General features: G+C 64.2%; 52 protein-coding genes and 1 pseudogene (2 of these 53 running past the window's edge). 24 read left to right on the top strand and 29 right to left on the bottom strand.

The features are described 5' to 3' along the window. The 5 genes from malQ to LQ954_RS08330 form a co-directional block, all read right to left on the bottom strand. A protein-coding gene (malQ, locus tag LQ954_RS08350; protein ID WP_231022631.1) for a 4-alpha-glucanotransferase crosses the window boundary here: on the bottom strand, positions 1–527 show its 5' end (the start). It extends 1,345 nt beyond the left edge of the window; only the first 527 of its 1,872 coding nucleotides appear in the window; its start codon is at positions 525–527; the stop codon falls past the left edge of the window. After that, a complete protein-coding gene (gene treZ / locus LQ954_RS08345; RefSeq protein ID WP_231022630.1) occupies positions 524–2,221 on the bottom strand; it encodes a malto-oligosyltrehalose trehalohydrolase in 1,698 nt (565 codons plus the stop codon). The genes malQ and treZ overlap by 4 nt, the downstream gene beginning before the upstream one ends. Next, a complete protein-coding gene (gene glgX / locus LQ954_RS08340) occupies positions 2,209–4,311 on the bottom strand; it encodes a glycogen debranching protein GlgX (protein WP_231022629.1) in 2,103 nt (700 codons plus the stop codon). Before glgX ends, treZ begins: the two co-directional genes overlap by 13 nt. An 82-nt stretch (positions 4,312–4,393) precedes the next feature. After that, entirely contained in the window at positions 4,394–4,753 is a 360-nt protein-coding gene (locus LQ954_RS08335; protein ID WP_231022628.1) for a DUF2934 domain-containing protein, read from the bottom strand. A gap of 105 nt (positions 4,754–4,858) precedes the next feature. Continuing rightward, entirely contained in the window at positions 4,859–5,278 is a 420-nt protein-coding gene (locus LQ954_RS08330; RefSeq protein WP_231022627.1) for a PilZ domain-containing protein, read from the bottom strand. 119 nt (positions 5,279–5,397) lie between these two features. Between LQ954_RS08330 and LQ954_RS08325 the strand changes: the two genes are divergently transcribed. Continuing rightward, positions 5,398–7,572: a TonB-dependent receptor gene (locus LQ954_RS08325; RefSeq protein ID WP_231022626.1), complete on the top strand. Its 2,175-nt coding sequence runs from the start codon at positions 5,398–5,400 to the stop codon at positions 7,570–7,572. A gap of 57 nt (positions 7,573–7,629) precedes the next feature. On the opposite strand, the gene LQ954_RS08320 is transcribed toward LQ954_RS08325, so the two are convergent. The 3 genes from LQ954_RS08320 to LQ954_RS08310 form a co-directional block, all read right to left on the bottom strand. After that, positions 7,630–9,153, bottom strand: a complete 1,524-nt coding sequence (locus LQ954_RS08320; protein ID WP_231022625.1) for a CpaF family protein — start codon at positions 9,151–9,153, stop codon at positions 7,630–7,632. 163 nt (positions 9,154–9,316) lie between these two features. Next, a complete protein-coding gene (ada, locus tag LQ954_RS08315) occupies positions 9,317–10,354 on the bottom strand; it encodes a bifunctional DNA-binding transcriptional regulator/O6-methylguanine-DNA methyltransferase Ada (RefSeq protein WP_231022624.1) in 1,038 nt (345 codons plus the stop codon). A gap of 61 nt (positions 10,355–10,415) precedes the next feature. Further along, a complete protein-coding gene (locus LQ954_RS08310) occupies positions 10,416–11,903 on the bottom strand; it encodes a tetratricopeptide repeat protein (RefSeq protein ID WP_231022623.1) in 1,488 nt (495 codons plus the stop codon). A gap of 115 nt (positions 11,904–12,018) precedes the next feature. Between LQ954_RS08310 and LQ954_RS08305 the strand changes: the two genes are divergently transcribed. Both LQ954_RS08305 and LQ954_RS08300 read left to right on the top strand, forming a co-directional pair. Next, entirely contained in the window at positions 12,019–12,798 is a 780-nt protein-coding gene (locus LQ954_RS08305) for an enoyl-CoA hydratase (protein WP_227769923.1), read from the top strand. Positions 12,799–12,858: 60 nt separating this feature from the next. Continuing rightward, entirely contained in the window at positions 12,859–14,382 is a 1,524-nt protein-coding gene (locus LQ954_RS08300) for a hypothetical protein (protein ID WP_231022622.1), read from the top strand. 43 nt (positions 14,383–14,425) lie between these two features. Here the strand turns inward: LQ954_RS08300 and LQ954_RS08295 are convergent, their stop codons facing one another. Continuing rightward, positions 14,426–15,103: a dienelactone hydrolase family protein gene (locus LQ954_RS08295; RefSeq protein WP_231022621.1), complete on the bottom strand. Its 678-nt coding sequence runs from the start codon at positions 15,101–15,103 to the stop codon at positions 14,426–14,428. Between the two features lie 135 nt (positions 15,104–15,238). Between LQ954_RS08295 and LQ954_RS08290 the strand changes: the two genes are divergently transcribed. The 5 genes from LQ954_RS08290 (at position 15,239) to LQ954_RS08270 (ending at position 20,201) form a co-directional block, all read left to right on the top strand. After that, positions 15,239–15,808 (top strand): F0F1 ATP synthase subunit delta, encoded by a 570-nt coding sequence (locus LQ954_RS08290; protein ID WP_227769926.1) that lies wholly within the window; start codon positions 15,239–15,241, stop codon positions 15,806–15,808. Between the two features lie 3 nt (positions 15,809–15,811). Beyond that, a complete protein-coding gene (gene atpA, locus LQ954_RS08285) occupies positions 15,812–17,341 on the top strand; it encodes a F0F1 ATP synthase subunit alpha (RefSeq protein WP_227769927.1) in 1,530 nt (509 codons plus the stop codon). Between the two features lie 114 nt (positions 17,342–17,455). Beyond that, on the top strand, positions 17,456–18,337 hold the full coding sequence (locus LQ954_RS08280; protein WP_227769928.1) for a F0F1 ATP synthase subunit gamma: 882 nt from the start codon (positions 17,456–17,458) through the stop codon (positions 18,335–18,337). Between the two features lie 23 nt (positions 18,338–18,360). Beyond that, a complete protein-coding gene (atpD, locus tag LQ954_RS08275) occupies positions 18,361–19,833 on the top strand; it encodes a F0F1 ATP synthase subunit beta (RefSeq protein WP_231022620.1) in 1,473 nt (490 codons plus the stop codon). A 116-nt stretch (positions 19,834–19,949) separates the two neighbouring features. Continuing rightward, positions 19,950–20,201 (top strand): ATP synthase F1 subunit epsilon, encoded by a 252-nt coding sequence (locus LQ954_RS08270; protein WP_231022619.1) that lies wholly within the window; start codon positions 19,950–19,952, stop codon positions 20,199–20,201. 162 nt (positions 20,202–20,363) lie between these two features. Here the strand turns inward: LQ954_RS08270 and dapE are convergent, their stop codons facing one another. The 8 genes from dapE to LQ954_RS08230 all read right to left on the bottom strand — a co-directional run bounded on the left by dapE (position 20,364) and on the right by LQ954_RS08230 (position 25,679). Beyond that, entirely contained in the window at positions 20,364–21,491 is a 1,128-nt protein-coding gene (gene dapE, locus LQ954_RS08265; RefSeq protein ID WP_231022618.1) for a succinyl-diaminopimelate desuccinylase, read from the bottom strand. Further along, entirely contained in the window at positions 21,488–22,153 is a 666-nt protein-coding gene (locus LQ954_RS08260) for a glutathione S-transferase family protein (protein WP_231022617.1), read from the bottom strand. The genes dapE and LQ954_RS08260 overlap by 4 nt, the downstream gene beginning before the upstream one ends. 37 nt (positions 22,154–22,190) lie before the next feature. Further along, positions 22,191–22,901 carry a ribosome biogenesis GTP-binding protein YihA/YsxC gene (gene yihA / locus LQ954_RS08255; protein ID WP_231022616.1) on the bottom strand — a complete coding sequence of 237 codons (711 nt, stop codon included), beginning with the start codon at positions 22,899–22,901 and terminating at the stop codon, positions 22,191–22,193. After that, positions 22,898–24,601, bottom strand: coding sequence for a membrane protein insertase YidC (gene yidC, locus LQ954_RS08250; RefSeq protein ID WP_231022615.1), 1,704 nt, complete (start codon positions 24,599–24,601; stop codon positions 22,898–22,900). The genes yihA and yidC overlap by 4 nt, the downstream gene beginning before the upstream one ends. 15 nt (positions 24,602–24,616) lie before the next feature. Continuing rightward, on the bottom strand, positions 24,617–24,829 hold the full coding sequence (gene yidD, locus LQ954_RS08245; RefSeq protein ID WP_227769935.1) for a membrane protein insertion efficiency factor YidD: 213 nt from the start codon (positions 24,827–24,829) through the stop codon (positions 24,617–24,619). Beyond that, positions 24,826–25,146 carry a ribonuclease P protein component gene (gene rnpA / locus LQ954_RS08240; RefSeq protein ID WP_227771017.1) on the bottom strand — a complete coding sequence of 107 codons (321 nt, stop codon included), beginning with the start codon at positions 25,144–25,146 and terminating at the stop codon, positions 24,826–24,828. The genes yidD and rnpA overlap by 4 nt, the downstream gene beginning before the upstream one ends. A 35-nt stretch (positions 25,147–25,181) precedes the next feature. After that, positions 25,182–25,316, bottom strand: a complete 135-nt coding sequence (rpmH, locus tag LQ954_RS08235; RefSeq protein ID WP_028056723.1) for a 50S ribosomal protein L34 — start codon at positions 25,314–25,316, stop codon at positions 25,182–25,184. A gap of 84 nt (positions 25,317–25,400) precedes the next feature. After that, positions 25,401–25,679 (bottom strand): hypothetical protein, encoded by a 279-nt coding sequence (locus LQ954_RS08230; protein ID WP_231022614.1) that lies wholly within the window; start codon positions 25,677–25,679, stop codon positions 25,401–25,403. A 103-nt stretch (positions 25,680–25,782) separates the two neighbouring features. On the opposite strand from LQ954_RS08230, the gene LQ954_RS08225 reads away from it, so the two are divergent. Beyond that, positions 25,783–27,291 (top strand): YifB family Mg chelatase-like AAA ATPase, encoded by a 1,509-nt coding sequence (locus LQ954_RS08225; protein WP_231022613.1) that lies wholly within the window; start codon positions 25,783–25,785, stop codon positions 27,289–27,291. A 16-nt stretch (positions 27,292–27,307) separates the two neighbouring features. On the opposite strand, the gene LQ954_RS08220 is transcribed toward LQ954_RS08225, so the two are convergent. Further along, positions 27,308–28,924, bottom strand: coding sequence for a putative bifunctional diguanylate cyclase/phosphodiesterase (locus LQ954_RS08220; RefSeq protein WP_231022612.1), 1,617 nt, complete (start codon positions 28,922–28,924; stop codon positions 27,308–27,310). 196 nt (positions 28,925–29,120) lie between these two features. Between LQ954_RS08220 and ffh the strand changes: the two genes are divergently transcribed. From ffh to rimM, 4 genes are read left to right on the top strand one after another with little or no spacing between them, the layout of a single operon-like run. After that, positions 29,121–30,635 (top strand): signal recognition particle protein, encoded by a 1,515-nt coding sequence (gene ffh / locus LQ954_RS08215; RefSeq protein ID WP_227769939.1) that lies wholly within the window; start codon positions 29,121–29,123, stop codon positions 30,633–30,635. A 32-nt stretch (positions 30,636–30,667) separates the two neighbouring features. Further along, on the top strand, positions 30,668–31,081 hold the full coding sequence (gene rpsP, locus LQ954_RS08210) for a 30S ribosomal protein S16 (protein ID WP_227769940.1): 414 nt from the start codon (positions 30,668–30,670) through the stop codon (positions 31,079–31,081). 48 nt (positions 31,082–31,129) lie between these two features. Beyond that, entirely contained in the window at positions 31,130–31,267 is a 138-nt protein-coding gene (locus LQ954_RS08205) for a hypothetical protein (protein ID WP_227769941.1), read from the top strand. Between the two features lie 13 nt (positions 31,268–31,280). Then, positions 31,281–31,724, top strand: a complete 444-nt coding sequence (gene rimM, locus LQ954_RS08200) for a ribosome maturation factor RimM (RefSeq protein ID WP_227769942.1) — start codon at positions 31,281–31,283, stop codon at positions 31,722–31,724. Positions 31,725–31,807: 83 nt separating this feature from the next. Here the strand turns inward: rimM and LQ954_RS08195 are convergent, their stop codons facing one another. After that, positions 31,808–32,713, bottom strand: a complete 906-nt coding sequence (locus LQ954_RS08195; protein WP_231022750.1) for an NAD(P)/FAD-dependent oxidoreductase — start codon at positions 32,711–32,713, stop codon at positions 31,808–31,810. A gap of 171 nt (positions 32,714–32,884) precedes the next feature. Between LQ954_RS08195 and LQ954_RS08190 the strand changes: the two genes are divergently transcribed. The 3 genes and pseudogenes from LQ954_RS08190 to rplS all read left to right on the top strand — a co-directional run bounded on the left by LQ954_RS08190 (position 32,885) and on the right by rplS (position 35,513). Continuing rightward, positions 32,885–34,399 (top strand): serine hydrolase domain-containing protein, encoded by a 1,515-nt coding sequence (locus LQ954_RS08190; protein WP_231022611.1) that lies wholly within the window; start codon positions 32,885–32,887, stop codon positions 34,397–34,399. Next, positions 34,396–35,114: pseudogene (gene trmD, locus LQ954_RS08185) on the top strand (tRNA (guanosine(37)-N1)-methyltransferase TrmD); the annotation flags it as partial. The gene LQ954_RS08190 and the pseudogene trmD, both read left to right, overlap by 4 nt. A gap of 12 nt (positions 35,115–35,126) precedes the next feature. Continuing rightward, positions 35,127–35,513 (top strand): 50S ribosomal protein L19, encoded by a 387-nt coding sequence (rplS, locus tag LQ954_RS08180; RefSeq protein ID WP_227771019.1) that lies wholly within the window; start codon positions 35,127–35,129, stop codon positions 35,511–35,513. Between the two features lie 105 nt (positions 35,514–35,618). Here rplS and LQ954_RS08175 read toward each other — a convergent pair whose 3' ends face one another. Continuing rightward, positions 35,619–36,683, bottom strand: coding sequence for a potassium channel family protein (locus tag LQ954_RS08175; protein ID WP_227769945.1), 1,065 nt, complete (start codon positions 36,681–36,683; stop codon positions 35,619–35,621). A 214-nt stretch (positions 36,684–36,897) separates the two neighbouring features. On the opposite strand from LQ954_RS08175, the gene LQ954_RS08170 reads away from it, so the two are divergent. Then, positions 36,898–39,129 (top strand): S9 family peptidase, encoded by a 2,232-nt coding sequence (locus LQ954_RS08170; protein ID WP_443026607.1) that lies wholly within the window; start codon positions 36,898–36,900, stop codon positions 39,127–39,129. A gap of 66 nt (positions 39,130–39,195) precedes the next feature. Then, entirely contained in the window at positions 39,196–40,224 is a 1,029-nt protein-coding gene (locus LQ954_RS08165; protein WP_227769947.1) for an aspartate-semialdehyde dehydrogenase, read from the top strand. Between the two features lie 112 nt (positions 40,225–40,336). Here LQ954_RS08165 and LQ954_RS08160 read toward each other — a convergent pair whose 3' ends face one another. From LQ954_RS08160 to LQ954_RS08150, 3 genes are read right to left on the bottom strand one after another with little or no spacing between them, the layout of a single operon-like run. Continuing rightward, a complete protein-coding gene (locus LQ954_RS08160) occupies positions 40,337–41,923 on the bottom strand; it encodes a DHA2 family efflux MFS transporter permease subunit (protein WP_231022608.1) in 1,587 nt (528 codons plus the stop codon). A gap of 1 nt (position 41,924) precedes the next feature. Then, positions 41,925–43,004: an HlyD family secretion protein gene (locus LQ954_RS08155; protein ID WP_231022607.1), complete on the bottom strand. Its 1,080-nt coding sequence runs from the start codon at positions 43,002–43,004 to the stop codon at positions 41,925–41,927. Next, entirely contained in the window at positions 42,997–43,569 is a 573-nt protein-coding gene (locus tag LQ954_RS08150) for a MarR family winged helix-turn-helix transcriptional regulator (protein WP_330999949.1), read from the bottom strand. The genes LQ954_RS08155 and LQ954_RS08150 overlap by 8 nt, the downstream gene beginning before the upstream one ends. Between LQ954_RS08150 and LQ954_RS08145 the strand changes: the two genes are divergently transcribed. The 3 genes from LQ954_RS08145 to LQ954_RS08135 are packed head-to-tail and all read left to right on the top strand — an operon-like array spanning position 43,568 to position 46,634. After that, on the top strand, positions 43,568–44,002 hold the full coding sequence (locus tag LQ954_RS08145) for a GFA family protein (RefSeq protein WP_415837047.1): 435 nt from the start codon (positions 43,568–43,570) through the stop codon (positions 44,000–44,002). The genes LQ954_RS08150 and LQ954_RS08145 overlap by 2 nt on opposite strands. Further along, positions 43,983–44,744 carry an alpha/beta fold hydrolase gene (locus LQ954_RS08140; protein WP_415837048.1) on the top strand — a complete coding sequence of 254 codons (762 nt, stop codon included), beginning with the start codon at positions 43,983–43,985 and terminating at the stop codon, positions 44,742–44,744. Before LQ954_RS08145 ends, LQ954_RS08140 begins: the two co-directional genes overlap by 20 nt. Positions 44,745–44,798: 54 nt before the next feature. Then, a complete protein-coding gene (locus tag LQ954_RS08135) occupies positions 44,799–46,634 on the top strand; it encodes a M2 family metallopeptidase (protein ID WP_231022605.1) in 1,836 nt (611 codons plus the stop codon). A 109-nt stretch (positions 46,635–46,743) separates the two neighbouring features. On the opposite strand, the gene LQ954_RS08130 is transcribed toward LQ954_RS08135, so the two are convergent. The 4 genes from LQ954_RS08130 to LQ954_RS08115 form a co-directional block, all read right to left on the bottom strand. Beyond that, complete coding sequence (locus LQ954_RS08130; RefSeq protein WP_231022604.1) at positions 46,744–47,307, bottom strand: hypothetical protein; 564 nt, start codon at positions 47,305–47,307, stop codon at positions 46,744–46,746. Between the two features lie 76 nt (positions 47,308–47,383). After that, positions 47,384–48,814 carry an AMP nucleosidase gene (locus tag LQ954_RS08125; protein ID WP_231022603.1) on the bottom strand — a complete coding sequence of 477 codons (1,431 nt, stop codon included), beginning with the start codon at positions 48,812–48,814 and terminating at the stop codon, positions 47,384–47,386. 74 nt (positions 48,815–48,888) lie between these two features. Continuing rightward, entirely contained in the window at positions 48,889–49,140 is a 252-nt protein-coding gene (locus LQ954_RS08120) for a hypothetical protein (RefSeq protein WP_231022602.1), read from the bottom strand. A 45-nt stretch (positions 49,141–49,185) separates the two neighbouring features. Further along, positions 49,186–49,665 carry a peroxiredoxin gene (locus LQ954_RS08115; protein ID WP_227769955.1) on the bottom strand — a complete coding sequence of 160 codons (480 nt, stop codon included), beginning with the start codon at positions 49,663–49,665 and terminating at the stop codon, positions 49,186–49,188. Positions 49,666–49,768: 103 nt separating this feature from the next. Here LQ954_RS08115 and LQ954_RS08110 point away from each other — a divergent pair, with 103 nt between their 5' ends. Continuing rightward, the gene (locus LQ954_RS08110; protein ID WP_227769956.1) at positions 49,769–50,329 is read left to right on the top strand and encodes a YqgE/AlgH family protein; all 561 of its coding nucleotides are present in this window, start codon (positions 49,769–49,771) and stop codon (positions 50,327–50,329) included. Positions 50,330–50,368: 39 nt separating this feature from the next. Here LQ954_RS08110 and LQ954_RS08105 read toward each other — a convergent pair whose 3' ends face one another. Beyond that, positions 50,369–51,310: a class I SAM-dependent methyltransferase gene (locus tag LQ954_RS08105; RefSeq protein WP_231022601.1), complete on the bottom strand. Its 942-nt coding sequence runs from the start codon at positions 51,308–51,310 to the stop codon at positions 50,369–50,371. 299 nt (positions 51,311–51,609) lie between these two features. Here LQ954_RS08105 and ahcY point away from each other — a divergent pair, with 299 nt between their 5' ends. Both ahcY and LQ954_RS08095 read left to right on the top strand, forming a co-directional pair. Continuing rightward, entirely contained in the window at positions 51,610–53,028 is a 1,419-nt protein-coding gene (ahcY, locus tag LQ954_RS08100) for an adenosylhomocysteinase (protein WP_227769958.1), read from the top strand. Positions 53,029–53,228: 200 nt separating this feature from the next. After that, positions 53,229–56,231, top strand: coding sequence for a TonB-dependent receptor plug domain-containing protein (locus LQ954_RS08095; RefSeq protein ID WP_443026606.1), 3,003 nt, complete (start codon positions 53,229–53,231; stop codon positions 56,229–56,231). Positions 56,232–56,312: 81 nt separating this feature from the next. On the opposite strand, the gene LQ954_RS08090 is transcribed toward LQ954_RS08095, so the two are convergent. Further along, positions 56,313–56,495: the 3' portion of an alpha/beta hydrolase gene (locus LQ954_RS08090; protein WP_231022599.1), read on the bottom strand. Its footprint extends 840 nt past the window's final position; 183 of the gene's 1,023 nt are visible here — the last part of the coding sequence; its start codon lies off the right edge, out of view — the gene reads right to left on this strand; its stop codon occupies positions 56,313–56,315.

Raw genomic sequence — 56,495 nt, 5'->3', positions numbered from 1 at the left:
AAGCGATGCGGATCGGCCGGAAAGAGCGCGTGGGTCGGGCTGATCGCCAGGGCGGCAGCGCCCGCGCGGCCGAAGGCAGCGGCGGCGTCCGCCAGCGTGCCGTAATCACCGAAGGCGGATGCGCGCTGATCGCGGAGTGAGGGGATCTGCACCGACACGCCCCAACTGCGTCCGCTCGGCTGCGGACAGCGCGGGGGAGCGATGGCGATCGTGTAGCGATGCCTTCCGATCGACAGCGTATGATAGCCGATGACGTCGAGAGGTGCGGCCACGCCCGCCTCGGACACCGGCAGCGGGCGCGTGGTTCCATCCTCCAACACCAGATCAGCCATCCCTGCCGAAGCCCCCGGCAAGAGAATAGGAGCGCCCACCGTCGCCGATACGAACGGCTGCTCGGCAGGTGTCATGTCGAGACGCGAAAGCAGCGCCTCCAACACTGAGTCGGCAACCTGTTGGGGCCGGCCGCTCGCGTCGGTCCAATCCCGTTTCAGGCCAGCGGCGGCGGCGGCGGCATGAAGATCGGTCATTCTATCCAGGCCGCGAAGCGATCGTCGGTCATGAAGATCGGTGTCGTGTCCGATGCTGGCCACGCTGCGGCGGGTGTGTCCGCAAGGTCGATCGCAATGGTCAGGCGAGCGCCATTGCCGAGGCGCCAGCGAGCGACCACGGCCGCATCGCCCACGGCCTCCGCGCCGATGGCGGTGGCGTCGGCGAGATGTTGAACGAGCCGCTCCCGGCGCAGGCGCAGCAGATCCTGATAGAAGGCCCGCCAGACCAACGCGTCGGCGCCAGGGAGCGGAAGGGACGCTTCAAAGGTCGACGGCGCGTTGGGATCGGGAATGCGCTCGCGAGCCTTCGGATCGGCGAAGGCCGCGAACTTGGCGAATTCGCGGCGGCGGCCTTCACGAACGGCCTCGGCCAGCTCGTCCTGAAAATCGGTGAAGAACAGGAACGGGGTTTCGCTGCCTTCCTCCTCACCCATGAAAAGCAACGGGATCTGCGGCGCGAGCAGCATCAAGGCGATGGCGGCGCGCAGCTTGCCGGAATCGGTGAGGAGGGTCAGCCGCTCGCCCATCGCGCGGTTGCCGACCTGATCGTGGTTCTGAAGGAAGCTGACGAAGCGGGTCGGGGGCAAATGCCCGCTCGGCGTGCCGCGAAGTTTGCCGTCGTGATTGGGCGAGGGATCGCCCTGGTAGATGAACCCTTCGGCGAGGCAGCGGGCGAGACGCTCCGCCGGACGATCGGCGAAGTCGCCGTAATAGGCGCTGGTTTCGCCGGTCAGCAGGACGTGGAGGACGTTGTGGAAATCGTCGTTCCACTGCGCGTCATAAGCGTCGGCGTGGAGGCGACCGGCGTCGTTATGTTCGTTTTCGAGAACCAGGTGGACGTGGCGATTTGGCAAGGCCGCCCGGATCTCGGCAGCCATGGCGTCGAGGAACGCAGGGTTGTCGATGGCGTGGACGGCATCGAAGCGCAGGCCATCAAAGCGATAGTCGCGAAGCCACATCAAAGCATTGTCGATGAAGAAGCGCGCGACGGCTGGCTCATCCACCGCAACCGCCCCGCCCCAAGGCGTGACGACATCGCGATGGAAGAAGCGATCGGCATAGAGGCCGAGGTAGTTACCGTCGGGGCCGAAGTGATTGTAGACCACGTCGAGGAAGACGCTGAGGCCGAGTTCGTGCGCCGCGTCGACGAGGGCGCGCAGTTCGTCGGGCGAGCCATAAGCTTCATGGACGGCGTAGGGCAGGACGCCGTCATAGCCCCATCCGCGGTCCCCCGCGAACGCGTTGATCGGCATGAGCTGGATTGCAGTGACGCCAAGCGCGGCAATGGCGGGCAGGCGCTGCAGGACGCCGCTGAACCCACCGAGCACGCCGGCGTGCAACTCCATGATCACCATCTCGTGCCACGGGCGACCGCGCCAGTCGGGCGTTCGCCAGTCATAGGTGTGATCGGGAACGACGCTGTGACCGTGAACGCCGCCCTGCTGGCGGCGCGAGGCGGGATCGGGAACTGCCGTATCGCCGATCCGGAAGCGGTAGCGCGTGCCGGCGCCAGCGGCATGATCGATGAAGTGCCAGCCGTCGCCCTGCGAGGTCATCGGCAGGTGCTCGCCGTCGCACTCCAGCGCGATTTGCGGAGCACCGGGCGCCCACAGGCGAAAGCGCGTGCCGCCGTCCGCCAGCGGCTCCGGCCCCCAGGACGTCACGCGTCCCATGCGCTGGTCCAGGTGAGGAGCACGGCGCCTTGCGGTGCAACCTCATATTCGTTGCCGATTTCCAGTTCGCCCTGATCGGGCTTGGCGCTGTCGATCAGGATGATGCGCCGGGTTTCGGGTGGCGGGAGGTGGAAGGTGATCGGATCCTCGCTGGCATTGAGGAGGAGCGAGACCGCCTCCACCTCTCCGGCCTCTGTGCGGGTGGCACGGCGCATCATCAGCGCGCGGCCTTCCGGGTTTTGCCAATCCGCGTCGCTCAGCCGCTCACCGCGCTCATCCCACCATTCGACATCGTTGACGCCGTGGCCGGGCGAGTCCTGGCCGTAAAGGAAGGTCGGCGCGCGCAGCACGGGGTAGCGGCGGCGAAGCTCGGTCAGGCGGGCGGTGAAATCGATCTGCTGCTGCCCCTCGGGCGTTGCGGCGGCGGTCCAGTCGAGCCAGCTTATCTCATTATCCTGGCAATAGGCGTTGTTGTTGCCTTGCTGTGTGCGGCCGAATTCGTCGCCGGCGACCAGCATCGGCGTGCCGAGCGAGGCGAGCAGCGTGGTCAGCATCGAGCGCATGACGCGGCCGCGGGCGTCGTTGATCGCGGGATCGTCGGTCGGCCCCTCCGCGCCCCAGTTGCGCGAATGGTTGTTGTCGTGGCCGTCGCGATTGTCCTCGCCATTCGCCTCATTGTGGCGATGTTCGTACATCACCGTGTCGGCGAGGGTGAAGCCGTCATGCGCGACAAGGAAGTTGACGCTGGCCCATGGGCGGCGCGAGCGGCGGTCGAAGAGGTCGCCCGAGCCAGACAGGCGGGCGGCGAGATCGCCGCGCGTGCCGGGATCACCCTTCCAATAGCTGCGCACGGTGTCGCGGTATTTGTCGTTCCACTCGGCGAAACCGGGCGGGAAATGGCCGAGCTGATAGCCGCCGGGGCCGACATCCCAGGGCTCGGCGATCAGCTTCAGCCGGCTGAGGACCGGGTCCTGGCGGACGACATCGAAGAAGGCGGCGCCGGGATCGAAGCCGGTCGCCTCGCGCCCGAGGGTGAGGCCGAGATCGAAGCGGAAGCCGTCGATGCCGAAGCTGGTCGCCCAATAGCGCAAGCTGTCGGCGACCATCTGGATCACGCGCGCCTTGCTCATGTTGAGCGTGTTGCCGGTGCCGGTGTCGTTGATCGTATAGCGCGGATTGTCGGCGACGAGGCGATAGTAACTGGCGTTGTCGAGGCCGCGCCAGGAGAGCGTCGGCCCCTTTTCGGAACCCTCGCAGGTGTGGTTGTACACCACGTCCATGATGACTTCGATCCCGGCCTGATGAAGGCGGAACACGGCTCGGCGAAGCTCGTCCTGCTGGTCGCGCGCCATATAGGCCTGTTCGGGGGCGAAGAAGCCGAGCGTGTTATAGCCCCAGTAATTCCTGAGGCCCTTTTCCTGCAGGAAGCGATCCTGCGTGAACGACTGGATCGGCAGCAGCTCGATCGCGGTGACGCCGAGCCGCTGGAGGTGGCGGATGACGGCGGGGTGGCCCAGCGCCGCATAGGTGCCGCGATCGCGCGCGGGCACTTCCTCCATCAGCTTGGTCAGGCCCTTGACCTGCGCCTCGTAGATGACGGTTTCCGACCAGGGCGTGTTGGGGCGGCGATCGCGCGACCAGTCCCAATGATCGTCGACCACCACCGCCTTGGGCATGGCGGCGGCGCTGTCGCGCTTGTCGAAGCTCAGATCCTCGCGCCGCGACCCGAGGCGGTAGCCGTGGAGCGCGTCCGTCCAGCGGATCTGGCCGTGGAGCTTTCGTGCATAGGGATCGAGCAGCAGCTTGTTGGGATTGAAGCGGTGGCCCGCCTCCGGCTCATAGCGGCCGTGCGCGCGATAGCCGTAGAGAAGGCCAGGCTCGACGTCAGGCAGATAGCCGTGGAACACCTCATCAGTGCATTCGGGCAGCCAGAAGCGCTTGATCTCGCGCTTGCCGGCGGGATCGAAGATGCACAGCTCGATCGCATCGGCATTGGCGGAAAAGACGGCGAAATTGACGCCGAGGCCATCGAAGGTGGCGCCCAGAGGGTGGGGGGAGCCGGGCTGGAGCCGGTCAACGGTGAATGGCAAGCGTGCGGCCTCGCGATGGTAGCGGGCAGGGTGAAGCCTCCACCCCGCCGCAGTCGGTCATGGATAGGGGCGGCGGGCGGGGTTAGTCGGAAACCTTGATCCCGCCCTTCGATTTGCGGCCCTTCGGGGCAGGCGCGACAGGCTGACCGGCCGCGGCAGCGATGCCGCTGGTCTCCGGTACCTCGGCGGCGCCGGCCTTGCCCTGATCGGTGGTCTCGGTGCCGGTGAGCGACGCATCCGCGCGGCCGGTGTCCTCAGGCTCGCCGAATGGCAGATCCTCGGCGCTGTCCGAGATCAGTTCGTCGTTCTCAGCGGCATCGTTGCCTGAAAGCTCCGCCTCGGCGCGGGACCAGTGATCCTGTTCGCGGCCCGAGGGTTCGCCCTCGTCCTGCCAAATGCGATATGCCCGTTCCCTGATCTGCCGCTCACGATCGTCAGCCATCGCCATTTTCCCTGCCGTTTGCCGTGAAACGCGTTTCCGGCGGAATCGACCCCACGTGGCGGAGAAAATGTCAGTGCTGATCGGCAGTCTGCCGGAGGCGTGGTCCTAGCGGCGATACGGGCTGTTGAGGTTGGGCACCCATCCGGCGGTGGGGGCATTGACGCTCAGGTCTCGCGATTGGCCGCGGAAGGGCTGAGGCGCGACGGCGGCCTTCGCGCGCGCCGCCTCCGGATCGATGGGCTCGACGAACTTCAGGCCGGCAAGGCTATCGCGCGTCCAGACCACCGTTGCGCCGACGGCATCCAGCGCACCCACGCTGACGAGAACGGTGGCGCCTTCCCTGAAGCCGGCGGCCTGATCGATCCGCAAGCCGCCGGTGGAAAGATCGCGCACGCGATGGCGGGTCGGCTTCTTTCCGCCGAAATGCTCCACCGTTGCGCTCAGAAACACGCTGTGGCGCGGGGCGCGCGGCTTCTGGTCCGCGGCGTCGCTGGCCTGCTCTTCGGAAGGGTTTGCCTCCGTCATACCTTTCAGTTGGGGGGTCGATAACCTGTCTGCAAGCGGCGGCGGAAACGTGAAAATGAGTATTGTGATGTTATTACGTACCCGTTAACCGGGCGCCAAACGGATCATTGGGGGTTTGGGTGAAAGTAAACGCGATCCTGTTGGCGGGAACGGCTCTGTTCAGCATTCCCGCTTATGCGCAGTCGAGCGATCAGCCGGCTACGAACAAGTCGGCCCATGTCGATGCCGATCCCGAAATAGTCATCACCGCGCCATTCGTTCGTGATCTCAACCTGCTGGCCGGCAAGTCGGTGATCACCGGCGACGAGCTGGTCCGCGACATCCGCCCGCAGATCGGCGAGACGCTGACCAGCCAGCCGGGCGTGTCCGCCACGTCGTTCGGCCCGGGCGCCTCCCGCCCGGTGCTGCGCGGGTTCCAGGGCGAGCGCGTGCGCGTGCTGACCGATGGGCTCGGCTCGCTCGACGTGTCGAATACCTCGACCGACCATGGCGTGACGATCGATCCGCTGACCGCCGAGCGCATCGAGGTGCTGCGTGGACCGGCGGTGCTGCTGTTCGGGAGCCAGGCGATCGGCGGTGCCGTGAACGTGATCGACCGGCGTATCCCGCGAGCGGTGCCGGAGAAGGGCTATCACGTCGACGCGATCGGCACCTATGGTTCGGCAGCGGATGAGCGCAGCGCCGGCGCTGGTCTGGACGTTGCGCTGTCCGACCAGATCGTCGCGCATGTCGACGGCAGTTATCGCAAGTCCGACGACCTGCGCATCGGCGGCTACCAACTCGCGCCCGGCCTTCGCCGCGAACAGCTGGCGATCGCAGCGGAGGAGGCCGAGGAAGGACACGCAGCCGAAGCCGCCGAGGCGACCGCGCGGGCCAATCGACGTGGCCGCGTGCCGAACAGTGGCACTGAAACCTATACGCTAGGTGCGGGGCTGGGACTGATCAACGAGGGCGGAAGCCTGGGGTTCTCGGTCGGCTATTACGACAGCAAATATGGCGTGCCGGAACGCCCCGGTGCCGGCCACCACCATGACGACGGCCATGACCACGATCATGACCACGACCATGAAGAAGAGGGCCATGACCACGGCGACGTGACGATCGCGGTCAAGCAGCTGCGCGCGGACATGCGCGGCGAAGTGAATGTGAATGGCGGCTTCCTGGACAAGATCCGGATCCGGGCCGGCTTTGCCGACTACAAGCATACCGAGTTCGAAGGTGCCGAGGTCGGCACGGTGTTCAACTCCCAGGCATTCGAAGGCCGGCTGGAACTGGTGCAGGCGGATCGCGACGGATGGCGCGGCGTCACCGGCTTTCAGGGCTTTACCCGCGACTTCTCCGCGATCGGGGCAGAAGCGTTCGTGCCGCCCAACGTGACGGACCAATATGGCGTGTTCACGTTGCAGGAGATCAATCGCGGGAATTGGGAATTCGAGTTCGCCGGCCGCTACGAACATGCCGCGGTGCGCGCGGGAGCAGTTCGGGTCGGGCTGGACGAGGATGCCCCGCCGGTGTCGGTGAGCCGCGGGTTCGATTCATTCTCCGGCGCGCTCGGCTTCTCCTATGCAGTGGCGCCGGAGGTCAGGATCGGCATCAACGGATCGCGCGCGGTGCGTGCGCCGTCGGCGGAGGAATTGTTCTCCAACGGGCCGCATATCGCCACCCAGGCCTTCGAGGTTGGCAACCCCAACTTCAAGACCGAAAAGAGCTGGGGCCTGGAGCTATATGCGCGCGGCAATACCGGGCCGGTCCAGTTCCAGGTGAGCGGCTATGCCACGTGGTTCGACGATTATATCTATGAGAACGCGACTGGCCTGGAGCGCGACGAACTGCCGCTGTTCCAGTATTTCCAGGCGGGCGCGCGCTATTATGGCTTTGAAGGCGAGCTGAGCGCGGACCTGATCCGAACGAGCGGGTTCGAACTGGATGGCAATCTGGTCGCCGATTACGTCAACGCGAAGCTGACCAACAATGGCGGTGCGGTTCCGCGTATTCCGCCGCTGCGCGTGCTGGGCGGACTAACGGCGCGGATGGGAGACTTCGGCGGACGCGTCGAGGTGGAGCATGTCACGGCGCAAAACCGGATCGCGAGCTTCGAGACGCGGACCGACGATTTCACGCTCGTGAACGCGTCGCTTTCCTTCAAGCCATTCGGCCGGGAGAGCGAAACGACGCTGATCCTTTCGGCGAACAACATCTTCGACGTCGATGCGCGCCGGCATGCGTCGTTCACGAAGGATTATGTGCCGCTCGCCGGCCGGGACATCCGGGTTGCGGCTCGGGTAAGCTTCTGACGATCGCGGAGGCGGCGTGTTCGCGCCGCCTCCGGTGATCCGCAGCTTAAGGACGCGTCAGAGGCAGGCTTCGAGGAACGCCTGGTCGAAGCCGAACTGCTTGGCCTTGTCGATCGTGTACGGGCGAAGGCCCATCGCGCGATATTCGCCGATGATCTTTCCGTCGGCGGTCTCGTCGAGATATTCGAACTTGAAGAGCTCCTGCGTCACGATGACGGGGCCTTCCATGCCGATCACCTCGGTGACGTTGGTAACGCGGCGCGACCCGTCGCGCAGGCGCTTCACCTGAATGATCATGTCGACGGAATCGGCGATCTGGCGACTGATCGCCTCCTTCGGCACCTTGATGTCCGACATCATCACCATGTTCTCCATACGCGCCAGCGCCTCGCGCGGGCTGTTGGAGTGGAGCGTGCACATCGAGCCATCGTGGCCGGTGTTCATCGCCGAGAGCATGTCGAAACATTCGGCGCCACGAATTTCGCCCAGGATGATGCGATCGGGGCGCATACGCAGCGCGTTCTTGACGAGATCGCGGATCGAGATTTCGCCCTGACCCTCAAGGTTGGCGGGACGGGTTTCGAGCGGCAGCCAGTGCGGCTGTTGCAGGCGAAGCTCGGCCGCGTCCTCGATCGTCAGCACGCGCTCACCCGGGTCGATCATCTTCGACAGGGCGTTCAGCATCGTCGTCTTGCCCGAGCCGGTACCGCCCGAAATGACGATGTTGAAGCGGCAGGCGCCGGCGATCTTCAGCGCGGTCGCCATCTTGGGCGACATCGAACCGAAACCGGCCATCATGTCGAGCGTGATCGGCTTGGCGGAAAACTTACGGATCGAGATGGCGGTGCCGCGCAAGCTGAGCGGGGGCACGATCACGTTGACGCGGCTGCCGTCCTTGAGGCGGGCGTCGGCGAGCGGCGTGGTCTGGTCGACGCGGCGACCCACCGAGTTGCAGATGCGCTGCGCGATCTGGAACAGATGCTCCTCGTCGCGGAACTGAATGTGCGCGAGCTGGAGCTTGCCCTTTTTTTCGATGAAGGTCTGGTCCGGGCCGTTGACCATGATGTCCGAAATTTCGGGGTCGGCCAGCAGCTCCTCTAGCGGGCCCAGACCGAGCAGCTCGTCCACCAGCACCTTTTCCAGCGCGAATTGCTCACGGCGGTTGAGGGTCAGCTTCAGTTCGGCGAGCACTTCGCCGATGATCGGGCGGAATTCCTCGGCCAGCTCGTCCTTGCCGAGCGTGGCAGCAGCCTCGGGATCAACGCGTTCGAGAAGGCGCGGGAGCACCTGTTCCTTGATCTTGTGGATCGAGGATTCGAAGCCCTCGACGCGGCTGTTGCCGGCTTCCCCGGAGGCGGCCTGACGCTCGGCCAGGCGCTGCATCGCGTCCATCTGGACGGCGGGCATGGTGCCGAAATTATCCGGTGCGGCAATCTCTCCCGGTAGGGGGAGCGCGTCGAGCGAGGGGAATTGCTCGCCGCCGTGATCAGGGCGCGGCGCACCGCCCTGCATCGGACGGGCCACGCCGAAACCCGGCCGCGAGCCCGTACCCACATTATTACGACGCCCGAATGCGTTCATTTGACCAACAATCCTGCTGTCTGCACCATCAATCTACGCGCGAAGGCTTTACGTTTACCTAAACGTGCGGCCAGGCGGGCGGTGCCGGCAGAGGGGCCGCGGCAGGGTAAGACCAGGCGCCGGCTTAAAGACCAGGGCGACTTCGGGTAGCGGATCGGCTGGCTCACTCAGCCCGATCACGCTCCCGATCGAGCAGGATCTGCTTGCGCTCGGCGCCGAAGGCATAGCCGCCGATCGCGCCATCGGCCCGGGTTACGCGATGACAGGGGATCAGCACGGGAACGTGGTTTGCGCCACATGCCGAGCCGGCGGCGCGAACGGCACCCGGACGGCCGGCAAGAGCGGCAAGATCCGCATAGGATCTGGTCTCGCCCGGCGGAATGGTTCGGAGCGCTTGCCAGATTGCCTCCTGAAAGGCGGTGCCGCGCACGTCGAGGGGCAGGGTGAGGTCGCGTCCGGGGCGCTCCACGGCGGCCACCACTTGCGCCGCCAGCGCGGCCAGCGACTCGCCTCCGGCTGCGATCTCCGCCGCCGGAAAGCGCGCGCGCAGGGCGCTGTCGTTCTCATCGAAAGCGATCCGGCAAATCCCGCGCTCCGTCGCTGCGACCAGCATCGGGCCAAGGCTGGTGGTTGCGATGGTCCAGCGGATGGTGACTCCAGCGCCGCCGCGCACCCAAGCGCTTGGCGCCATGCCGAGCCGTTGCGCCCCGTGCGCATAAAAGCGGCTTGGGGAGGAATAGCCGGCCTCGTAGATGGCTTGGGTAATGGTGGCGCCCTCGCTCAGCGCCTCGGCGGCGCGCCTCGACTTCAGCGCGCGCGCCCAGGCCGCAGGGGTGACGCCGGTCGCGCGCTTGAAGAGGCGGTGGAAGTGATGCGGGGCATAGCCCACCGCTGCCGCAAGATCTTCGAGCCCAGGACCGGTCTCCGCCGCCTCCATGAGCGCGATCGCCCCAGCGACGGCGACGCGGTCCCGCGCCTCGTCGTCGGGGCGGCAGCGCAGACACGCGCGAAAGCCCGCGGCGCGTGCCTGCGCCGGATCGGGATAGAAGCTGACGTTCTCACGTCGGGGATGCCGCGCCGGGCAGCTCGGCTTGCAATAGATGCCGGTGGTGCGCACCGCGACGACGAAGCGCCCGTCCGCCTGCCGATCGCGTGCGGCGAAGGCGGCCCAGGCGCTCTGGTGATCGATCGTGTCGCTCATGCCTGCCGATCTAGCGTGCCGGGCGGCGGCGCACATCCCGTCGCTTGCGATCAAAGCGGTGCTAGAAGCCGGACATCTGAATATTGAAGTTCCGCGTCCCGCCGGCCTTCTGTGCCGCCGCCTTCACGTCAGGGCGTGTGCGCAATGTCGCTAGCGCCAAGTCGACCGGATCGCGCGGCAGCGTGTTTGGCGGGGCGTCGAAGGTGCTGAGCTCCTCCAGCGCGCCGTGGCGCTGATCCTTATTCTCCAGCCGCGCGATCATGCTGGCGGCGGCGCCGTCGAGATCGCCGCGGCACAGCTGGAGCATGGTGAGCGTGCTCGGCGCGTCGCTGCGATGCGACGCGGCATAAGCGAGATCGGCGTCGGCCAACGCCTGCTGGCCGAGCCGATGGCTGGCGCAGCCGCGCACGCCGACCACCTGCATGACGCCATAAGGGCTGGCGGTGCCGTCGCCGGCACCATCGAGTGGCTTGAGCGTCGCCATCGCGCCGGCGGGATCGCCGGTGGTGAGCTGGAGGTTGGCGAGGTTGATCGTCTGGCTGACGTTGACGGCGTTGCCTTCCCGAATCGCGCTCGCGGTGCGCAGGGCGGCGATGGCGGCGGGAACGTCGCCCGCTGCATAATGGGCGCGCGACATCTGGTCCCACCACCAGATCACATTGTCGTCGCGGTCGCTGAGCGGCGTGTCGCCCTTGATCGCGGGTTCGAGCGTACGCAGCGTCGCCAGCGCCTCGTGCGGGCGGCCGAGCAGGCGCTGGTGCTCCGCCACGTCGATCACCGGCCGGATCGCGTTGGGGAAGCGACCGACCTGGGTGCGAAGCTGCGTCAGGTAGCGCTCGGTGACGGCGCGCAGGTCGAGATCGTCGCCGAAGACGGGGCGGAAGCGGGGATCCAGACTGAGCGAGATGAGCAACGATGAATTGGTGAGGAGGCGGGCAATGGCGTTGGCCTTCTCCTGTTCCCCGGCATCCGCCAGCAGCAGGGCGTAGCGGAAGCGGAAGCCTTCGGTGCTGCCGCCGGGCTCATCGGGCCAGTAGCTGCTGTCGGCGAAAAGCGCGAGATAGCGGCGACGCAGCGCAGTCTGATTGGCGCGGCGTAGCTGCAGGTCGATGTAGTTCAGCCATGCCAGGGGGAGCCTGTTCAACATGAGCGGCCGCTCGACAGCGACCCGTTCGAACGATGTGACGGCGGCCGGCCAATCTTTCGTTCTCACCTCGCGGTCGAGCCGCACACCCCAGACGCCGTCACCGCTGCCAGCCATCGCGCTCGCTAGCATCGCGTCGGCATAGGCAGCGGCCTTGTCGGCTTCCTTGCCCGATTGTTCGAGACAGAGCGCGGAAAATTCTAGCGTGACACGGTGAACGAAGTCGTCCTGCTTGAAATCGGGCATCGCTTTCAGGCGCGCCACCGACTCGAGCACTGCCGAGCAGTTCGGCTCATCAAATGCTGCCGTAGCTTTTTCTAGTTCCGCCATCGCAGACGGTGACCGCCCGGCCACGGCACTCAACGTCCCCGCGGCCGCAACGGCAAGCACCAACAATTTAAGCATCTGACATTCTCCCCCCGATCGCTGTCGTAGCAGCCTCGCGGTGTCGCGCCAGAGACGGAGTGGACGCTGGCGGCTCCGTCGTTACGATGCGGCGGAATAATGAGGGAGGCGAGGAATGACTGATCTGGTGCTGCTGGACATCGAGGATGGTGTTGCCACGGTGACGCTGAACCGGCCGGAGGCGATGAACGCATTGTCGTCGGCGCTGCGGTCGCAGCTGTATCGCGTGATGACGCAGGTAGATGCGGACGATGCAGTGCGCGCGGTGGTGCTGACCGGGGCGGGCGAGCGGGCGTTCACCGCCGGGCTGGACCTGAAGGAACTCGGATCGAAGGCGGGGGCGCTTGGCTCGGCCAACGCGACCGGGGCGGACGAGAACCCGGTCAAGGCGATCGAGCTGTGCCGCAAGCCGGTGATCGGTGCGATCAATGGCGTGGCGATCACTGGCGGGTTCGAGGTCGCGCTTGCTTGTGACATCCTGATCGCCAGCGACAAGGCGCGCTTTGCCGATACCCATGCGCGCGTCGGCGTGATGCCGGGCTGGGGGCTGAGCCAGAAGCTGTCGCGGCTGATCGGCATCTCGCGCGCCAAGGAACTGTCGCTCAGTGGCAATTTCCTGGATGCCGCGACCGCGGAGCGATGGGGCCTTGTCAATCGAGTGGTGCCCGCAAGCGAATTGCTGGCAACGGCCCGTCAGCTTGCCGCGGACATCGCCTCCGCCGATGCGGACTTCATTGCCGCATACAAGAAGCTGATCGACGACGGCTTTGCCCGGCCGTTCGGCGAAGCGATGGCGTTGGAGCATGAGCGCTCGTCGGCGGCGAACCGGGCGGTTACGCCGGAGGCCGTTGAAGCGCGGCGGGCCGCCGTGCAGGCGCGCGGACGATCACAATAAGTTTTTGAATCAGCAATTTCCGCGCTAGTCTCGCCCCGGGGAAAAGGGGGGGAGAGGACGATGATCTGGCGTGGGTTGCTGGCCCTGCTGTGTGGGCTGGCCGTGGCGCCGGCCGCGCAGGCGGAATGGCTGGAAGCAAAATCCAGGCACTTCACCTTATATTCGAACACCTCCGAGAAGGTGCTTCGGCGCCAGTCCGAGGCGCTGGAGCGCCTCGATTGGGGGCTGCGCCGGTTCCTCAAGGTGGCCGACGAGCCGGAGATCGAGTCCCGCAAGGTGACGGTGTTCCTGGTCGACGATGCCGATGTGAAGCGGCTTTGCTGGTGCACCAATGCGGCCGGCTTCTACTTCTCGCGGGTGAGCGGATCGACCGCATACAGTGCGAAGGGTGGGTGGACCGAATATAACGACTGGGGCCGGATCGTCCTGTTCCACGAATATGCCCATCACTTCCTGCTGGGCACCTACGACATTGCCTTTCCCGCCTGGTATTCCGAGGGTTTTGCCGAGTTCGCCTCCACCATGCGGATCACGGAAGAAAACGCCACGATCGGCTATGCTGCGCAACATCGCGCTTACGGCCTGATGCAAGGCGAGCGGCTGTCGGCGCGCCAGATGTTCGATCCCGTGCGCAAAAGCGGGATGGACATGGACGCCTTTTACGGGCGCGGCTGGCTGATGACCCATTATTTCAGCTTCGATGGGGAGCGGAGCGCGCAGTTTCTCAGTTATCTCAAGGCGCTGAACCAGGGCACCGGCTCGGTCGCGGCGGCGGAGCAAACGTTTGGTGATCTGAAGCTGCTGGACCGAAAGCTCTCCGGCTATCTCAACCAGCGCCGGATGCTCGGCCTCACCATGCCGTTCGCTGGTACGCAGACACCGCCAATCGTCATACGCCGGTTGAGCGAGGGCGAGGCGGACATGATTGACCTGCGCATGCAGTCCTTGCGCGGCGTTGATCGAGAAAGCGGTCGCAAGCTCTACGCCAAGGCGGCGCCGATCGGGACGCGGCATGCCGACGATCCGGTGGTGCAGGGATGGCTGGCCGAAATGGCCTTTGATGCAGGCGAGGATGATGCGGCGCTTGCGGCCGCGCAAAAGGCGGTAGCGCGTGACCCGAAATCCGTGCAGGCATTGCTTTACCAGGGGCGCGTGAAGCTTCGCCAATTAGGGCAGGCGAAATCCACCGACCCGAAAGCGTGGAATGCCGCCCGCGCCAGCATCGTAAAGGCGAATCGCGCTGATCCGGACGACGCCGAACCCCTGTGGTGGTTCTGGCAGAGCTTTATCCTGCAGGGGATCGAGCCCACGCCTTCGGCGATCAAGGGGCTGCACCGCGCGCAGGAGCTCGCCCCTCAAGACAATTACGTGCGCTTCGCAGCCGCAATGGCGAGGATCGGCGCGGGCGAGATTCCGGCCGCCCAGCAGCTTCTACGGCCGCTTGCCTACAATCCCCACGCCGGGGTCGATAACCCATCCAGTCGGGTGCTGGCCGCGCTGGAGGCGGGCCTTAAGGGTGAGGAGGCCATCGCTGCGGGCGCGGGGGCGGCGAATGGTGAGGAGGAAAGCGCCGGGGAAAAGTGAACCTGGCGCTTCTAACAGGTGACGATGGCGGCGGAGCGCTGGATCAGCCGCCATTCTCACGAAACAGCGTGAGGGTGCGATCCCGGGCGAGCTCCGCCGATGGCTCGTGATAATCCTTGCGGCGATCCGAATTGAAGCCGTGACCGGCTTCATAGACGTGCACTTCGGCGAGCGTGAAATCCTTGGCCATGACCGACTCCACGCCCTCCATCGGGATTCCTCGATCGTAGCGCCCGAAATGAGCGATCACCGGCACGCGCGGCGCCGCTTCAGCAGCGAAGGCGGGCACCATGCTGCCGTAATAAGCGGAAGCGGCCGCGACGCCGTCCAGCTTGGTCGCCGCAGCCCAGGCGATGGAGCCACCATAGCAATAGCCCACCACGAACACCGGCCCCTTGTCGCGCAGGGCATCAATGCAGGTCTGCGTGTCCTTCAACGACAGGTCGAACGGATGCAGCGTACGCGCGAGCTCAACAGCGCGTTCGAAATCGGGGCCGGTATAGCCCGCCTCAAATCCGGGGTGCTCACGATCGAAAAGCGCGGGGGACAGAACCTCATAGCCTTCGCTGGCATAATCGTCGGCCATCTCACGAATATGCTCGGTAACCCCAAAGATCTCCTGCACCAGCACCACGCCGCCGCGACGCTCGCCCACGGCAGGTGCATGGTAGACGGCGATGTTCGCACCGTCGCTCATCGCCATCCGGATCATTTCGCCCATCGTCACCCTCTCGTTACAGCTTGTTGCATCAACGCTACCCCTTTGCTACGCGCCGGCCAACCCAAGCGACGGCGCCGTTCGCGCGCCGTGTTTTCGCATGGGGGTTACTCTTAGTGCGAACGGGGATCGAATCGCGTGGATGGTTCCAGCGGTAATCTAGGCAGCAGCATCCAGGCGAGCCTGGGCGGGCGTTATGCGACCGCGCTGTTCGACCTCGCCGAACAGGCGAAGACGATCGATACGGTGGAGGCGAGCCTGGCAAAGGTTCGCACCGCGCTTGATCAATCGGATGATTTCAAGGCGTTGACGACGTCGCCGGTGGTGGCGCGCGATGCAGCCAGCAAGGCCGTGCTCGCCACGGCGGACGAGCTGGGTGTCGACGCGACAACCCGCAACTTCCTGGGCGTGCTGGCGCAGAACCGCCGCCTGGCGGAGCTGCCCGCGATCATCCGCGCGTTTCGCACGCTCGCCGCGCGTCATCGCGGCGAAGTGACTGCCGAAGTGACCAGCGCCCACGCGTTGACCGACGATCAGGTCGCCGAGCTGAAGCAGCAGCTTCGCCAACGCGTCGGCCGCGAAGTGTCGGTCGATTTGGCGGTCGACCCCGCGCTCCTTGGCGGGCTCGTCGTCCGCATCGGTTCTCAGATGATCGATTCGTCGATCCGTACCCGCTTGAATGCGCTCGCCAGCGCGATGAAAGGCTAAGTGATGGATATCCGCGCCGCAGAAATCTCGAAGGTCATCAAGGACCAGATCGCCAATTTCGGTACCGAGGCCCAGGTCAGCGAGACCGGCCAGGTGCTCAGCGTCGGTGACGGCATCGCGCGCATCTACGGCCTCGACAACGTCCAGGCGGGCGAGATGGTCGAGTTCGCCAATGGCGTGCAGGGCATGGCCCTCAACCTGGAAGCCGACAACGTCGGTGTCGTGATCTTCGGCTCGGACGCCGAGATCAAGGAAGGCGACACCGTTCGTCGTACCGGCACCATCGTGGACGTACCGGTCGGCAAGGGCCTGCTCGGCCGCGTGGTCGACGGCCTTGGCAACCCGATCGACGGCAAGGGCCCGATCGTGTCGACCGAGCGTCGCCGCGTCGAGGTGAAGGCGCCGGGCATCATTCCGCGCAAGTCGGTGCACGAGCCCGTGCAGACCGGTCTCAAGGCGATCGACGCGCTCGTGCCGGTCGGCCGTGGCCAGCGCGAGCTGATCATCGGTGACCGTCAGACCGGCAAGTCGGCTGTCGCGATCGACACGTTCATCAACCAGCGCGAAGTGAACAAGGGCGACGACGAGTCGAAGAAGCTCTACTGCATCTACGTCGCCGTTGGTCAGAAGCGTTCGACGGTCGCTCAGCTTGTCCGCACGCTGGAAGAGAATGGCGCGATGGAATATTCCATCATCGTCGCCGCGACCGCGTCGGATCCTGCGCCGCTGCAGTTCCTCGCGCCCTATACCGGTTGCGCGATGGGTGAGTTCTTCCGCGACAACGGCATGCACGCCGTGATCGTGTATGACGATCTGTCCAAGCAGGCAGTTGCCTACCGCCAGATGTCGCTGCTGCTGCGCCGTCCGCCGGGCCGCGAAGCCTATCCGGGCGACGTGTTCTATCTCCACTCGCGCCTGCTGGAGCGTGCGGCGAAGATGAACGACGCCAATGGCAATGGCTCGCTGACCGCGCTGCCGATCATCGAGACCCAGGCGGGCGACGTGTCGGCGTACATCCCGACCAACGTGATCTCGATCACCGACGGCCAGATCTTCCTTGAAACCGACCTGTTCTTCGCGGGCATCCGCCCGGCGATCAACGTAGGTCTGTCGGTGAGCCGCGTGGGCTCGTCGGCGCAGACCAAGGCGATGAAGAAGGTGTCCGGCTCGATCAAGCTGGAGCTGGCGCAGTACCGCGAAATGGCGGCCTTCGCTCAGTTCGGCTCGGACCTCGACGCCTCGACGCAGAAGCTGCTGAACCGTGGTGCGCGCCTGACCGAGCTGCTGAAGCAGCCGCAGTTCTCGCCGCTGCCGTTCGAGGAGCAGACGGTGTCGATCTTTGCCGGCACCAACGGCTATCTCGATACCGTGCCGGTGCAGGACGTGGTTCGTTACGAGGCGGCAATGCTGGCCTTCATGCGCGACCAGCATGGCGACACGCTGAAGCTGATCCGCGACAGCCGTGATCTTGGCGACGAAGCCAAGGGCAAGGTGGTCGCTGCGCTCGACGCGTTCGCGAAGACCTTCGCGTAAGGAGTTGTGTTCCCGCGATAGGGTTCATCGAGGCAACGTCTTGATGAAGCCCGGCGCGGGAACCCGGTCTGGGCTTCCGCCGATGCGGCGGGGGCACAACAAAGTGGAAACAGAATGGCGTCGTTGAAGGCCCTCAAGATCCGCATCGGCTCGGTGAAGTCGACGCAGAAGATCACCAAGGCGATGAAGATGGTCGCCGCCGCGAAGTTGCGCCGTGCGCAGGAAGCGGCGATGGCCGGCCGGCCTTATGCCGAGCGGCTGGAGGCGGTGATGGCCAGCCTCGCATCGAAGGTGACCGTCAGCGAGAACAGCCCCAAGCTGCTCGCCGGCACCGGCAAGGATCAGGTCCACTTGCTCGTCGTCGCGACCTCGGAGCGCGGCTTGGCGGGTGCGTTCAACACCAACATCGTTCGCGCTGCCCGCAAGAAGGCCGAGGAGCTGGAGCGCGCCGGCAAGACCGTGCGCTTCTATCTCGCGGGCAAGAAGGGTCGCGTGCTGCGCCGCTTCTATCCGAACGGCATCGCTGCGGATCATGAGCTTGGCCAGCACAAGGTGCTTGGCTTCGAGCAAGCGCGCGAGATCGCCGACGATCTGATCGCCCGTTACGAAGCAGGCGAGTTCGACGTCGCGCACCTGTTCTTCGCCAAGTTCCAGTCGGCGCTGGTGCAGATCCCGACCGGTCAGCAGATCATTCCGGTGGCAGTGCCGGCCGGTGAGGTGACGACGGCCAACGACGGCGGTGCGGCGGTGGAATATGAGCCCGACGAGGAAGCGATCCTCGCCGAGCTGCTGCCGCGCAACGTCGCGATCCAGATCTTCCGCGCGATGCAGGAAAATGCCGCGTCGGAGCAGGGCAGCCGCATGACCGCAATGGACAATGCGACGCGTAACGCCGGCGATATGATCAAGCGCCTCAGCATTCAGTATAACCGCGCGCGCCAAGCAGCGATCACGACCGAGCTGGTCGAGATCATCTCGGGCGCCGAAGCGCTCTAAGTTTCGAAAGCAGGAAGCAGAACATGGCCACCGTCTTTGAGGATCGTCCGACCACTTCGGGCAGCAACAATGTCGGCCGCATCAGCCAGGTGATCGGCGCCGTCGTCGACGTGACGTTCGACAACCACCTGCCGGCGATCCTGTCGGCGCTGGAAACCGAGAACAACGGCCAGCGCCTTGTGCTCGAGGTTGCCCAGCACCTGGGTGAGAACACCGTTCGCACGATTGCGATGGACTCGACCGAGGGCCTGACCCGCGGCCAGAACGTAACCGACACCGGTGCGCAGATCACCGTGCCGGTCGGCCCGGCAACGCTCGGCCGCATCCTGAACGTCGTCGGCGAGCCGATCGACGAGCGCGGCCCGGTCAACTCGGCGCACCATGCGCCGATCCACGCGTCCGCTCCGCTGTTCGTCGATCAGTCGACCGAGAGCGCCATTCTCGTCACCGGCATCAAGGTCATCGACCTGCTCGCCCCCTATGCGAAGGGCGGCAAGATCGGCCTGTTCGGCGGCGCCGGCGTGGGCAAGACCGTGCTCATCCAGGAGCTGATCAACAACATCGCGAAGGGTCACGGCGGCACGTCGGTGTTCGCGGGCGTCGGTGAGCGTACCCGCGAGGGCAACGACCTTTACCACGAGTTCCTCGACGCTGGCGTTATCGCCAAGGACGCCGACGGCAACCCGACTAGCGAAGGTTCGAAGGTGGCGCTGGTGTTCGGCCAGATGAACGAGCCGCCGGGCGCCCGCGCACGCGTCGCTCTCTCGGGCCTGACGATCGCGGAGTATTTCCGTGACGTCGAGGGCCAGGACGTGCTGTTCTTCGTCGACAACATCTTCCGCTTCACCCAGGCGGGCGCAGAAGTGTCGGCACTTCTCGGCCGTATTCCTTCGGCCGTGGGCTACCAGCCGACCCTGTCGACCGACATGGGCGCGCTGCAGGAGCGCATCACCTCGACGAACAAGGGCTCGATCACTTCGGTGCAGGCCGTGTACGTGCCCGCCGACGACCTTACCGACCCGGCGCCGGCCACCTCGTTCGCTCACCTCGACGCGACGACGGTGCTCAGCCGCGCGATCTCCGAACTCGGCATCTATCCGGCGGTGGACCCGCTGGACTCGACCAGCCGCGTTCTCGAGCCGCGCGTTGTCGGTCAGGAGCATTACGAGACGGCTCGTGCGGTGCAGACGATCCTGCAGAAGTACAAGTCTCTGCAGGACATCATCGCCATCCTCGGCATGGACGAGCTGTCCGAAGAGGATAAGCTGACCGTCAGCCGCGCGCGCAAAATCCAGCGCTTCCTGTCGCAGCCGTTCCACGTCGCCGAGGTGTTCACCAACATCCCGGGCAAGTTCGTGCAGCTGGAGGACACGGTCCGCTCGTTCAAGGCAGTCGTGAACGGCGAATACGATCACCTGCCGGAAGCAGCGTTCTACATGGTCGGCGGCATCGACGAAGTCGTCGCCAAGGCCGAGAAGCTGGCGCAGGAGGCGTAAGCCGATCTCCCTCCCGCACCGCGGGAGGGATCAGGGGAGGGGGCGGCCGTAAGGCTCCCCTTCCAAGCGGCCTACCCAAACCCCTCCTGGATCCGGGAGGGGAGTGAGAAGAAGAGATGCTCCACTTCGAACTCGTCACTCCCGAACGTCTCGTCCGTAGCGAAGACGTCTATATGGTCACCGTGCCGGGCACCGAAGGTGACTTCGGCGTGCTGGAAGGCCACGCTCCGCTGATGTCGACCATCCGCGATGGCGACCTGCTGGTTCACAGGACCCAGGGCGCCGCGCCCGAGACGATCGCCATCCGCGGCGGTTTCGCGGAAGTGAATGCCAACGGCCTGACGGTCCTTGCGGAACAGGCCGGCTGATCCAACGCCAGTTGGCGCGTATCAGGGGAGCGCGGAGTGCCTGGGGCATTCCGCGCTCTTTCTGTATGCAGGGTGGGTGAATGGCGGAGGGCTCTGCCCCAGCACTGGGTGGAGCAGCGTGCCGGGCACCGGTGCTGACCTCCGCGGGTAAGTCCCTCCGTCTCAGGAACCAGCGTTGCCGATGCGGGCGAGAAAGTCAGCGTAAATGTCAGTAAGCGCGTAGAGATCTGCGACGGATACGGCCTCGTCTAGCTTGTGCATGGTGGCGTTAAGCAGGCCGAACTCGACCACCGGACAGAGTGCCGAGAGGAAGCGAGCGTCCGAGGTGCCGCCAGTGGTGGAAAGCTCGGGCGAGATTCCAGTGTTTGCCTCGATGGCTGCTGAAAGGATCGTCGAGAGCGGCCCTGGTTCGGTCAGGAACGCCTCTCCCGATACGACTCCGCGAACCTGCGCTTCGGGAGCGTGGCGGTGAACCACGGAGGTGATCCGTTGCGTCAGATCCAAGCCGCGATGCTGATCATTGAAGCGGATCGACAGGCGGGCAGAGGCCTTGGCCGGAATGACGTTGGTCGCCGGGTTGCCGACCGCAATGTCCGTGACCTCGATATTCGACGGCTGGAACCAGGCATTACCCTCATCAAGCACAATGCCGTCGATCTCGGCCAAGGCGGCGACCAGCCGCGGGATAGGATTATCAGCGAGATGCGGATAAGCGACGTGGCCCTGGCGGCCAGGCACGTCGATCCAGATGTTGACCGATCCCCGGCGACCGATCTTGATCATGTCGCCGAGCCGCGCCGCAGAGGTCGGCTCACCCACCAAGCAGAAGTCCGGCTTCAACCCCCGAGCCTGCATACGTTCGATCAGCGCACGGGTGCCGTAGACGGCTGGACCTTCCTCATCGCCAGTGATGATGAGGCTCGTCGTGCCCGGCCCCTGAGCCCTTGCTGCCGCCGCGACGAAAGCTGCAATGGCGCCCTTCATGTCGACCGCGCCACGACCGTAAAGCAGCCCGCCGCGGACGTCGGGAGTAAAAGCGCCGCTCGTCCAACCCTCGCCGGGTGGCACCACGTCGACATGACCAGCGAAGGCGATATGGGGCGAGCCATTGCCGCGAACCGCCAGCATGTTTTCGACCGGGCCGTAGGGCGACTCGCCAAGTATGAACCGATCGACGTCGAATCCGAGGGGCTCTAGCGCGGCTTCCAAAACGTCGAACACCGCTCCGCGTGCCGGCGTGACGCTTTCGCAGGCGATCAGCGCCTTCGCCAGCTCAAGCGTATCGGTCATGCGCGGGCGGGGTGCTCGAACTGCTCAATCACCCAATCCTCCTCCTGCGCACCGGCAATCCAATCCTGCATGAAGGGGTGGGTGAGCACCGAGTGGATATAAGCGGCGGCAAATCGCGGAACGGGCAGCGAATAGGTGACGATGCGGGTGCAGACTGGGGCGAACATGATGTCCGTCGCCCCAAAGTCCCCGAACAGGAACTGGCCGTCTCCTGCGAAACGCGCGCGTGCTTGTGCCCAGAGCTCCATGATTCGCGAGAGGTCCGCCACGACCGCTTCAGAGGGCGGCACTGGCGAATAAACCTGGCGAATGTTCATGCTATGCTGGCGGCGCAGCGCGATGAAGCTGGAATGCATCTCGGCCGCCATCGAGCGAGCCATGGCCCGGGCCGCCTCATCAGCCGGCCAGAACCGGTCCCGGCCAACCTTGTCGGCGAGATATTCGATGATCGCGAGACTGTCCCACACGACAGCCTCGCCATCCCACAGGATCGGCACCTTCCCGGAAGAGGGTGCGAATTCGGCTCCCTCACGCCGGCGGTCCCAATCCTGATCGTACAGCGGCACGACCACTTCCTCGAACGGCAGGCCCGATTGCTTGCAGGCGAGCCAGCCGCGGAGCGACCAGGACGAATAGGCCTTGTTGCCGATGATGAGCTTCATGGGACCGGGCGTATCGCCGCCGCGTCCCATGCGCAACTCAACCGATCGCTTCGACCACCGCCGCGCGCAGTTCGGGGATGCCCATGCCCTTTTCCGAGGAAGTGGCGATGATCTCCGGATGGGCGGCCGGTCGCTTGCGAGCCTCCGCGATCGTGCGCTGCGTCACCTCGGCAAGGTCGGTCGCCTTGATCTTGTCTGCCTTGGTCAGGACCATGCGATAGCTGACCGCCGCCTTGTCGAGCATGTCGAGGATCTCACGATCCACATCCTTGATGCCGTGACGCGCGTCGATGAGCACCAGCGCGCGCTTCAGAACCTGCCGCCCGCGCAGGAAGTCGTTCACCAGAAAGCGCCACTTCTTGACCATGTCCTTGGGCGCCTTGGCGAAGCCGTAGCCGGGCATGTCGACGAGGCGGAACTGGAGCGGCTCGCCAACGTCGAAGAAGTTCAATTCCTGTGTGCGTCCCGGCGTCACAGAGGTGCGGGCCAGGGTCTTGCGGCCGGTCAGTGCATTGATCAGCGACGATTTGCCGACGTTGGATCGGCCGGCGAAGGCCACTTCGGGAACATGGGGCTCCGGCAGGAACTGAAGCGCCGGAGCCGATCTCAAAAACGTGATGGGCCCCGCGAAAATCTTGCGCGCGGTTTCAATCGCCTCGGCCGAGTTGGTCGCCTGATCGTCGTTCGTCAAAGCTTCCGCGCCAGCCTGCGGCTGGTTCTCTTCCGCAGGCTGGGAGGGGGTGGTCATTTCGCGGGAGCTTCCTTCAGGCCTGGATGGCGGGCGTAGAGCAGCTTTTGCTGCAGAATGGTGAGCACGTTGGAGGTGATCCAGTAGACCTGAAGGCCGACTGCGAACGGGGCCATTACGAACATCAGCACCCACGGCATCAGCGAGAAGATCTGCTTCTGCGCGTCATCCATCGGAGCCGGGTTCAGCTTGAACTGGAAGTACATGCTGATGCCGAGCAGGATAGGCACTACGCCGATCGCGAGGAACGAGGGAGGCGTGAAGGCAAGCAGGCCGAACAGGTTCACCGGGGTGAGCGGATCGGGCGCGGACAGATCCTTGATCCAGCCGACGAACGGCTGATGCCGCATTTCGATGGTCAGCATCAGCATCTTGTACAGCGCGTAGAAGATCGGGATCTGAAGCAGGGTGGGCAGACAGCCGGCGAGAGGATTGACCTTCTCCGCCTTGTAGAGCGCCATGATCTCCTGCTGCATGCGCGGCTTGTCGTCCTTGTACCGCTCCTGGATCGCCTTCATTTTCGGCTGCACGGCGCGCATGTTGGCCATGGAGGCGAACTGGCGCTGAGCAATCGGGAACATGAGGAGACGGATCGTCAGCGTCAGCAGGATGATGGCGATGCCGAAGTTGCCCAAGTGGCGGAACAGCCAGTCGAGATAATAGAAGATCGGCTTTTCGATGAGGCGGAACCAGCCCCAGTCGAGCGCATAGTCGAAGCGGTTGACGCCTTCCTTATCGGTATAATGATCCAGCAGACGGACTTCCTTCGCGCCGGCGAAGAAGCGGCTGCTCTGCGTGACCTGACGACCGGGCTGCAGCAGTTGTGCGCTGCTGGTGTAATCGGCCTGGTACGCCTTGTTGGCGCCCGCACGGAACTGGCCTTCGAAGGCGCGTGCCTGATCGGGGATCAGCGCAGTGAGCCAATATTTGTCGACGAAGCCCAGCCAGCCGCCGGTAGTGGAGAAGCGCTTGTCGCCTTCGTCCACGTCCTTGAAGTTGACGTCGTAATCCGCCTTGTCGTTGTGCACCGACATCGGCCCGACGTGAACGGTCCAGCTGTCGGGATCCTTCGAAACGCCAGCACGGTTGACGAGGCCGTAGGCGGCGACGGGAACAGGCGCCGGACCCGCGTTTGCCACCGTCTGCTTGATGCTGAACATATAGCCGTCATCAACCGACAGCTCGATCGCGAAGCGCTGACCCTTCGCATTGGCGGCGGTCAGCGTCACCGGCCTGCCGGGCGCCAGAAGCTGGGAAGATGCAGTCCAGACCGTGTCCGAGGACGGAGGCGCCAAGCCCTCGTCACGCCAGCCGAAACCAGCAAAATACGCGTCGCGCGTGCCAGCCGGCGACAGGAGACGCACCGGGGGCGAGTCCTTAGCGATGGTTTCCTTGTAGTTCTTCAGCACCAGATCATCGATCCGGGCGCCGCGCAGATTGATCGAGCCATGCATGGTCGGCGTGTCGATCTGAACGCGCGGCGCTTCGCGCAGAACAGCCGTGCGATCACGGATCGCAGCGGGCGTGTCGGCAGTGGGATCGGCAGCAGGCTGAGGCAAAACCTTCTGCTTGCCAGCCTCGATCTTGGTTACCGGAGGGTTGGCGGTCGGAAAGAACCGGTTCTGGATCACCGGCCATCCGAACAGGATCAGCGCCGCGATCACCGCGAACAGGACAAAGTTCTTATTCTCTTGGTTCACGAGCGCCCAATTCCCTTACGGCACCGGATCATAGCCGTGCCCGCCCCACGGATGACAACGCGCGATCCGCTTCGCCGCCAGCCAGCCGCCACGTGCGGCCCCATAGCGGCGCAGCGCCTCGATTGCATAGGCCGAACAGCTTGGCTGATATCGGCACGACGGCGGCAGGATCAGCGAAGGGCCAAGCTGCCAGCCGCGCGCCAGGAGGATCAACAGCCGTGCGATCATCGGCTGACCTTGCGCAGCGCCTTGCTGAGCTCCGCCCGAAGACTGGCATAATCACGTTCGATGCCGCCCATGCGGCCAATCAGCACGTGATCGGCGCCAGATACGCCCTCAGTCGGCAACAGCTCACGCGCCAAGGCACGCAACCGGCGCTTCATCCGGTTACGTACCACAGCGTTGCCGATCTTCTTGGTTACGGTGTAGCCAACGCGCATCGCAGCGTCGCCATCATCGCGTGGGCGCACCAGCAGCACGAAGCCAGGCATTGGCGCACGCCGTCCAGCATTCGCCGCCAGGAAATCCCGGCGGCGAGTAAGCATGGTCAAGCTTGAGTCCGTCTTATCCTGTAAGACGGTTAGGCCGACAGCTTCTTGCGGCCGCGCGCCCGGCGCGCGCGGATCACGGCGCGACCGCCGACCGTCGCCATCCGTGCACGGAAGCCGTGACGGCGTGCCCGCACCAGGTTGCTCGGCTGAAAGGTCCGCTTCATGGTTCATTCCCGAATCTGAAAAATAAAGGCCGCCACGAGGGACGGCCCGAATGGTGCGCGGCATAAGCGAAGGCGCGGTGCAAGTCAACGCGAGCCGAGGACACGATCGCGCGCGCGCCGCCGCCGCTCGCTGGGCCGGCGCATGACCCGATCGACCATGTTGCCAATGCGCGGCCAGCGCCGCTTCACCCGCGCCCAGCGCACCTGAGCCCAGCGCGAGTTGCGCAGGATCAGGATCATTCCCCCTGCAAACAGGAAGATGCCGCCAGGGCCGGGCAGGGGACCCATCAGCGCGGCACCCACAAGCAGGAGCCCACCGAGGGTCAGTTGCAGAATACGCATCACAGGATGGCGGTCGCGCATGGCAGCCATGTGGCGAAGGTGTGTTGCATTGGCAAGACGCGCGCGGGAGCTTCGCAGCGGCCGGAAAGCCGGTATGAGCAGGGGTGGGGAGCAGGGGGGATCTATGGCGGCGATCGTCGCAACGGTAGCGTATCTCGGATTGGAGGCGCGCGCCGTTGAAGTGCAGGTGCAGCTGATTGCAGGCTTGCCAGCATTCAATCTGGTCGGACTGGCCGATAAAGCGGTGGGTGAGAGTCGCGAGCGGGTTCGGGGAGCGATCGCCGCAATGGGGCTTGCGCTGCCGCCGAAGAGAATCGCGGTCAACCTGTCGCCGGCGGATTTGCCTAAGGAGGGGTCACATTTCGACCTGCCGATTGCGCTTGGCCTGCTGGCCGCGATGGGGGTGGTCGATGCCGAAGCGCTGGCCGAATATGTTATTGTTGGCGAACTGACACTGGATGGCCGGCTCGCGCCCTCGCCGGGCGTGTTGCTGGCGGCGCTGCACGCGGCGGAAATCGGCAATGGGCTGATTTGTCCCGCCTCCCAAGGCGCAGAGGCAGCCTGGAGTGGATCAATCGACGTGGTCGCCGCACCCGACCTCCTGTCGCTCATCAATCATCTGAAAGGCCATGGCCTTTTGCCGGCACCGCGCGCCGGCGACGTAGAGACGAGCGCAAAAGGCCCCGACTTGCGGCAGGTCCGTGGTCAGGAAACGGCAAAACGCGCGCTGGAGATTGCAGCGGCCGGCAACCACAATCTGCTGATGGTCGGGCCGCCGGGCTCGGGCAAGTCGCTGATGGCGGCGTGCTTGCCGGGAATACTGCCGCCGCTCGACCCCGGGGAAGCGCTTGAGGTCTCCACGGTGCAGTCGGTGGCCGGCACGCTGGAGGGTGGGCGGCTGACGCGCACCCGCCCCTTCCGCGCACCGCATCACTCTGCCTCCATGGCGGCGCTGACGGGCGGCGGGCTGAAGGTGCGGCCGGGCGAGGTGAGCATGGCGCACCTCGGCGTACTCTTTCTCGACGAGTTGCCTGAGTTCCAGCGCGCCGTCCTCGACTCGCTGCGGCAGCCGCTCGAGTCCGGGAACGTCAGCGTGGCCCGGGCCAATGCGCACGTTACGTTCCCCGCGAAAGTTCAGTTGGTCGCGGCGATGAACCCCTGCCGGTGCGGCTATCTTGGCGATGCGGGGCTCGCGTGCGCAAGAGCTCCAAAATGCGCGGCGGATTACCAGGCGAAGGTTTCTGGTCCGCTGCTCGACCGGATCGACCTGCACGTGGAAGTGCAGGCGGTCAGTGCCGTGGACCTGATGCTGCCACCCTCCGCGGAAGGATCGGCGGAGGTCGCGACGCGAGTCGCTGCAGTGCGCAGCGCCCAGGCGGAGCGTTATCGCGAAGCCGGGATCCGCACGAATGCGGAAATCGATGGCGAGCTGCTGGAGAAGTTCGCGACGCCTGATCCTGCCGGTCGCGCCCTGCTGGCGCAGGCGGCCGAAGCGATGCGGCTATCCGCTCGCGGTTATACCCGCATCCTGCGGGTGGCGCGCACGATCGCTGACATGGCCGGCAGTGCCGAGATCGGACGCCTTCATGTGGCCGAGGCGCTGAGCTATCGACGGCAGCCGCCGAGGAACTAGGCGGCGTCCCGCTCGCTCAGCCGACGAGGCGGCGCTCAGCTTCTGACGCTGCGCTGCCGGCGGCTAGCAGACGGCGCTCGGCCAGCAGCCGACGCGTATTCGCCGCGTCCATCGGGCGGCCGTACAGATATCCCTGTCCGCGCGCGCACCCGAGTGCGCGCATCCGCGCTTCCAGCGCAAGATCCTCAATGCCTTCCGCGGTCACCGGCAGGTTCAGGCTAGCCCCGACACTGGCGACGGCACCCACAAGGGCGGCGCTGTCCTGATCATCAGCGATCGCCTGCACGAAGCTGCGGTCGATCTTGATCCGGTCAAAGGGAAGCGCGCGCAGGTGGCCGAGGCTGGAATAGCCAGTGCCGAAATCGTCGAGCGCGACGCGGATGCCCTGGTTCTTCAGGCTGCCGATAATGGATTGAGCAAGCGGCAGATTCTCGAGCAATGCCCGTTCGGTGATCTCGATCTCCAGCCGATGCGCGGGGAATCCGGTTTCCAGCAGTAGCTTGATGATCTTCTGCGGCAGCCAAGCATCGCGCAATTGGACGGGCGAGACGTTGATCGAGATGGTTAGTGCCGGATCCCAATCGCGAGCGGCCTGGAGGGCTTGGCTCATCAGAGACTGGGAAAGATCGGCTATCATGCCGGTCTGTTCGGCAATGGGGATGAAGCGATCCGGTTTGATCTGACCGTGTATCGGATGTTCCCACCGCGCGAGCACTTCAAAGCCGAGCAGCTGGCCACTGCTCAGATCGATCTGCTGGTCGAAATAGGGCACGATCTGCCCGGCCGGGATGGCGGCGCGAAGCGCGCTCTCCAACTCGTTGCGGGCGTGCAGCGCGCGGGCCATGTCCGGATCGAACCAGCTGAAGCGATTTCGGCCGGCTTCCTTTGCGGCATACATCGCGATGTCTGCCGCCCGAATGAGGGCTTCGACCGAGGTGCGCTCCTGATCGGAGCGCGCGATCCCGATCGAGGCGGAAACACGGATCGACGTATCGCCAAGATCAACCGGGCGCGCCAGCCGGCTGACCAGCCGTTCCGCGATACGCTGCACCGTCTTCGGCTCGGATGGATTGAAGATGAAGACGCAGGCAAACTCGTCCCCCCCGACGCGCGCAGCGAGGGACAAGGGCGGAAGTTCGTTGCGAATCTCCGTCGCGATGCGGGCAAGCAGCGCGTCGCCAACCGCGTGGCCGTGCAGATCGTTAATCGTCTTGAACCGATCGAGGTCGATCATGAGCATCGCAACGGCGAGGCGGCGCTGCGTAGCGTCCTGGATCATCGCCGCGCCTTCTTCGACCAGGGCGCGCCGGTTCAGAAAACCGGTGAGGGGATCGTTGAGGGAAAGTCGACGCGCACCTTCGCTGCTGTCCAGATGATGGTGCAATCGCTGTGCGAGCTCCACGTGGCGTTTGCGACCGACGAGAATGACCGCAAGATTCAGCAGAAGTGCGATGATGAGCGGCCATACCAGCGGTTCCGCCGCTGCCGACCCGTTTCGGATAACGGCTATGATCACTGCGGCCATGACGACCACGCACAATGCGACGGCCGCCATCGTCGCGAGGCCGACCGGCGTCGCGCGCGTCTCGCCCCCGGCAGGACGCGCGGGCTCGTAGGCGGTGGACTCATCCATGTCCTGCCACTTTGCGACGATAGTATGTAGAAGGCGTTAATGGTGCCGCGGCTTGCCCTTGCTGGCTTGTTGCGTTACAGGGCGCGCACGTTCCGTGTTGAACGCTGATGACAAGCGCCCATGTGGTGCACGCTGGCCGGCGAGGTTTCGCCCGCCGGCGCTTTTGCGTTTGGGCGGGTGAAGGAGTTTTGACGCGATGTTCGACAGCCTGAGCGATCGTCTTGGCGGTGTGTTCGATCGTCTGCGCGGCCGCGGCGCGCTGACGGAGGCGGACGTGCGCCAAGCGATGCGCGAAGTGCGCGTCGCCCTGCTGGAGGCGGACGTCGCGCTGCCGGTTGCGCGTCAGTTCGTCGACGATGCAACCGAGAAGGCGATCGGCCAGAACGTGCTTCGCTCGGTCACACCGGGCCAGCAGGTCGTCAAGATCGTCCATGACGCGCTGGTCGCGATGCTGGGCGGGGAAGATCCGCAGGCCGCCGAGCTGAAGATCGACGTCACGCCGCCGGCGGTGGTGATGATGGTCGGCCTGCAGGGTTCGGGCAAGACGACTACCACCGCGAAGATCGCCAAGCGGTTGTCGGGCGGCCAGATGGGTCGCGATCGCAAGAAGGTGCTGATGGCGTCGCTCGACGTCAATCGTCCTGCTGCGCAGGAGCAGCTCGCGACGCTCGGCAAGCAGGTCGAGGTCCAGACGCTGCCCATCGTGCCGGGCCAGCAACCGGTGGAGATTGCGCGGCGGGCGCTGCAGGCCGCGAAGCTGCAGGGTTTCGACGTCCTGATGCTCGATACGGCGGGCCGCTTGCACGTCGACCAGGCGTTGATGGACGAGATGAAGGCCGTCGCGGAAATCGCGACGCCGCAGGAAATCCTGCTCGTCGTCGACTCGCTGACGGGGCAGGACGCGGTCAACGTCGCCCAAAGCTTCTCCGATCAGGTGCCGCTCACCGGTGTCGTGCTGACCCGGATGGATGGCGACGCGCGCGGCGGCGCGGCGCTTTCGATGCGCGCCGTCACTGGCAAGCCGATCAAGTTCGCCGGCGTCGGCGAAAAGATGGATGCGCTCGAGGCGTTCCATGCCGAGCGCGTTGCCGGCCGTATCCTCGGCATGGGCGACGTCGTCAGCCTCGTCGAAAAGGCGGCGGAGTCGATCCAGCAGGAAGACGCCGAACGCATGGCTGCGAAGCTGGCCAAGGGTCAGTTCGACATGAACGACCTGCGCGGCCAGCTGGCGCAGATGCGGCGCATGGGCGGCCTTGGCGCGCTCGCGGGCATGATCCCGGGCATGAAGAAGGCGCAGGCGGCGATGGCCAACGGCGCGGTCGATGAACGCATCCTGCTTCGTATGGACGCGATGATCACCTCGATGACGCCCAAGGAGCGCGCCAAGCCGGAACTGATCAACGCCAAGCGCAAGATCCGCATCGCCAAGGGCAGCGGCACGACCGTTCAGGACGTGAACAAGCTCCTGAAGATGCATCAGGAGATGTCCACGGCGATGAAGAAGATCCGCAAGATGGGCGGCATCAAGGGCATGCTGGCCATGCTCGGCAAAGGTGGCCCTGGCGGCGGCATGGCCGGCATCGGCAATGCCATCGGCGGCCCGGAGCTTGGCGACATGCTGGGCAAGGCGGGTGGCGGTGGGCTGCCGGGCCTGCCTGGTTTGGGCGGTGGTGGCGCGCTGCCGCCGGGATTTCCGAAGTTCAAGAAGTAATTTTTTCAGATACGTAGAAGGAAGAGACTACAATGGCACTGAGCATTCGCCTGTCGCGTGGCGGTTCGAAGAAGCGTCCTTATTACCGCATTGTCGTTGCCGATGCGCGTAGCCCCCGCGATGGCCGTTTCATCGAGAAGATCGGCAACTACAACCCGCTGCTCGCCAAGGACGACGAGAAGCGCATTGTGCTGGACGCCGAGCGTGCCCGTCACTGGCTGAGCAACGGTGCGCAGCCGACCGACCGCGTTGCTCGCTTCCTCGACGCGGCTGGCGTGCGTGAGCGTGCGGCCCGCAACAACCCGAAGAAGGCCGAGCCGGGCGAGAAGGCCAAGGAGCGCGCCGAGGAGCGCGCCGAGAAGCTGAAGGCACAGCAGGAGGCTGAGGCTGAAGCGGCGAACGCAGGTTCGGGCGAGACCGAAGCGGCCGAAGCAACCGCCGAGTAAGCATCCGATCCGATCATGGCGCGTTCCTTTCGCTGAAAGGAGCTCGCCATGATTCCAGATCCTGACCCCCGGACCGCCAATGATGACGACGAAAAGGTCGCCAGCAACGAAGGGGTCTCCGCCCCCGACCCAGCTGAAGGGCGCGACGACGCCCCGGCCGGCGACGAAGGCTCACCTAACGGGTGAGCCTACCGTCGTCATGGCGGCGGTGACGGGGCCGCACGGCATCGCCGGCGAAGTGAAGCTGAAGCTTTTCGCCGACGATGTGGCGGCGTTCACGTCGTTCAACAACGGAGCGCTGACGCTCCGGTCGCTTCGCGGCAACATCGCCCGGTTCGCCGAAGTACTGGACCGCAACGCCGCAGAAGCGCTGCGCGGAACCGAGTTGACGGTGCCGCGATCGGCGCTGCCTCCTCTTGAGGAGGGGGAATATTATCATGCCGATTTGCTCGGGCTCCCCGTCACATCCGAAGCCGGTGAGGTGATTGGGCAAGTCGTTGCCGTCGAAAATTTCGGGGCTGGCGACGTGATTGAAATCGAGCGGCCGACCGGCAAGCGTTTCATGGTGCCCATGAACCAGCAGGCTGTGCCTGAATGGGATAGCGAACGGCTGGTCGTTGCCGAGGCATTCGCAGCCGAGTGATCGGCGCGTGAGAGCCGGTGGCTCCGCGCAATGAGCGGCTGATCCCTGCCGCTGATCCTGCCTTCACCGTCAAGGTCCAGCATCTAACGTCGCAGCGCGCGTCGCTCGCTGAGCTCGTTACGAATCGTTGTGGCGGCGACCCCGGCCTGACCCATGGCGTGGCTGATCTGATCCAATCCCCTGACGACATCCCCTGCGGCGTACAGCCCGGGCAGCGTGGTACGTTGATGCTCGTCCGTGACGATGCAGCCGTCGTCGGTGCCGCGCGCGCCTGCTGCCAGCGCGAGTTCAGAGCGGATCTTTGATCCCAGCGCGGGATAAACGCTGTCGAAGCGCAGGCGTCCCGCTGCACTATCCATGGCGAACTGTCCGTCTTCGATCGCGAAGCCGCCACACGGGCCGTCGACGCGGGCGATGCCGGCAGTATCAAGTGCGGCAGCGCATTCTTCGTCAAGCATGTGCTCGGCATTCGGCGCAATCAGGGTGATGTCTCTGGAATACCCGCGCAGGAAGAGCGCTTCCCGCATGCCGTGGCTGCCGGTTCCGATCACCCCGATCCGCTTGTCCGTGACCTCATAGCCGTCGCAGATCGGGCAATAGCGAAGCAGTCCTTGTTCCAGGGCGCGGTCATGCAGCGCATCATCCATGTCGGGTCGGTTGTTCACCACGCCGGTCGCCAGCAGCACTGTCCTGGCCTGAACCTCCATGTCGGAAGTGCGGACGAGGAAGGTGTCCTCCTGTGGCTCAATCCCGGTGACGTGTGCGTGATGGCGCCTTACGCCAAAGGAGGCGGCCTGTTCGCTCATCCGCCCGAGCAGGTCTTTGCCGCTGATCCCCCCCGGAAAACCGGCGTGATTGTGGGTGCAGGGGATCAGGGCGGCTCGGCTGGATCCGTTGTCGAACAACAGAATGTCGAGGTGAAAACGGGCGAGATAAATGGCGGACGTCAGTCCTGCCGGTCCGCCGCCGATGATGACACAATCATGCATGGCGGTCGGAGCGATCAAGAGCGCAGGTGGTTCCATCACCGAAACGGCGCTTCGGGGAGAGGCCGTTTCGCCCGCCCCGATCGACGACGACGGTTCCGCGTTGCCCGTCGTAGTTGACGGGCAAAGGGCGGCAGGTAACGCTGGCACCCGAATACGACCCGGGGGAAGATCATGATCCGCGCGTTATCTGCTGCCTTGCTGCTTGCCTCATCGACTGCTGCCTCAGCGCAGGTGGTGGCACCTGCGCCTGCTGCTGCACCCCGCGCATCAAGCGTGGAGGGCCTTGAGCCGCAGCTTACCATGATCTTCGACACGTGGATGAAGCAGACCCATGTGCCGGGGCTGGTCTATGGCGTGGTGCAAGACGGCAAACTCGTCCTGGTGCGGGGGCTCGGCGTGCAGAACGTCGCCAGTGGTAAGCCGGTGACGCCCGACAGCCTGTTTCGTATTGCGTCCATGTCGAAGGCCTTCACTGCCATGGCGATCCTGAAGCTGCGCGACGAAGATCGCCTGTCGCTGGATGCGCCGGCGGAACGCTATGTCCCCGAAATGCGCGGCTGGACATACCCCAGCGCGGACAGTCGGCGGATCCGGGTGGCGGATCTGCTCCACCACACTGCCGGTTTCGTTGAAGACAATCCTTGGGGCGATCGGCAGCAGCCCCTGCCGGAAGCCGCTTTCAGTGCCATGCTTAAGTCGGGCGTGCCGTTCGCCCAGACGCCCGGTCAACGAATGGAATATTCCAACCTTGGTTATGCCACGCTGGGACGGATCGTGAGCAATGTGTCGGGGGTCCGCTACCAGGACTACATACGCCGCGAGATCATGGCGCCCTTGGGGATGACGTCCACAGGCTATGATGTGCTGAACGGGCCACAGGACGTGCGTGCTCTTGGTTATCGCTGGCAGGACGACGCCTGGGTTCGCGAACCGGACATGGCGGACGGCGCGTTTGGAGCGATGGGCGGGGTGCAGACCAGTGCCAATGATTACTGGCGCTGGGTTGCCTTTCTTCTCTCTGGCTGGCCGGCCCGCGACGGCGCCGAAGCCGGTCCGATAAAGCGTGCGACAGTTCGCGAGATTGTCGAGGGCGCCAATTTCGTAAGCACGGTAGACAAAGCGAGCGCGTCCGGACGGATGTGTCGGGTGGCCACGGCTTATGGGATGGGCTGGTCCGTCGTGAATGACTGTGATGTCGGCCGCATCGTGTCTCACAGCGGCGGTTACCCAGGCTATGGCTCGATCGTAATGATGTTGCCGGACGCAGGCGTGGGTGTATTCGCCTTCGCGAACCGGACCTATGCCGGGCCCAGCAAGCCGGTGCTGGAGGTGCTCTACCAGTTGCGTCAGGCCGGGCTTGCGGATGAACGCGCGCTTCCGGTCTCCACTGACCTTGCCCGCGCCTATGACATCGCGCGCGATGTGTGGAAGCGCGGTGATCCCGCTCGCGCGCCGCTGGCGAACAACGTGGCGCTTGATCGCGATCTGGCCCGGCGTCGCAAGGATATCGTTGAACTGAAGGAGCGCGTCGGCGCCTGTCGCACCGATGCGCCGATTATGCCCATCTCTGCCATGGAGGGCACGTTCACCTGGACGTGCGCCAACGGCAACGTCGCCGGACGGGTGCAGCGTGCGCCGACACCAGCGTTGAGTCTTCAGGTGTTGAGCTTTACCGCCGCCGAGTGACCTTTCATGCAACCGTCCTGACGCTTTACCCCGAGATGTTCCCCGGGCCACTTGGCTATGCCATCGCCGGCAGGGCGCTGGCGGAGGGACGTTGGGCGCTCGACGCCGTCAATATTCGCGACTTCGCTACCGACCGCCACCGCACGGTGGACGACACGCCGGCGGGCGGTGGGGCGGGAATGGTACTGCGGGTCGATATCCTGTCAGCGGCGGTGGACGCGCAGGGGCAAGGCCGACCGGTTCTTGCCATGACTCCGCGGGGCAAGCCGCTGACCCAGGCGCGGGTGCGCGCGCTTGCGGCAGGGCCGGGCGCCATCATTCTGTGCGGGCGCTTCGAGGGTTTTGACGAGCGCTTGTTCGAGGGTCGCCAAATCGAGGAGGTTTCGATCGGCGACTATGTGCTGTCCGGTGGGGAGACGGCCGCGCTGGTCCTCCTGGACGCTTGCGTCCGGCTGCTTCCCGGCGTAATGGGCGCCGCTTCAAGCGGTGTCGAGGAAAGCCACGAAAGCGGCCTGCTCGAGTATCCGCATTATACCCGACCTCAGGAATGGGAAGGGCGCACGATCCCCGAAGTGCTGCGATCGGGGGATCATGCGAAAATCGCCGCCTGGCGTCAGCGCCGGGCGGAGGAAGATACACGGCTACGGCGGCCGGACCTGTGGGAGCGCCACGTCGGCGCTCGGGTCAACCGCCCTCTGGCGCGCGGCGACGAACAGGAATGAAGTTTATGAACCTGATCCAGCAGCTCGAAGCCGAGCAGATTGCCAAGCTGACCGCGAACAAGAAGATCCCGGAATTCCGCCCGGGTGATACGCTCAAGGTCGGTGTGAAGGTCGTCGAGGGTGAGCGTACCCGCGTCCAGAACTACGAAGGCGTGTGCATCGCGCGTTCGAACAAGGGCATGGGCTCGTCGTTCACCGTCCGCAAGATCTCGTTTGGTGAGGGCGTGGAGCGCGTGTTCCCGCTGTACTCGCCGAACGTTGATTCGATCGAGGTGGTGCGTAAGGGCGCCGTCCGTCGCGCGAAGCTCTATTACCTGCGCGGTCGTACGGGCAAGTCGGCGCGTATCGCCGAGCGTCGCGACAACCGTCCGACGGCTGCCGCTGCGGAGTAATCCCTCAGCGCAATCAGTCGAAAAGGCGTCGGTGGTCCACCACCGGCGCCTTTTTTTATTGGTCAGGTCGCCGGCCGACGCGGATGCCCTCGGGCGCGAAGCGGATCAGGAAGCGCGCGGATGGCTCCTTGGCGGATCGCCCTGAAGATCAGCGCTGCCCCGAACGATCTCCACGATGCGATCGCCCAGTTGTACGGATGCGGCCTCAGGCTGATCAAAGCCGATGCATAGGCCGCCCCTGAACATGCGCACGCCCAACCCCGTGGCAAGGCCGGTTAGCGGCCGACCGACGTCGTCCGCCGTCGCATCTCTTTCGTGCAAGGCCACGCGGCCGTGGGCCGCGGCGAGATCAGTCAAATATTCAGAGACGTGCGGACCATTGGTGGATCCCGCAAGCAACAGCCCGGCAAAGCTCGCCGGATTGATCACGACGTCCGCGCCCGCCTGGCGCGCGAGCGGCTCGTTGTCATCGGATCGTATTACCGCGCTGATCCGAACCTGTCCCGAAAGGCGGCGCGCCGTCAGAACGATCAGGATCGTAGTATCGTCTCGCCCGGCAGAGACCATCAGCGTTGCGGCGTGATCGATGCGGGCAATCTGCAGGGTCGCGTCACGCGTCGCATCACCGTCCAGAACGACAGCGCCACATCCCTCGGCATCGGAAAGCGCCCGCTCGTCGCGATCAATGACGACGATGTTTGCCGGATCCACTTCTCGCCGGATCAGCTCCCGGAGCGCCTCAGTGCCGCTGGTGCCATAACCGGCGATCACGACATGGCCGCTCAACTGACGTTGGATGACCCTCATCCGCCACCTTTGCCATGTGCGCCGCAACAGGAAGTCATAAGCTGTCCCTAGGAAGATCAGCCACACGAACAAGCGGATAGGCGTGACGATGAAGGTATCGAACAGCCGTGCGCTGTCCGTTACCGGAACAATGTCGCCGTAACCCACCGTCGTGACGGTGATCATGGTGAAGTACAGTACGTCCGTGAAGCTGATCGACCCATCGATGTTGTCGCGCAAACCTTCGCGGTCGAACCAGTGCCCGCCCAGCGCCACCCCGATCAGCGCCAGCGCCAGTGCGACGCGAAGTCCAAGGCTGGCCCAGTCCGGCAGCGCGCTGCGGCGCCGCAGGTGCAGATCCTTGACGTGCTTGTTCAGGCGCATTGCCGCGACCTAAACCCGCAAGCCGTACCAAGTCGAGATCCCCTGCCGTCGCAGGGCGGGCCGACCATCAGGTCGTCTCCCGTGCGGGAGGTGGCCAGCAGGTACGCCGGGCGCACAATCCCCTGGTGCTGCGCCGGCGGGATCGCGGCTGCGCGCTTTGCGCTTCGGCGGAAGCCGGGCTAACCCGCTGGCTCACTGCATTTGGGAAGAGTGAATGCGCATATGGATGGCGGCGATCGGAGCCGGGCTAACGATCTGGGCAGGCGCTGCGATGGCTAAGTCACCTATGCCGCCGGAGAAGTTGACCCTCCAGCGTGTGTTCGCAAGCCCTGATCTTGCCGGCGGTCAGCCCCAAGCGTTGCGCCTTTCGCCCGACGGCACGCTGCTGACGTCGGTGCGGCCGCGTTCCGACGAGCGCAACCGCTTCGATCTGTGGGCGATGGACACCCGTACCGGGCAATCCCGCATGCTGGTGGACTCGCGCAAGGTTGGTAGCGGCGCTGAACTTTCCGAGGCGGAAAAGATGCAGCGCGAGCGCGACCGGTCCAAGACCGGAAAGACCGGCATCCTCGACTACGATTGGGCCCCGGATGGCAAGTCGATCCTGGTGCCGGTGGACGGCGAGTTGTTCGTCGCCACTCTCGATGGCAACGTTCAGCGGCTGGATGGAACGCGGGGCGCACTGAACCCAGTGGTATCCCCGCGCGGCACCTACGTCAGCTTCGTCCGCGATCAGAACCTGTGGGTGCAGCCCGCCGCCGGCGGTGGTGCGCGCCAGCTGACCACGGAGGGCAGCGGTACCGTTCACTTCGGCGAGGCAGAATTTGTCGCGCAGGAGGAAATGCATCGGCGAACCGGCTATTGGTGGTCGCCGAACGACCGGCTGTTGGCCGTCGAGCGGTTCGACGAGGCGCCGGTGCGTGTGTTTACCCGGGCTTCGATCGGCGCCACCGGCACCAGTATCTACCAACAGCGCTACCCAGCGGCAGGGACGCCGAACGTCCTGGTCGATCTCTTCATCATGAAGCCGGATGGAACGGGCAAGGTAAAGGTAGACCTCGGACCGGAGCGCGACATTTATCTCGCCAGGGTGGATTGGCTGCCGGATGGTTCGGCGTTGCTGGTACAGCGGCAGTCGCGAGACCAGCGTACGCTGGACATGCTTCGAGTCGATCCAGCGACCGGCAAGTCGACCGTGCTGTTCAGCGAGCGGGCAGGCGAGAAGAGCTGGGTCAACCTTTCCGACGCTTATCGGCTGCTTAGCGACGGGAGCCTGATCTGGCGGTCGGAGCGGGACGGCTTCGGCCATTTGTATCGCTGGAAGGCGGGCAACTGGACCCAGCTTACCAAGGGGCAGTGGGTGGTCGACTCGCTGGTTGCCGTGGATGAGGCAAATGGCCGGGTGGTCTTTACCGCCAACAAGGATGGCGTGCTTGAACGCCACGTCTACGCGCTCAACCTGGCGCGGCCGGAGCAGATCACCCGGCTGACCGAGGCCGGATGGTCTCTCGGCGGAGTGGTGGCGGATGGCGCAGGAACGCGCTTCATCATCAGCCGATCCAACCCGAGCCAGCCCAGGCAGACCTATATCGCCGACGCAAATGGCAAGCGGATTGCCTGGGTGAACGAGAATGCGGTCGCAGGCGATCACCCCTATGCGCCGTTCCTGGCCACGCACCGCCCGACCGAGTTCGGCACCATCAAGGCTGCGGACGGTACGCCCTTGCACTGGCAGATGATCACGCCGGTGCTGCAGAAGGGCAAGCGATACCCCGTCTTCTTCATGCACTATGGCGGTCCCGGCAGCCAGGACGTGTGGCGCGATTGGCCCGGCAACATGCCGCTGCGCCAGTTCCTGGTGCAGCAGGGATGGATCGTTTTTCAGATCGACAATCGCGGTTCGGACAATCGTGGCAAAGCATTTGAGGACGCAATCTGGCACGCGATGGGCACGGTCGAGGTGGACGACCAACTCGCCGGTGCCGGTTACCTGAAATCGCTCCCGTTCGTGGATCCGGACAAGATCGCGATCTATGGCTGGTCCTACGGCGGCTATCTGACCCTGAAGATGATGGAAGCACACCCGGGCGTGTTCGCGGCCGGTATCTCAGGCGCGCCGGTCACGGACTGGGCGTTGTATGATACTCATTATACAGAGCGTTACATGGGTGATCCGACGCGCGATGCGGAGGCTTACCGTGGCTCCAGTGCGCTGGAGCAAGCGGCCCGGATCAGCGATCCACTGATGCTGATGCACGGCATGGCCGATGACAACGTGTTCCTCGACAATGCAACTGCGTTTGCGGCCCGGATGCAGTCCGCCAACAAGCCCTTCGAGATGATGCTGTATCCTGGCAAGGCACACGGCGCGGTGCGGGAGATCCATCCCTGGACGACGATGCTCAACTTCCTTGACCGGCATGTGACGAAAAATGGCGTAAAGTAAAGCTTTGTTGGCAGAATCTTTCGCGCGCGGCTAAGGCCGCGCGGTTACGAGTTGAAGGACTGGTTTATGGGTTACCGGGTGGTGGTCGCTGGAGCGACGGGCAATGTCGGGCGCGAGATGATCAACATCCTCGCTGAGCGCGAGTTTCCGGCTGACGAGATTGCCGTACTCGCCTCCTCTCGATCGGTCGGTGACCAGATCGAATATGGCGAGACGGGCCGGATGCTGAAGGTCCAGAACATCGAGCATTTCGATCCGACCGGTTGGGATTTCGCCCTGTTCGCGATCGGCAGCGAGGCGACCAAGGTTTATGCTCCCAAGTTCGCGGCGGTTGGCTGCACGGTGATCGACAATTCGTCGCTGTACCGCATGGATCCAGACGTGCCGCTGATTGTCCCTGAGGTAAACCCCGGTGACATCGATGGCTTCCGCAAGAAGAACATCATTGCCAATCCGAATTGCTCCACGGCGCAGATGGTGGTGGCCCTGAAGCCGTTGCACGACGTCGCAAAGATCAAGCGCGTGGTGGTGGCGACCTATCAGTCGGTTTCGGGAGCCGGCAAGCAGGGCATGGACGAACTGTTCGAGCAGAGCCGGAACATCTTCGTCGGCGATCAGGCCGAGGCCAAGAAGTTCACCAAGCAGATCGCCTTCAACGTCATTCCGCACATCGACAGCTTCCTTGAGGACGGCTCGACCAAGGAAGAGTGGAAGATGGTGGTGGAGACCAAGAAGATCCTCGATCCGAAGGTGAAAGTCACCGCCACCTGCGTGCGGGTGCCCGTGTTCGTCGGACATTCAGAGGCGATCAACATCGAGTTCGAGAACGAAATTTCCGCGGAAGAGGCGCAGAAGATCCTGCGCGAGGCGCCCGGCGTGATGCTGGTCGATAAGCGTGAGGATGGCGGCTACGTCACCCCTGTGGAGTGCGTGGGCGATTATGCCACCTTCATCAGCCGCGTGCGGGAAGACTCCACGGTCGAGAATGGTCTGTCGCTCTGGTGCGTGAGCGACAACCTGCGCAAGGGCGCGGCGCTCAACGCAGTGCAGATCGCGGAGTTGCTGGGGCGCCGGCACCTGAAGAAGGCGGCCTAACGCCTTCTTTCGTCTAGGTTCGCTCGATCAATGCGGGGGCGCTTCCAACGGGGGCGCCCCCGTTTTCGTCTGTTGCGACGTGCATGGGGACCGCGAGATCACCCGCTGGAGGTCACTCGCTGTGCACCACCTCGATCTTGCCCTTTGGCTTCTGCAACAGCAGCACCAAGGGAACGGCCGCGAACGAAATCCAGCTCATCAAGTAGAAATCATCGAGATAGGCGATCATTGCCGCCTGCTTGTTCACCATCGCGTCTGCCATCGACATGGCAGCGTCCGACAGGGAGCCAAGTTCGCTGAGCCGTGCGAGATCGAAGCCCGCAATGGTGTTCCGGGTAACGTGCTGCGCCAAGTCCGCATGGCTGATCTGCGTATTACGAGCGAGCAGCACGGTGACCATGGAAATGCCGGCTGACTGCCCGATCGACCGGAACAGGTTCAGCAGGCTCGACCCGTCGGTCCGATAACGTCCGTCTAGGGTGGCAAAGGCGAGGGCGTTCAGCGGCATGAAGACCAGCCCCATGCCCAGTCCCTGAACGAAGCCCGCGGTGATCACCGGCCAGAAATCCTGCTCAAGGGAAAAGCCGGACATCTGGCGCAGCGATACGCCAAATATAACCAGCCCCACCATGATGACGATGCGCGTGTCGACCTTCCCCATCATCTGGCCGGCCAGCCACATGGTGAACAGGACGCCAATGCCGCGCGGCGCCATCATCACGCCCGTATCGATAACCGGATAGCCGAACAGGTTCTGGAGCATCGGCGGCAGCAGCGCCATCGGCGCCATGGTCGAGATACCGACCACCAGCATGAAGAGCAGGCCGGTCACCAGGTTCCGGTTCCGGAACAGCGCTCGATCGAACAACGGCTTTTTGGCCGTGGCGAAGTGGAAAATCGACAGCCAGGTAAACGCTACCGTCACCAGCGCTTCGATGATCACTTCCCAACTGTCGAACCAATCCTCGCTTTGCCCCCGGTCCAGCATCAGCTGAAATGCCGCTACGGCGACCCCGAGGTAAACGAAGCCGGCAAAGTCGAACGATCGTACAGCCTTGGGCCGGCTGGGTAGTAGAAACCAGAGGATCGCGAACGTCAGCGCCCCGACCGGTACGTTGACGTAGAACACCCAGCGCCAGTTATAGCTTTCGGTCAGCCATCCGCCGAGCACCGGACCCATGATCGGGCCGACCATCACGCCCATGCCCCAGACGCTCATCGCCTTGGCGGCATTGCCTGGAGGGTTGATGTCCAGCATCGATGTCTGGGACAAAGGATTGATAAAGGCGGCAAAAACGCCCTGGAAGACGCGGAAGATCACCATCTCTTCAAGGCTCGTGGCAATGCCGCAGAGCATGGAAGCGACGATGAAGCCGCCTACCGCAATGAGGAACAGGTTCCGGCTTCCAACGCGATCGGAAAGCCAGCCTGTCGCCGGGAGCGCGATCGCCGTCGCCACGATGTAGCTCGTCAGCACCCAAGTGACGGTATCCACCGTGGCGCCGAGGCTGGTCATCATATGTGGCAGCGCCACGTTGGCGATCGTGGTGTCCAGGATCTGCATGATCATGGCACCCATGATGCCGATCGTCAGCAGACCGCGATTGTTCGTTTCCAGCAGCGGCTTCCCGTCGGTGAGATTTGCCGCCGCCGGAGCTTGCCGCCCCGGCGGTGTTGCGGCCGCTGCCCGTGACGCCATGTCAGCGGGCCCCGGTATCGACTCTGACGTCCGTGGAGAGGCCGGCGATCATCACGCGAGGTGGTTTGCCGTTGATCGCGATCCGCACCGGGACTCGCTGCGTTACCTTCACCCAATTCCCGTTGGCATTCTGTGCGGGAAGAACGGAGAACTCGCTGCCCGTCCCGGCGCCGATCGACTGCACCCGGCCATGAACCTTGAGGCCCGGATACGCATCGAACTCCAGTTCGGCAGCCTGACCCACTCGCATGTGATCGAGATCAGTCTCCTTGAAGTTCGCCTCGACCCAGGCCTGATCGCTGACCACCAGGCTGAGGGCGGGAACTCCCGACGGGGTGATATTGCCCACCTGAAGCCGGCTGGTCTGGCTGACCACGCCGTCAGAGGGCGCTCGCACCGTGGTACGCTCCAGGTTCATTGCTGCCTGGGCTCGCTTCGCCAAGGCGACCTGAATGGCTGCGGGCTGGCCCGATCCCCCGCCGCTACCGATCTGCTGACGGGCCCGTGCTGCAGCAGCTTGGCCTGTTGCGATCTTGGCTCGCGCGGCGGCGACATCCTGAACGGCAGCGTCGAAGCTTGCGCGGGTGGTAAAGCCGCGCTTCATCAGTTCGTTCTGGCGCTGATAGGTAGCCTCGGCCAGCGTCAACTCGGCACGGGCGCTTTCGATATCCGCGGCAGCGCTGCTGCTGTCCGTCGCCATGGTCGCAACCTGAACCCGTGCAGCCGCAAGGTCTGCATTGGCCTGAGCAAGAGCGATGCGATAAGGCTCAGGATCGATCTGAAAAAGGACGTCCCCCGCCTTTATGCGCTGATTTTCCTTCACGTTCACGGCGACGATGCGCCCGGATACGTCCGGGCTCACCGAGATGACGTCCTGACGCACATAGGCGTTGTCCGTCGAGATGTATCGGCCGGACGTCAGGTATAAGTAGCCGGCAACCAGCGCGATCAGGAGCGGAAGGCCAAACATCAGCAACGGCCGCATCAGGCTGCGCCGCTTTGCCGACTGTTCAGGTGCAGGCGCATCCATGGCGATCTGTGACTCGGCGGCCGAACACGGCTTCGGATCGGCATCAGCCATGGACGACCTCCTTGGTCTCGGTTGAGCAGAGATTGTTGCGGATGCGGTTGAGAAGACCGGTCATCATCTCGATCTGAGGCTCGGAGACGCCGAGCAGTGCCTGAGTCATCAACTCGTCCGCCGTGGCGTGCAGCTCTTCCAGTACAGGGCCTGCCTTCTCGGTCAGGAACAACTGCCAGGCTCGCCGATCATTCGGATCGCGACGCCGTTCAACCAGACCGCTTTCTTCCATGCGATCGATAAGCCGGCACAGGGTGATCGGCTCTACCTCGAGCAGATCGGCCAAGTTCCCCTGGTTGATCCCCTCGTTTCTGCTGATGCCCGACAACGCCTTCCACTGCGCGCGAGTCGCGCCGTGTTGCCGCGCCCGCTCGTCAAAGCGTTTGCGCAGCATGCGCGCCGTATCGCTCAACAGGAATCCGAACGTGTCTGTCATACGCCGGCACATAATAAGCAAGCTTATATAATGGAAGTGTTGTCGGAAGTGCGGGCGCGGAAGGTTCTTGCAGCGTAGCGGCATCGTCGGGCGTTCAGGTATCGTGAGGAGCAGGTCGATGACGGTCATGAAGGGCGGCTGCCAATGCGGACGGATCCGGTATGCAGCCGAAATCGACAGCGATGACGCCTATCTATGCCATTGCCGGATGTGCCAGCGTGCCACGGGCGGCGTGTCGATTGCGTTTGTTAACGTGCCCGCCGCGAAATTGAGGTGGGAGAGTAGCCCGGACTGGTATCGTTCGTCGCCGATCGCTCATCGGCCGTTCTGCTCTGCCTGCGGCACGCCGCTGGGCTTCGCGTTTTTGGAGCACGCGGAAAACGTGGACATCACCGTCGGCAGCTTTGACGATCCTGGGCGGTTCAAGCCGGTGCATCATTATGCCGTTGAAAGCATGCACGAGGCCTGGATCGACACGCGAGGCTTGCCACGAGTCCGAAGCGAAGAGAATGAGAACGTCGTGAAACGCTGGATGGACGCTTGTGGCAAAACTCCCGATTGAGACGCATCATTTTGCCAGCTTCGATGGAACGAGGCTGGCGTGGCATGAGATGGGGCAGGGGCGACCTGTTCTCCTGCTCCACGGCTATTTCTCGGACGCGAACACGAATTGGATCCGCTACGGTCATGCGGAGGCAATTGCGGGAAAGGGGCGCCGGGTGATCATGCCTGACCTGCGTGCGCATGGGGAGAGTGATAAGCCGCATGACGCCGCGGCTTACCCACCCGACGCGCTTGCAAAGGACGGTCATGCCTTGATCGCGCACCTCGGCCTGTCCGATTACGATCTTGGCGGATACTCGCTCGGCGCGCGAACGACGGCCCGGATGCTGGCGACCGGCGCGACGCCGCAGCGGATCGTTTTTTCCGGCATGGGGCTTGAGGGGCTCACCAATTCGGAAAGGCGGCAGAGCCACTTCCGGCATATCCTTACCAACCTGGGCTCGCATGAACGAGGAAGCCCGGCTTGGATGGCAGAGGCGTTCCTGAAGACTACCGGAGGTGATCCGGTGGCGTTGCTCGGCGTCCTGGATACGTTTGTTTCGACCCCGTTGAGCGCCGTAGAAGGCTTTGACCAGCCGACTCTAGTGGTGAATGGCCGGGAAGATGACGACAATGGCTCTGCGGCAGCCCTCGCAGGCGCGTTGCCCAATGCCCGTCTGGTGGAAGTGCCGGGCAACCATATGAGTTCGGTGACAAAAGCTGAGCTTGGCCAGGCGATTGCAGATTTTCTCGCGGGTTGACCCGCTCGTCCGCTGCGCTCAGTGTGACAACATAACGACACATCAGGACTCACCATGAATCGTCAGATCGTTTCGCTTGCCGCCCTGGCGGTAGCGCTTGCGGTGCAACCCGCCTTGGCCCAGCAGGCTGCTCCTGCTGCCACGCGGGCTGCGCCCACTGCAGCGCAGGCCGATGCCTTTGTCGCTGCCGCGGAAAAGGAGCTTGCCGGTACCAGCGTGGAACTCGCTCAGATCTCCTGGGTGAACGCCACGTACATCACCGACGACACGGACGCGCTCGCCGCGAAAGCTGGCGGGCGGTTCACGGAACGGCAGGTGCAGCTTGCCACCGAGGCTGCAAAGTACCGCAACGTGCGGGGCCTCTCCGCCGATACGGCGCGCAAGCTCTACATCATGGCCGGCGGGGTAACGCTTCCAGCGCCGAACCGGCCGGGCGCGGCCGAAGAGCTATCGACCCTGAACACGCGCATGTCGTCCAGCTATGGCAAGGGGCGGGGAACGCTTGATGGGAAGCCGATCAATGGATCCGACATCGAAGCGGCGATGGGCGACTCGCGGGATCCTGAGAAGCTGAAGGAGATGTGGGTAAGCTGGCACGACAATGTCGGCGCGCCGATGCGGCAGGATTATGCCGCGATGACCAAGCTTGCCAATGAAGGTGCGACGGGCCTGGGGTTCAAGGACACGGGCGCGCTGTGGCGTTCCGGCTACGATATGGGACCGGACCAGTTCGCGGCACTGACGGACAAGCTGTGGAACGAGGTGGAGCCGCTGTACAAGTCGCTGCACACCTATGTTCGCTGGAAGCTGAACGAGAAGTACGGCGACGCCGTGCAGCCCAAGACGGGCCCGATCCGCGCGGATCTGCTTGGCAATATGTGGGCCCAGGAATGGGGCAACATCTATGACGTCGTGGCTCCGGCCGGCGCGGGTGACCTGGGCTATGACATCGGCGATCTGCTGAAGGCCAAGCAATATGATCCGGTGAAGATGGTGAAGACCGGCGAGGGCTTCTATTCTTCGCTGGGCTTTGCACCTCTTCCGGAAACGTTCTGGCAGCGGTCGCAGATTGTGAAGCCACAGGATCGCGAGGTCATCTGCCATGCCAGCGCCTGGAACGTCGACAACGTCGATGATCTGCGCATCAAGATGTGCACGAAGGTGAATTCTGACGACTTCGTCACGATCCATCACGAACTCGGCCACAATTACTATCAGCGGGCGTACAACCAGCAGCCGCTACTTTACAGGAGCGGTGCAAACGATGGTTTCCACGAAGCGATCGGCGACTTCGTCGCGCTGTCGATCACGCCGGACTATCTGGTGAAGATCAATCTACTTGATCCGGCCAAGGTGCCATCCGCAGACAAGGATATCGGCCTGCTGCTGCGTCAGGCGATGGACAAGGTGGCGTTCCTGCCGTTCGGATTGCTGGTCGACAAGTGGCGCTGGCAGGTGTTCTCGGGGGAAATCCCGGAAGGACAGATGCAGGCGGGCTGGGACAAGCTGCGGCTGCAATATCAGGGCATCGTGCCACCCGTTGCACGCGACGAGACCAAGTTCGACCCTGGTGCGAAGTATCACGTACCCGCGGCGGTTCCCTACACCCGCTACTTCCTCGCGCGCTTGCTGCAGTTCCAGTTCTATGAAGCTGCCTGCCGTCAGGTTGGCTGGAAGGGGCCGCTCCATCGATGCTCGTTCTACGGCAACAAGGAAGTGGGAGCGAAGCTGGACGCTATGCTGAAGATGGGTCAGTCCAAGCCCTGGCCCGATGCGCTGCAGGCGTTCACGGGCACGCGGGAAATGTCGGGCAAATCGATGGTCGCGTACTTCGCCCCGCTGAAGAAGTGGCTGGATCAGCAGAACAAGGGCAAGCCGAGCGGCTGGTAACAATCAGAAGTCGGGCACCGCTACGGCTTATGCGTAGCGGTGCCTGACGGTGACTGTCGTGGAACGTGGGGCATAGGGCCGCTGCTCGCCGGCTGCGGCCCGCAAACCCTTATTTTGGCTGGTTCGGGACCTCATCAGGGATGATGTTCTCGTCCGCGATGCCCGCCTCGAACGAGTCAGTCGCGTCCTGCCCGTCCGGCATGTGCGCATGTGACTTGTCGTCTGCTGACTTGGGGGGTGAGGAGGTGCCTTCCCCAGCGGCCTCTTCGGGCTTTCCGTCCGGCTTCTGGTCAGCATTCTTCTTCGGCGTGGAACCGCGCAGCGACAGCAAGGCCGCGGTTGCGGCTGCACCTACGGCCGCCAAGCCGCCGGCGAGCGCCGCCTTGCTCTTCCAGACGGGCGTCTTTTCGGACTCGGGCGGCGCTTCTGCCTTGGGTTTCGCCGGGCGCTTGGGGGGCGGGGTCGCCCGTTTTGTCGAACGCGGCTTGGGAGGCGCCGGCGGCTTTCTGACGGTTGCCGGCTCCGCAGCGCTCTCGCTCTTCGCCGCGGCTGGCTTGCGCCGCGGCTTGCTTGCGGGCTTGTCCGGGGCCGACTTCGACGCCGTGCTTTTGCGCGGAGCCCGACGAGCGGGCGGCTTGGGCGCAGCGGGCGGCGTTTCTTCGTTGTCGGCCATAGTCAGCTCCCCTTTCTGCCTGAATGGGGAGCGTAACGCAGTGACTCGCTGAATCGTTTCCTCGGTGGAACGTAGCTCAGCGGAAGGGCGGCTCGTTGAAGGCCCGCAGCTTGCGGCTGTGAAGCTTCTGCCCCTCGCGGCGCAGCTCCTCACAGGTTTCGATCCCGATCCGCATGTGTTCGGAGATCGCGCGCTCGTAAAAGCGATTTGCCTGCCCCGGCAGCTTCAACTCGCCGTGGAGCGGCTTGTCCGATACGCAAAGCAGCGTGCCATAAGGGACTCGGAAACGGAAACCCTGCGCGGCAATCGTCGCCGACTCCATGTCGATGCCGACAGCGCGGCTCAACGAGAAGCGAAGCGCGGACCGGCTGTAGCGTAATTCCCAATTTCGATCGTCGGTGGTCACGATCGTCCCCGTGCGCAGGCGGCGCTTCAGTTCCTCCCCGGACTGGCCGGAGACGGTCTCCGCGGCGCGAGCCAGGGCTTGCTGGACCTCAGCGATGGCCGGTACCGGGATCTCCGGCGGGAGCATGTCATCGAGCACGTGATCATCGCGCAGATAGGCGTGCGCCAGCACATAGTCGCCAATCCGCTGTGAGGGGCGCAATCCGCCGCAATGGCCGATCATCATCCACGCGTCCGGCCGAGTCACGGCCAAGTGATCGGTGATCGTCTTTGCGTTGGAAGGGCCCACGCCGATGTTGACCAGCGTGATGCCGGCGCGATCAGGCGCCATCAGGTGATAGGCCGGCATCTGGAGCCGGCGCCACGCCGTGTCGTCCAGCACGGCGGGATCATCCCCCGGCCGGAACATCACACCACCCGGACCCGCAAGCGCGGTGAAGCGACTGTCGCCGCCCACCTGTGCCGTGGCCCACCTGACGAATTCATCGACATAGCGATGATAGTTCGTGAAGAGCACATAACGCTGGACGTGTTCCGGCGCGGTGCCGGTGTAGTGCCGCAGTCGGGCAAGGCTGAAATCGGTACGAAGCGCGTCAAAGAGGGCGAGGGGGCGGGTGCCATCTATGGAGGCCCACAGTCCATCGGCGATTTCGTCGCCGATGTGCGCGAGCTCTGTCGCCGGAAAGTGGCGCGCCAATTCAGCGGCCGACACTTCATCCAGGCTCAGTGCGTGACCGGCATCGAGCACATAGGGGAAGGGGATTTCCGTTGCGCCAGGGGCCGCCTCCACCGTTACGTCATAATCCTCCATCAGCAGGGTTAGCTGCTCGATGAGATACTCGGCAAACAGCCCAGGCTTGGTGACGGAGATGCGGTATTCACCGGGAGTCACCAGCCGGCCGAATGAGCGGAGCGGCGTGGGGCGATCGATACCGCCAGTGAACCGGAGGCGGATTTCCGGATAAGCAAATGAACCGTTGCGGCGGGCCTCAGTCGAGGGCGCGACACCTTCGGTTAAATAAAGGTTCAGCGCAGCTTGTAGGCGGGCAACAGCGTCGGTGTAGAGCCGGTCTAGTTCGGCAACGATCTCTTGAGCAGTCATCGCGGATGGTTACGCCGCGTCGGTGACACTGGCAAGACGCCGCTCCGCCCGTTGTTCGGAGCGGCGCCTTGAACTTAGTGCTTTGTCTTGCCCTTGCCCGTACCGGGCTGACCGCGCCGGGTTGCCGCATAGGCGGCACCGCCGACAGCGGCGGCAACGCCCGCGATGATTCCGGCGGCCGCATAGGGATGCCCTTTTGCCGCATCCATCGTGGCAGTCGTGGCCGACGTCACTCGAGCCTGCGCGCCGCCGGCGGCGTCACGAGCCCGCTCCGCCAGAGTGGCTGAGCCCTTCTGGCCCGCATTGGTGTGGGTTGCGTTGGTCATGCCGATCCTCCTTTCCGAAGATAGGCCGACCAACGCTTGCCAGGATCAGAGGTTGCCGAGCAGGTGATCTGCAGAGCTGACCTTGAACTCGCCCGGCGCCTCTACGTGAAGCTGCTCGACGACGCCGTCGTTGATTACCATCGCGTACCGCTGGCTGCGCTTGCCCATACCAAATTTGGTGCCATCCATGGAAAGGCCGAGCGCCTCCGCGAAATCCCCATTGCCGTCCGCCAGCATTGTCACATCTGCCGCGCCGGCCGATTTCGACCAAGCGCCGAGCACAAAGGGATCGTTCACCGAGGTGCATGCGATCTCATCAATCCCCTTCGCCTTCAGATCGGCGGCCTTTTCGATGAATCCTGGCAGGTGCTTGGCTGAGCAGGTCGGCGTGAAGGCGCCGGGCACTGCGAACAACGCAACCCGGCGGCCAGCGAAGTAATCCGCGGAGTTTACTGCCTCCGGCCCGTTTTCGGTTGCCTTCACAAGGGTCGCGCTAGGCAGCTTGTCGCCGACGTTGATCGTCATTCGGTATCTCCTGCAGCCGCTGGTTGCGGTCGATCTTTCCTCGCAATCAGAAGACTGCTTTTCAAGCGTGACGATCCGCTGCGGCTCGGCTTAGAGTAACTCCATGGAGACAGCGACCTTTCTTACCGGCCAGTTCCTCCTTGCGATGCCGGGGATCGGCGACCCGCGATTTCAGCAAGCGGTGATCGCGGTGTGTGCGCATGACACGAAGGGCGCGATTGGCATCGGCATTGGTGCTCAGATCGGCGGCCTTGGGTTGCATGACGTGTTTGAACAGGTCGACATCGATCCGGGAGACACGCCGAATGCCCCCATTCACTTCGGCGGCCCGGTCGAGACCCGGCGCGGTTTCGTTCTTCATTCGCGTGACTGGAGCGGGCAGGACACGATCGACGTTGCGGGTAAATGGGCGCTCTCGGGCACGCTCGATGCCTTGCGGGCGATCGCATCGGGTAAAGGGCCGACGCGATGGCTGGTCGCCCTGGGCTATGCCGGCTGGGGTGCGGGGCAGCTTGACGGCGAAATGACCCGGCACGGCTGGCTGAACGTGGATGACGACGACGGCATGCTCTTCGACACCCAGATCACTGAGCGATGGGCTCGTGGGTTCAACGCTGCCGGTATCGATCCCCGGCTTCTTGGTAACGAAAGCGGCCACGCCTGAAAATGCCGGCGGCTGCCTGATGGGGCGAAGCGGGTCGGCTCAGGCCTGCGCACCGCGATAGGCAGAGGCCATCTCGCGCGGCTTCAGACTGGTTTCGCTTTTGCGGCCCATCAGGTAAAATCCGCTGGCGGCGTCATTGGCATAGGCGGCAGGTACCAAGGGGTCGAGCAGCGCCAGCCAGAAGAAGGAAAGCTTGGCCGCCTTGCCCGCGGCTACGGAGCGAAACAGCCCGCGGACGAAATAATCGATCGACCAAAGCATTTGCGTGCCGGCACCGCCGCAAACCCCAGTTCGGATCGCCTCAAACCGCCTGAACAGCCAACGGTGACCGCTCGCCGTGAAGCGCAGGAAGTCGTACGCGCCTTCATGAACGTGCTGAAGAAACGGTGTTTCGGCATAGGCGATGCCGCCGGGTCGCAGGACCCGCCAAATCTCATCCACAACCACCTGCGGCTCCAGCACGTGTTCGAGGACGGCTTGCACAACCACGCCATCAACGCTGGCGTCTGCCAACGGGATCTGGTGTGCGTCGGCGACCAGTTGCGCCAATGGAGAAGCGTAAACGTCGAGCGCCAGCACGCGGATATTGGGGTGTTCGTAGAGCGGGGCCATTCCCTGGCCCACGGTGCCGCCGCCGACGACGAGTACCACCGGGTTGTCATTGTCCCTCAGGAGCAGGCGAATGAACTCGTCGACATTCTCGCTCGTCACTCTTTTGGGAGGCGAGAGGAGGCGTTTCAATCGCGAACGCAGCCCGCTGAATCGGGGGCGGGCCACCTGACTCACGGCCTGGCCATCAAGTAGATCGCCCGGTGAGAATATGGAGCGATCGAAGTCGACGAGCACCGGCGCGTGACCGACGAAGGCGAAGCGACTGGACGTATCCGCCTCGTCCACCAGCGAGGCTTCGCAGCGCTTCAGGCGTCCACCCGTAACAGGGGAACGTAGCAGCGGTTCGACTTCTTCAAGTGAGACTAGCATGCGGAAACGGTACGGATGGTGAGGCGGCGGCGCGATGAAGCTTCTGGGGCGCCGTTGAAGGCATGAGGGTTCGTTTCCCAGCCGATCGAGCATGGCTACGCCGCGACGTGATTATGCCTCCGGTCGGCTCAAAGGAGCTATGCCAATCACCCAGATGGGCTGCGAGCGCGTCCACACGACCTCGCTCTGCCGACATATAAAGATATCTTTATATTTGTATTCGGCAATGCGCCCGATTATGTGGCGGCTATGTCGGCCGGTGATATGCCTGGTCGGCGTCACTTTCCTGGAGACCCGTTGTGGCCACCGTTCTCGATCGCCCCACCACTGATTATGTCATCAAGGACATCGGCCTGGCCGATTTCGGCCGCGCTGAAATCAACATTGCCGAGACCGAAATGCCCGGCCTGATGGCGCTGCGTGAGGAATATGGCGCGTCGCAGCCGCTGAAGGGCGCGCGCATCACCGGCTCGCTGCACATGACGATCCAGACCGCGGTGCTGATCGAGACGCTCGTCGCTCTCGGCGCCGATGTGCGCTGGGCAACGTGCAACATCTTCTCGACGCAGGACCATGCCGCCGCCGCGATCGCCGCTGCGGGGATCCCGGTCTTCGCTGTGAAGGGTGAGAGTCTCGCCGATTACTGGGATTATGTCGGCTCGATCTTCGACTGGGATGACGGCACCGGCCAGACCGCCAACATCATCCTCGACGACGGCGGCGACGCCACCATGTTTGCCCTGTGGGGTGCCAAGCTTGAGCGCGGCGAAAGCTTCGGTGAGCCGGAGAATGCCGAGGAAGTCGAATTCCAGCGCGCGCTGAAGGCGTTCATCGCCAAGAAGCCGGGCTACCTGACCGAGACGGTGAAAAACCTGAAGGGCGTGTCCGAAGAGACCACCACCGGCGTCCACCGCCTGTACGAGATCGCCAAGAAGGGCGAGCTGCCGTTCCCCGCGATCAACGTCAACGACTCGGTGACCAAGTCGAAGTTCGACAACCTCTACGGCTGCAAGGAGTCCCTGGTCGACGCGATCCGTCGCGCTACCGACGTGATGCTCGCCGGCAAGGTCGCCTGCGTTGCCGGCTTCGGTGACGTCGGCAAGGGCTCGGCCCAGTCGCTTCGCAACGGCGGCGCCCGCGTGCTCGTGACCGAAATTGACCCGATCTGCGCGCTGCAGGCGGCGATGGAGGGCTTCGAGGTTGTGACGATGGACGAGGCGGTGAAGCGCGCCGACATCTTCGTCACCGCGACCGGCAACGCCGACGTGATCACCGCCGATCACATGAAGGCGATGAAGCCCATGTCGATCGTCTGCAACATCGGCCACTTCGACAGCGAGATCCAGATCGCCGCGCTCGACAATTACGAGTGGACCGAAGTGAAGCCGGGCACGGATCTGGTGAAGTTCCCGGACGGCAAGCAGATCATCGTGCTGGCAAAGGGCCGCCTCGTGAACCTCGGCTGCGCCACCGGCCATCCGTCGTTCGTGATGAGCGCGTCGTTCACCAACCAGACGCTCGCTCAGATCGAGCTGTGGACCAAGGGCGAGAACTACAAGAACGAAGTGTACGTCCTGCCCAAGCACCTCGACGAAAAGGTTGCGGCGCTTCACCTTGAGAAGCTGGGCGTGCAACTGTCGAAACTGACGCCGAAGCAGGCCGGCTACATTGGCGTGCCGGTCGAAGGCCCGTTCAAGCCGGACCACTACCGCTACTGATCCGTAAGCCATTGGCGCAAACGGCGGTCGTCCGATGGGCGGCCGCCGTCTTCGTTTTGGGTAAGTGTGGCGCGCGAGCAACAAGCGCCGAGGTAATAGGGTTAACGATACGACAAGCTTGCATCCCTATCCGGATGCGAGGAGTTGAGGCCCCCGAACGAGAGCGCCTGCCAAAGGCGCCCCAGTAAAAAGGGCTTATCATGAATACGTTGCGTCGTACGCTCCTGGCATCATCCCTTCTGGGCGGGATCGTTGCTTTTCCCGTCGCGGCTCAGGTCGAGCCAACGGTGCAGAGCCAGACGGCTGAAGTGCCGACTGCGGATAATGTTGCCACGGTGAATGACGATGCAGGTGCAGACGCTGACATCGTGGTCACCGGCTCGCGCATCGCCCGCCCTGAAGTGGATGCGCCGACGCCGGTGACGTCCTTCTCGGCGGCAACTCTTCAGCAGTCCGGACGCGTCAACGTAACCGACTTCCTGTCGCAGAATCCTGCGCTGCTCGGCTCCGCCACGAGCGGGGCGCAGGCCGGCTCGAACGCTGGTTTTGGTGCAACCGGCACCAACCTCCTGAACCTTCGCAATCTCGGTACCGACCGCACGTTGGTGCTTGTTGACGGTCGCCGCCATGTTGCTGGTCTGCCGGGTTCCGCGTCGGTGGACATCAACACCATTCCTGTCGACCTGATCGACCGGATCGACGTAACCACCGGTGGCGCGTCCGCGATTTACGGCGCGGACGGCGTTTCCGGGGTCGTCAACTTCGTGCTGAAGCGCAACTTCGAAGGGCTGATGGCACGCGCGCAGACCGGCATTTCCGACGAGGGCGACGCTGGCAACCGCTATCTCTCGATCACCGCTGGCAAGAACTTCGCAGAGGGCCGCGGCAATGTGGCGTTCTCTTACGAATTCCGCGACGATGATCGTCTGAGCAGTTTCCGTCGGTACCGCACCGGCAATCCCCTGGGCCTTTTCGGCCTTGTTCGTGATCCCAACGACTTCCCCGATGATCCGACCCGGCCAGACCGCGTGCTGACCAATGACCTGCGTTATGCGGACAGCTCGCCAGATGGCGCCGTCGATCTGGATGGCGATGGAATCCCCGACTTCACGGGCAGCGGCAAGGTGTACGACCGCGGCCGCCTGCTTCCCGGTTCGGGCGGGCTGGTGCAGGGCGGCGACAGCACGCCACAGGCCGGGTATCAGGGCGATCTCCAGCCGAAGAACCGCATTCACAACTTCAATCTGCTGACCAGCTATGAAGTATCCCCGGCGCTCCGCATCTTTGCGCAGGGCAAGTACACGAACACCAAGAGCTTCAGCGTTTCGCAGCCGAGCTTTGACTTCGGCACGTACCTGGCGCCCGACAACGCATTCCTGATCGATCGTTTCGGCGCGGCGGCGGCCGCCGACGGGGCGTATGTGTCACGCGACAACTTCGATCTGGGTGTCCGCGGCGAGTCCAACAAGCGCGAGACGTATCGGGCCGTCGTCGGTGCCGACGGTCGGATCGGCGATCACGCTCGTTACGAGCTGTCGTACGTCTATGGCCGTACGGACAGCCGCTTCCTGAGCACCAACTATCGTATCGCAGATCGCTACTTCGCGGCGCTTGATGCGGTGCGCGATCCCGCTACCGGGCAGATCGTTTGCCGGTCGAACCTGCTCCCCGGCGCCAACATCGACCCCAACAACTTCGATGGGCCGGCAACGACCTTCACGCCGGGCGCAAACAGCGGGTGTCAGCCGCTCAACATCCTGGGTGAGAACGTGGCGAGCGCCGCGGCGCTGAACTTCATCAACGCCGACCTCACCAATACGTATCGGGTGCAGCAACACGTCGTTTCGGGATCGATCTCGGGCGATTTCGGCAAGTTTTTCGAGCTGCCCGGCGGCCCGGTCGATTTCGCGATCGGTGGCGAATATCGCAAGGAAATCAGCTCGTTCGTCTCGGACCCGCTATCGCAGCAGGGCGCGCTGGCCGATCTGGCGCAGATCCTGCCGGAGCGCGGCAGCTTCGATGTGAAGGAAGCGTTCGGCGAATTGCGCGTGCCGGTTCTTCGTGACCTGCCGGTTGCCGAGACTCTCGAGCTGAACGCCGCCATCCGCCTGTCGGATTATTCCACGGTTGGAAGCACGACGACCTGGCAGGTGAGCGGCGTCTATGCTCCGGTCCGGGACATCCGCTTCCGCGGCGGGTATTCGGAGGCAGTGCGCGCCCCGAACGTGACGGAGTTGTTCGCTCCGCAGAACGGTACGTTCGCGTTTATCGACGATCCGTGCGACCCGGAGAACCTGCCGGAGGGCACGCAATATCGCGTGGCGAACTGCCAGGCGGCGCTGACCGCGGCAGGTCTGTCCCCGGCTCAGATCGCCTCGTTCAACCCGGTCAGTGATCCGCAGGCGACTGCCAGCCTTCCTGGCCGGAGCGGCGGCAACAATGCGCTGCGTCAGGAAACGGCAAAGACCTGGACCGTCGGCGTCGTCCTTCAGCCGAGCTTCCTGCCGGGCCTGCAGATCACGGCCGACTGGTTCAACATCAAGCTGAAGGACGCGATCAACACGCCGGAGGTACAGCAGCTTGTCGACCTGTGTGTTGACCAGCCCACGCTCGACAACATCTACTGCGCCAACGTGACCCGCTCGGGTACGACGGGCTATGTGTCCGACTACTTCGTCGGGCCGCAGAATGTCGCCGAATTCCGGACGCAGGGCCTGGACGTGACCGCTAACTACCGGCTCGATGCGGGTTCGGTCGGTGTGTTCAACTTCAAGCTGGTGGGCAATTATCTGGACCGGCTGGACTTCGTTCCGACGCCGGGTGCAGACCGTGAGAACGAGCTGATGCGGGCGAGCGTGAGCCGGCTGGCGCCGAAGTACAGCGGCACGTTCGACCTTACCTGGACGAAGGATGCATTCACGCTGAACTATGGCTTGAACTACTTCAGCAAGCTGCGCCGCTTCACGGAAGATCAGGTGTCCGCAAATCCTGATATCGCAGAGCCGCAGTACATCTTCTACCGTGAGCGGTGGGAGCATGACCTGCAGGCATCGATCGCCGCCGGTGAGAAGTTCAACTTCTACCTGGGCGTCAACAACCTGACCAACGAGGTCGGTGACGTGGCGAGCATCCGCTATCCGTATTCGCCAATTGGCCGGTACTTCTACGCGGGTGCGCGGATCGCGCTGGACTCGATTTTCTGATCGGATCCCTAGGCTAGAAACGAAAAGGGCTGGAACGAACGTTCCAGCCCTTTTTCTTTGCGAGCTATGTCGAGCCGGCCGTCAGCCGGCCGCTTGCTTCATCACCCACTGGCCTTCTGCTTCGACGATGGCGTCCTTCACAGCAGCGAGATATCCCGCCACGTCACCTGCGCTCGACGGCACCGCCTGTCGTAGGGTGATAAAGCCGTGAATGTTGCCGATCGCTTCGCGGAACGTGACCGGCACCCCTGCGAGAATAAGGGC

Origin of the sequence: Sphingomonas sp. IC-11 (assembly GCF_021043365.1) — a bacterium.
In the GTDB taxonomy this organism is placed as follows: domain Bacteria; phylum Pseudomonadota; class Alphaproteobacteria; order Sphingomonadales; family Sphingomonadaceae; genus Sphingomonas.
The sequence above is the reverse complement of the archived record's forward strand: the minus strand, read 5'-3'. Positions and strand labels throughout refer to the sequence as shown.

Bases quoted from the DNA above. Each gene is read 5' to 3' on its own strand.
- treZ (WP_231022630.1), bottom strand. From the start codon at position 2,221: ATGGGACGCGTGACGTCCTGGGGGCCGGAGCCGCTGGCGGACGGCGGC.
- LQ954_RS08335 (WP_231022628.1), bottom strand. From the start codon at position 4,753: ATGGCTGACGATCGTGAGCGGCAGATCAGGGAACGGGCATATCGCATT.
- LQ954_RS08330 (WP_231022627.1), bottom strand. From the start codon at position 5,278: ATGACGGAGGCAAACCCTTCCGAAGAGCAGGCCAGCGACGCCGCGGAC.
- LQ954_RS08320 (WP_231022625.1), bottom strand. From the start codon at position 9,153: ATGAACGCATTCGGGCGTCGTAATAATGTGGGTACGGGCTCGCGGCCG.
- ada (WP_231022624.1), bottom strand. From the start codon at position 10,354: ATGAGCGACACGATCGATCACCAGAGCGCCTGGGCCGCCTTCGCCGCA.
- LQ954_RS08310 (WP_231022623.1), bottom strand. From the start codon at position 11,903: ATGCTTAAATTGTTGGTGCTTGCCGTTGCGGCCGCGGGGACGTTGAGT.
- LQ954_RS08305 (WP_227769923.1), top strand. From the start codon at position 12,019: ATGACTGATCTGGTGCTGCTGGACATCGAGGATGGTGTTGCCACGGTG.
- LQ954_RS08300 (WP_231022622.1), top strand. From the start codon at position 12,859: ATGATCTGGCGTGGGTTGCTGGCCCTGCTGTGTGGGCTGGCCGTGGCG.
- LQ954_RS08295 (WP_231022621.1), bottom strand. From the start codon at position 15,103: ATGGGCGAAATGATCCGGATGGCGATGAGCGACGGTGCGAACATCGCC.
- atpA (WP_227769927.1), top strand. From the start codon at position 15,812: ATGGATATCCGCGCCGCAGAAATCTCGAAGGTCATCAAGGACCAGATC.
- LQ954_RS08280 (WP_227769928.1), top strand. From the start codon at position 17,456: ATGGCGTCGTTGAAGGCCCTCAAGATCCGCATCGGCTCGGTGAAGTCG.
- atpD (WP_231022620.1), top strand. From the start codon at position 18,361: ATGGCCACCGTCTTTGAGGATCGTCCGACCACTTCGGGCAGCAACAAT.
- LQ954_RS08270 (WP_231022619.1), top strand. From the start codon at position 19,950: ATGCTCCACTTCGAACTCGTCACTCCCGAACGTCTCGTCCGTAGCGAA.
- dapE (WP_231022618.1), bottom strand. From the start codon at position 21,491: ATGACCGATACGCTTGAGCTGGCGAAGGCGCTGATCGCCTGCGAAAGC.
- LQ954_RS08260 (WP_231022617.1), bottom strand. From the start codon at position 22,153: ATGAAGCTCATCATCGGCAACAAGGCCTATTCGTCCTGGTCGCTCCGC.
- yihA (WP_231022616.1), bottom strand. From the start codon at position 22,901: ATGACCACCCCCTCCCAGCCTGCGGAAGAGAACCAGCCGCAGGCTGGC.
- yidD (WP_227769935.1), bottom strand. From the start codon at position 24,829: ATGATCGCACGGCTGTTGATCCTCCTGGCGCGCGGCTGGCAGCTTGGC.
- rnpA (WP_227771017.1), bottom strand. From the start codon at position 25,146: ATGCTTACTCGCCGCCGGGATTTCCTGGCGGCGAATGCTGGACGGCGT.
- rpmH (WP_028056723.1), bottom strand. From the start codon at position 25,316: ATGAAGCGGACCTTTCAGCCGAGCAACCTGGTGCGGGCACGCCGTCAC.
- LQ954_RS08230 (WP_231022614.1), bottom strand. From the start codon at position 25,679: ATGCGCGACCGCCATCCTGTGATGCGTATTCTGCAACTGACCCTCGGT.
- LQ954_RS08225 (WP_231022613.1), top strand. From the start codon at position 25,783: ATGGCGGCGATCGTCGCAACGGTAGCGTATCTCGGATTGGAGGCGCGC.
- LQ954_RS08220 (WP_231022612.1), bottom strand. From the start codon at position 28,924: ATGGATGAGTCCACCGCCTACGAGCCCGCGCGTCCTGCCGGGGGCGAG.
- ffh (WP_227769939.1), top strand. From the start codon at position 29,121: ATGTTCGACAGCCTGAGCGATCGTCTTGGCGGTGTGTTCGATCGTCTG.
- rpsP (WP_227769940.1), top strand. From the start codon at position 30,668: ATGGCACTGAGCATTCGCCTGTCGCGTGGCGGTTCGAAGAAGCGTCCT.
- LQ954_RS08205 (WP_227769941.1), top strand. From the start codon at position 31,130: ATGATTCCAGATCCTGACCCCCGGACCGCCAATGATGACGACGAAAAG.
- rimM (WP_227769942.1), top strand. From the start codon at position 31,281: ATGGCGGCGGTGACGGGGCCGCACGGCATCGCCGGCGAAGTGAAGCTG.
- LQ954_RS08195 (WP_231022750.1), bottom strand. From the start codon at position 32,713: ATGCATGATTGTGTCATCATCGGCGGCGGACCGGCAGGACTGACGTCC.
- LQ954_RS08190 (WP_231022611.1), top strand. From the start codon at position 32,885: ATGATCCGCGCGTTATCTGCTGCCTTGCTGCTTGCCTCATCGACTGCT.
- rplS (WP_227771019.1), top strand. From the start codon at position 35,127: ATGAACCTGATCCAGCAGCTCGAAGCCGAGCAGATTGCCAAGCTGACC.
- LQ954_RS08175 (WP_227769945.1), bottom strand. From the start codon at position 36,683: ATGCGCCTGAACAAGCACGTCAAGGATCTGCACCTGCGGCGCCGCAGC.
- LQ954_RS08170 (WP_443026607.1), top strand. From the start codon at position 36,898: ATGCGCATATGGATGGCGGCGATCGGAGCCGGGCTAACGATCTGGGCA.
- LQ954_RS08165 (WP_227769947.1), top strand. From the start codon at position 39,196: ATGGGTTACCGGGTGGTGGTCGCTGGAGCGACGGGCAATGTCGGGCGC.
- LQ954_RS08160 (WP_231022608.1), bottom strand. From the start codon at position 41,923: ATGGCGTCACGGGCAGCGGCCGCAACACCGCCGGGGCGGCAAGCTCCG.
- LQ954_RS08155 (WP_231022607.1), bottom strand. From the start codon at position 43,004: ATGGCTGATGCCGATCCGAAGCCGTGTTCGGCCGCCGAGTCACAGATC.
- LQ954_RS08145 (WP_415837047.1), top strand. From the start codon at position 43,568: ATGAAGGGCGGCTGCCAATGCGGACGGATCCGGTATGCAGCCGAAATC.
- LQ954_RS08150 (WP_330999949.1), bottom strand. From the start codon at position 43,569: ATGACCGTCATCGACCTGCTCCTCACGATACCTGAACGCCCGACGATG.
- LQ954_RS08135 (WP_231022605.1), top strand. From the start codon at position 44,799: ATGAATCGTCAGATCGTTTCGCTTGCCGCCCTGGCGGTAGCGCTTGCG.
- LQ954_RS08130 (WP_231022604.1), bottom strand. From the start codon at position 47,307: ATGGCCGACAACGAAGAAACGCCGCCCGCTGCGCCCAAGCCGCCCGCT.
- LQ954_RS08125 (WP_231022603.1), bottom strand. From the start codon at position 48,814: ATGACTGCTCAAGAGATCGTTGCCGAACTAGACCGGCTCTACACCGAC.
- LQ954_RS08120 (WP_231022602.1), bottom strand. From the start codon at position 49,140: ATGACCAACGCAACCCACACCAATGCGGGCCAGAAGGGCTCAGCCACT.
- LQ954_RS08115 (WP_227769955.1), bottom strand. From the start codon at position 49,665: ATGACGATCAACGTCGGCGACAAGCTGCCTAGCGCGACCCTTGTGAAG.
- LQ954_RS08110 (WP_227769956.1), top strand. From the start codon at position 49,769: ATGGAGACAGCGACCTTTCTTACCGGCCAGTTCCTCCTTGCGATGCCG.
- LQ954_RS08105 (WP_231022601.1), bottom strand. From the start codon at position 51,310: ATGCTAGTCTCACTTGAAGAAGTCGAACCGCTGCTACGTTCCCCTGTT.
- LQ954_RS08095 (WP_443026606.1), top strand. From the start codon at position 53,229: ATGAATACGTTGCGTCGTACGCTCCTGGCATCATCCCTTCTGGGCGGG.